This window comes from Thermoactinomyces sp. DSM 45892 (genome assembly GCF_900107305.1).
Classification (GTDB): domain Bacteria; phylum Bacillota; class Bacilli; order Thermoactinomycetales; family Thermoactinomycetaceae; genus Baia.
The window spans coordinates 1-57,671 of record NZ_FNPL01000017.1 but is presented as its reverse complement, the minus strand read 5'-3'; the positions used below and the strand labels follow the sequence as shown (position 1 = coordinate 57,671).

Annotated in this window: 58 protein-coding genes, 2 pseudogenes and 1 other annotated feature (1 of these 61 running past the window's edge); of the genes and pseudogenes, 14 read left to right on the top strand and 46 right to left on the bottom strand. The window is 39.8% G+C overall.

Annotated features, from left to right (window positions below; translation table 11 throughout):
• Positions 1-203, top strand: partial view of an ornithine--oxo-acid transaminase gene (locus BLU58_RS13575; RefSeq protein ID WP_093292957.1) — the final stretch only. Its footprint begins 988 nt before the window's first position; the window shows 203 of its 1,191 coding nt (coding positions 989-1,191); its start codon lies beyond the left edge, outside the window; its stop codon occupies positions 201-203.
• 51 nt (positions 204-254) lie between these two features.
• Here the strand turns inward: BLU58_RS13575 and BLU58_RS13570 are convergent, their stop codons facing one another.
• The 17 genes from BLU58_RS13570 to BLU58_RS13500 form a co-directional block, all read right to left on the bottom strand.
• Positions 255-887 carry a helix-hairpin-helix domain-containing protein gene (locus BLU58_RS13570; RefSeq protein WP_176786686.1) on the bottom strand — a complete coding sequence of 211 codons (633 nt, stop codon included), beginning with the start codon at positions 885-887 and terminating at the stop codon, positions 255-257.
• 73 nt (positions 888-960) lie between these two features.
• The gene (locus BLU58_RS16155) at positions 961-1,221 is read right to left on the bottom strand and encodes a hypothetical protein (protein ID WP_143123794.1); all 261 of its coding nucleotides are present in this window, start codon (positions 1,219-1,221) and stop codon (positions 961-963) included.
• A 152-nt stretch (positions 1,222-1,373) separates the two neighbouring features.
• Positions 1,374-2,723, bottom strand: a complete 1,350-nt coding sequence (locus BLU58_RS13565; protein ID WP_093292953.1) for a HAMP domain-containing sensor histidine kinase — start codon at positions 2,721-2,723, stop codon at positions 1,374-1,376.
• Entirely contained in the window at positions 2,720-3,406 is a 687-nt protein-coding gene (locus BLU58_RS13560; RefSeq protein WP_093292951.1) for a response regulator transcription factor, read from the bottom strand. The genes BLU58_RS13565 and BLU58_RS13560 overlap by 4 nt, the downstream gene beginning before the upstream one ends.
• A gap of 139 nt (positions 3,407-3,545) precedes the next feature.
• The gene (gene leuS / locus BLU58_RS13555) at positions 3,546-6,008 is read right to left on the bottom strand and encodes a leucine--tRNA ligase (protein ID WP_093292949.1); all 2,463 of its coding nucleotides are present in this window, start codon (positions 6,006-6,008) and stop codon (positions 3,546-3,548) included.
• A 63-nt stretch (positions 6,009-6,071) separates the two neighbouring features.
• Positions 6,072-6,298 (bottom strand) — a binding site (T-box leader).
• A gap of 68 nt (positions 6,299-6,366) precedes the next feature.
• Positions 6,367-6,711: a ribosome silencing factor gene (gene rsfS, locus BLU58_RS13550; RefSeq protein WP_093292947.1), complete on the bottom strand. Its 345-nt coding sequence runs from the start codon at positions 6,709-6,711 to the stop codon at positions 6,367-6,369.
• Positions 6,708-7,298: a bis(5'-nucleosyl)-tetraphosphatase (symmetrical) YqeK gene (gene yqeK / locus BLU58_RS13545; RefSeq protein WP_093292945.1), complete on the bottom strand. Its 591-nt coding sequence runs from the start codon at positions 7,296-7,298 to the stop codon at positions 6,708-6,710. The genes rsfS and yqeK overlap by 4 nt, the downstream gene beginning before the upstream one ends.
• Positions 7,288-7,872: a nicotinate-nucleotide adenylyltransferase gene (locus BLU58_RS13540; RefSeq protein WP_093292943.1), complete on the bottom strand. Its 585-nt coding sequence runs from the start codon at positions 7,870-7,872 to the stop codon at positions 7,288-7,290. Before BLU58_RS13540 ends, yqeK begins: the two co-directional genes overlap by 11 nt.
• A gap of 14 nt (positions 7,873-7,886) precedes the next feature.
• The gene (gene aroE / locus BLU58_RS13535; RefSeq protein ID WP_093292941.1) at positions 7,887-8,723 is read right to left on the bottom strand and encodes a shikimate dehydrogenase; all 837 of its coding nucleotides are present in this window, start codon (positions 8,721-8,723) and stop codon (positions 7,887-7,889) included.
• Between the two features lie 18 nt (positions 8,724-8,741).
• The gene (gene yqeH, locus BLU58_RS13530; protein WP_369813789.1) at positions 8,742-9,848 is read right to left on the bottom strand and encodes a ribosome biogenesis GTPase YqeH; all 1,107 of its coding nucleotides are present in this window, start codon (positions 9,846-9,848) and stop codon (positions 8,742-8,744) included.
• A gap of 11 nt (positions 9,849-9,859) precedes the next feature.
• Positions 9,860-10,366, bottom strand: a complete 507-nt coding sequence (locus BLU58_RS13525) for a YqeG family HAD IIIA-type phosphatase (RefSeq protein WP_093292939.1) — start codon at positions 10,364-10,366, stop codon at positions 9,860-9,862.
• Between the two features lie 128 nt (positions 10,367-10,494).
• Positions 10,495-11,214: a GNAT family N-acetyltransferase gene (locus tag BLU58_RS13520; protein ID WP_093292937.1), complete on the bottom strand. Its 720-nt coding sequence runs from the start codon at positions 11,212-11,214 to the stop codon at positions 10,495-10,497.
• 150 nt (positions 11,215-11,364) lie between these two features.
• A complete protein-coding gene (locus BLU58_RS13515) occupies positions 11,365-12,471 on the bottom strand; it encodes a M24 family metallopeptidase (RefSeq protein WP_093292935.1) in 1,107 nt (368 codons plus the stop codon).
• Between the two features lie 240 nt (positions 12,472-12,711).
• Positions 12,712-12,909, bottom strand: coding sequence for a hypothetical protein (locus BLU58_RS13510; protein WP_093292933.1), 198 nt, complete (start codon positions 12,907-12,909; stop codon positions 12,712-12,714).
• A complete protein-coding gene (locus BLU58_RS16545) occupies positions 12,903-13,049 on the bottom strand; it encodes a hypothetical protein (RefSeq protein ID WP_176786685.1) in 147 nt (48 codons plus the stop codon). Before BLU58_RS16545 ends, BLU58_RS13510 begins: the two co-directional genes overlap by 7 nt.
• A 39-nt stretch (positions 13,050-13,088) precedes the next feature.
• Complete coding sequence (locus tag BLU58_RS13505) at positions 13,089-13,730, bottom strand: hypothetical protein (protein ID WP_093292931.1); 642 nt, start codon at positions 13,728-13,730, stop codon at positions 13,089-13,091.
• Positions 13,731-13,931: 201 nt separating this feature from the next.
• Positions 13,932-15,320: a hypothetical protein gene (locus BLU58_RS13500; RefSeq protein WP_093292929.1), complete on the bottom strand. Its 1,389-nt coding sequence runs from the start codon at positions 15,318-15,320 to the stop codon at positions 13,932-13,934.
• A 259-nt stretch (positions 15,321-15,579) separates the two neighbouring features.
• Here BLU58_RS13500 and BLU58_RS17190 point away from each other — a divergent pair, with 259 nt between their 5' ends.
• Positions 15,580-18,270 (top strand): S8 family serine peptidase, encoded by a 2,691-nt coding sequence (locus BLU58_RS17190; RefSeq protein WP_093292927.1) that lies wholly within the window; start codon positions 15,580-15,582, stop codon positions 18,268-18,270.
• A 41-nt stretch (positions 18,271-18,311) separates the two neighbouring features.
• Here the strand turns inward: BLU58_RS17190 and aroA are convergent, their stop codons facing one another.
• From aroA to BLU58_RS16540, 4 genes and pseudogenes are all read right to left on the bottom strand, one after another.
• Complete coding sequence (gene aroA, locus BLU58_RS13490; RefSeq protein ID WP_093292925.1) at positions 18,312-19,682, bottom strand: 3-phosphoshikimate 1-carboxyvinyltransferase; 1,371 nt, start codon at positions 19,680-19,682, stop codon at positions 18,312-18,314.
• 425 nt (positions 19,683-20,107) lie between these two features.
• Positions 20,108-20,824 (bottom strand): thioesterase II family protein, encoded by a 717-nt coding sequence (locus BLU58_RS13485; RefSeq protein WP_093292923.1) that lies wholly within the window; start codon positions 20,822-20,824, stop codon positions 20,108-20,110.
• Between the two features lie 216 nt (positions 20,825-21,040).
• Positions 21,041-21,334: pseudogene (locus BLU58_RS13480) on the bottom strand (sigma-70 family RNA polymerase sigma factor); the annotation flags it as partial.
• 82 nt (positions 21,335-21,416) lie between these two features.
• A complete protein-coding gene (locus BLU58_RS16540; RefSeq protein WP_176786684.1) occupies positions 21,417-21,590 on the bottom strand; it encodes a hypothetical protein in 174 nt (57 codons plus the stop codon).
• A gap of 76 nt (positions 21,591-21,666) precedes the next feature.
• Between BLU58_RS16540 and BLU58_RS13475 the strand changes: the two genes are divergently transcribed.
• A complete protein-coding gene (locus tag BLU58_RS13475; RefSeq protein WP_093292919.1) occupies positions 21,667-23,208 on the top strand; it encodes a recombinase family protein in 1,542 nt (513 codons plus the stop codon).
• Between the two features lie 67 nt (positions 23,209-23,275).
• Here the strand turns inward: BLU58_RS13475 and BLU58_RS13470 are convergent, their stop codons facing one another.
• The gene (locus tag BLU58_RS13470; RefSeq protein ID WP_093292918.1) at positions 23,276-24,508 is read right to left on the bottom strand and encodes a glycoside hydrolase family 5 protein; all 1,233 of its coding nucleotides are present in this window, start codon (positions 24,506-24,508) and stop codon (positions 23,276-23,278) included.
• Between the two features lie 214 nt (positions 24,509-24,722).
• Here BLU58_RS13470 and BLU58_RS13465 point away from each other — a divergent pair, with 214 nt between their 5' ends.
• On the top strand, positions 24,723-25,052 hold the full coding sequence (locus tag BLU58_RS13465) for an ArsR/SmtB family transcription factor (protein ID WP_093292917.1): 330 nt from the start codon (positions 24,723-24,725) through the stop codon (positions 25,050-25,052).
• 29 nt (positions 25,053-25,081) lie between these two features.
• Positions 25,082-25,792 (top strand): DsbA family protein, encoded by a 711-nt coding sequence (locus BLU58_RS13460; RefSeq protein WP_255404716.1) that lies wholly within the window; start codon positions 25,082-25,084, stop codon positions 25,790-25,792.
• 138 nt (positions 25,793-25,930) lie between these two features.
• Here the strand turns inward: BLU58_RS13460 and BLU58_RS13455 are convergent, their stop codons facing one another.
• The 4 genes from BLU58_RS13455 to BLU58_RS13440 form a co-directional block, all read right to left on the bottom strand.
• Entirely contained in the window at positions 25,931-26,155 is a 225-nt protein-coding gene (locus BLU58_RS13455; protein WP_093292915.1) for a helix-turn-helix domain-containing protein, read from the bottom strand.
• A gap of 10 nt (positions 26,156-26,165) precedes the next feature.
• The gene (locus BLU58_RS13450) at positions 26,166-26,645 is read right to left on the bottom strand and encodes a DUF2975 domain-containing protein (protein WP_093292913.1); all 480 of its coding nucleotides are present in this window, start codon (positions 26,643-26,645) and stop codon (positions 26,166-26,168) included.
• A gap of 254 nt (positions 26,646-26,899) precedes the next feature.
• Positions 26,900-27,331: a ferritin-like domain-containing protein gene (locus BLU58_RS13445; protein ID WP_093292912.1), complete on the bottom strand. Its 432-nt coding sequence runs from the start codon at positions 27,329-27,331 to the stop codon at positions 26,900-26,902.
• 87 nt (positions 27,332-27,418) lie between these two features.
• The gene (locus tag BLU58_RS13440) at positions 27,419-29,017 is read right to left on the bottom strand and encodes an immune inhibitor A domain-containing protein (protein WP_176786683.1); all 1,599 of its coding nucleotides are present in this window, start codon (positions 29,015-29,017) and stop codon (positions 27,419-27,421) included.
• 404 nt (positions 29,018-29,421) lie between these two features.
• On the opposite strand from BLU58_RS13440, the gene BLU58_RS13430 reads away from it, so the two are divergent.
• Positions 29,422-30,075 carry a glycosyltransferase domain-containing protein gene (locus tag BLU58_RS13430; protein ID WP_093292910.1) on the top strand — a complete coding sequence of 218 codons (654 nt, stop codon included), beginning with the start codon at positions 29,422-29,424 and terminating at the stop codon, positions 30,073-30,075.
• A gap of 17 nt (positions 30,076-30,092) precedes the next feature.
• A complete protein-coding gene (locus BLU58_RS13425) occupies positions 30,093-30,674 on the top strand; it encodes a hypothetical protein (protein ID WP_093292909.1) in 582 nt (193 codons plus the stop codon).
• A gap of 190 nt (positions 30,675-30,864) precedes the next feature.
• On the opposite strand, the gene BLU58_RS13420 is transcribed toward BLU58_RS13425, so the two are convergent.
• Both BLU58_RS13420 and BLU58_RS16960 read right to left on the bottom strand, forming a co-directional pair.
• Positions 30,865-32,349, bottom strand: a complete 1,485-nt coding sequence (locus BLU58_RS13420; protein WP_255404718.1) for a recombinase family protein — start codon at positions 32,347-32,349, stop codon at positions 30,865-30,867.
• Complete coding sequence (locus BLU58_RS16960) at positions 32,246-32,467, bottom strand: hypothetical protein (RefSeq protein WP_255404720.1); 222 nt, start codon at positions 32,465-32,467, stop codon at positions 32,246-32,248. The genes BLU58_RS13420 and BLU58_RS16960 overlap by 104 nt, the downstream gene beginning before the upstream one ends.
• A gap of 539 nt (positions 32,468-33,006) precedes the next feature.
• Between BLU58_RS16960 and BLU58_RS13415 the strand changes: the two genes are divergently transcribed.
• On the top strand, positions 33,007-33,201 hold the full coding sequence (locus BLU58_RS13415) for a hypothetical protein (RefSeq protein ID WP_093292908.1): 195 nt from the start codon (positions 33,007-33,009) through the stop codon (positions 33,199-33,201).
• 217 nt (positions 33,202-33,418) lie between these two features.
• Here the strand turns inward: BLU58_RS13415 and BLU58_RS13410 are convergent, their stop codons facing one another.
• The 5 genes from BLU58_RS13410 to BLU58_RS16535 form a co-directional block, all read right to left on the bottom strand.
• Positions 33,419-34,132 (bottom strand): aspartate/glutamate racemase family protein, encoded by a 714-nt coding sequence (locus BLU58_RS13410; RefSeq protein WP_093292907.1) that lies wholly within the window; start codon positions 34,130-34,132, stop codon positions 33,419-33,421.
• Positions 34,133-34,547: 415 nt separating this feature from the next.
• Complete coding sequence (locus BLU58_RS13405) at positions 34,548-35,171, bottom strand: sterol desaturase family protein (protein ID WP_093292906.1); 624 nt, start codon at positions 35,169-35,171, stop codon at positions 34,548-34,550.
• A gap of 388 nt (positions 35,172-35,559) precedes the next feature.
• Positions 35,560-35,904, bottom strand: a complete 345-nt coding sequence (locus BLU58_RS13400; RefSeq protein ID WP_093292905.1) for a hypothetical protein — start codon at positions 35,902-35,904, stop codon at positions 35,560-35,562.
• A 70-nt stretch (positions 35,905-35,974) separates the two neighbouring features.
• Positions 35,975-36,670 carry an ATP-binding protein gene (locus BLU58_RS13395; RefSeq protein ID WP_093292904.1) on the bottom strand — a complete coding sequence of 232 codons (696 nt, stop codon included), beginning with the start codon at positions 36,668-36,670 and terminating at the stop codon, positions 35,975-35,977.
• 144 nt (positions 36,671-36,814) lie between these two features.
• Complete coding sequence (locus tag BLU58_RS16535; protein WP_176786682.1) at positions 36,815-37,324, bottom strand: hypothetical protein; 510 nt, start codon at positions 37,322-37,324, stop codon at positions 36,815-36,817.
• A 334-nt stretch (positions 37,325-37,658) separates the two neighbouring features.
• Here BLU58_RS16535 and BLU58_RS13385 point away from each other — a divergent pair, with 334 nt between their 5' ends.
• From BLU58_RS13385 to BLU58_RS13375, 3 genes are all read left to right on the top strand, one after another.
• The gene (locus tag BLU58_RS13385) at positions 37,659-37,913 is read left to right on the top strand and encodes a DUF7660 family protein (protein ID WP_093292903.1); all 255 of its coding nucleotides are present in this window, start codon (positions 37,659-37,661) and stop codon (positions 37,911-37,913) included.
• A 485-nt stretch (positions 37,914-38,398) separates the two neighbouring features.
• Positions 38,399-39,382 carry an ETX/MTX2 family pore-forming toxin gene (locus BLU58_RS13380; protein WP_093292902.1) on the top strand — a complete coding sequence of 328 codons (984 nt, stop codon included), beginning with the start codon at positions 38,399-38,401 and terminating at the stop codon, positions 39,380-39,382.
• 185 nt (positions 39,383-39,567) lie between these two features.
• Complete coding sequence (locus BLU58_RS13375) at positions 39,568-40,239, top strand: O-methyltransferase (RefSeq protein WP_093292900.1); 672 nt, start codon at positions 39,568-39,570, stop codon at positions 40,237-40,239.
• Between the two features lie 97 nt (positions 40,240-40,336).
• Here BLU58_RS13375 and BLU58_RS13370 read toward each other — a convergent pair whose 3' ends face one another.
• The 6 genes and pseudogenes from BLU58_RS13370 to BLU58_RS13345 all read right to left on the bottom strand — a co-directional run bounded on the left by BLU58_RS13370 (position 40,337) and on the right by BLU58_RS13345 (position 46,185).
• Entirely contained in the window at positions 40,337-41,167 is an 831-nt protein-coding gene (locus BLU58_RS13370) for a 5'-nucleotidase, lipoprotein e(P4) family (protein ID WP_143123792.1), read from the bottom strand.
• Between the two features lie 82 nt (positions 41,168-41,249).
• Positions 41,250-42,863: a YndJ family protein gene (locus BLU58_RS13365; RefSeq protein ID WP_093292898.1), complete on the bottom strand. Its 1,614-nt coding sequence runs from the start codon at positions 42,861-42,863 to the stop codon at positions 41,250-41,252.
• Positions 42,864-42,999: 136 nt separating this feature from the next.
• Positions 43,000-43,188 (bottom strand): annotated as a pseudogene (locus BLU58_RS13360) (sigma factor); the annotation flags it as partial.
• A complete protein-coding gene (locus tag BLU58_RS13355) occupies positions 43,139-44,758 on the bottom strand; it encodes a recombinase family protein (RefSeq protein WP_093292894.1) in 1,620 nt (539 codons plus the stop codon). The pseudogene BLU58_RS13360 and the gene BLU58_RS13355, both read right to left, overlap by 50 nt.
• A complete protein-coding gene (locus BLU58_RS13350) occupies positions 44,736-44,924 on the bottom strand; it encodes a hypothetical protein (RefSeq protein ID WP_093292892.1) in 189 nt (62 codons plus the stop codon). Before BLU58_RS13350 ends, BLU58_RS13355 begins: the two co-directional genes overlap by 23 nt.
• A 133-nt stretch (positions 44,925-45,057) precedes the next feature.
• Positions 45,058-46,185, bottom strand: coding sequence for a conserved virulence factor C family protein (locus tag BLU58_RS13345; protein ID WP_093292890.1), 1,128 nt, complete (start codon positions 46,183-46,185; stop codon positions 45,058-45,060).
• A 189-nt stretch (positions 46,186-46,374) separates the two neighbouring features.
• On the opposite strand from BLU58_RS13345, the gene BLU58_RS13340 reads away from it, so the two are divergent.
• The 3 genes from BLU58_RS13340 to BLU58_RS13330 are packed head-to-tail and all read left to right on the top strand — an operon-like array spanning position 46,375 to position 50,136.
• On the top strand, positions 46,375-47,838 hold the full coding sequence (locus BLU58_RS13340; RefSeq protein WP_093292888.1) for a spore germination protein: 1,464 nt from the start codon (positions 46,375-46,377) through the stop codon (positions 47,836-47,838).
• On the top strand, positions 47,835-49,043 hold the full coding sequence (locus BLU58_RS13335) for a Ger(x)C family spore germination protein (RefSeq protein ID WP_176786681.1): 1,209 nt from the start codon (positions 47,835-47,837) through the stop codon (positions 49,041-49,043). The genes BLU58_RS13340 and BLU58_RS13335 overlap by 4 nt, the downstream gene beginning before the upstream one ends.
• Positions 49,024-50,136 (top strand): GerAB/ArcD/ProY family transporter, encoded by a 1,113-nt coding sequence (locus BLU58_RS13330; protein WP_093292884.1) that lies wholly within the window; start codon positions 49,024-49,026, stop codon positions 50,134-50,136. Before BLU58_RS13335 ends, BLU58_RS13330 begins: the two co-directional genes overlap by 20 nt.
• A 377-nt stretch (positions 50,137-50,513) precedes the next feature.
• Here the strand turns inward: BLU58_RS13330 and BLU58_RS13320 are convergent, their stop codons facing one another.
• The 7 genes from BLU58_RS13320 to BLU58_RS13290 all read right to left on the bottom strand — a co-directional run.
• A complete protein-coding gene (locus BLU58_RS13320; RefSeq protein WP_093292880.1) occupies positions 50,514-51,089 on the bottom strand; it encodes a lipoprotein BA_5634 family protein in 576 nt (191 codons plus the stop codon).
• Positions 51,090-51,277: 188 nt separating this feature from the next.
• Complete coding sequence (locus BLU58_RS13315) at positions 51,278-51,970, bottom strand: ABC transporter ATP-binding protein (protein ID WP_176786680.1); 693 nt, start codon at positions 51,968-51,970, stop codon at positions 51,278-51,280.
• On the bottom strand, positions 51,970-53,073 hold the full coding sequence (locus tag BLU58_RS13310; RefSeq protein WP_093292876.1) for an ABC transporter permease: 1,104 nt from the start codon (positions 53,071-53,073) through the stop codon (positions 51,970-51,972). The genes BLU58_RS13315 and BLU58_RS13310 overlap by 1 nt, the downstream gene beginning before the upstream one ends.
• Positions 53,074-53,147: 74 nt before the next feature.
• Positions 53,148-54,533 carry a sensor histidine kinase gene (locus tag BLU58_RS13305; protein WP_093292874.1) on the bottom strand — a complete coding sequence of 462 codons (1,386 nt, stop codon included), beginning with the start codon at positions 54,531-54,533 and terminating at the stop codon, positions 53,148-53,150.
• On the bottom strand, positions 54,533-55,207 hold the full coding sequence (locus BLU58_RS13300) for a response regulator transcription factor (protein ID WP_093292872.1): 675 nt from the start codon (positions 55,205-55,207) through the stop codon (positions 54,533-54,535). Before BLU58_RS13300 ends, BLU58_RS13305 begins: the two co-directional genes overlap by 1 nt.
• A gap of 160 nt (positions 55,208-55,367) precedes the next feature.
• Positions 55,368-55,847 carry a YjfA family protein gene (locus BLU58_RS13295; RefSeq protein WP_093292995.1) on the bottom strand — a complete coding sequence of 160 codons (480 nt, stop codon included), beginning with the start codon at positions 55,845-55,847 and terminating at the stop codon, positions 55,368-55,370.
• A gap of 412 nt (positions 55,848-56,259) precedes the next feature.
• Positions 56,260-57,671, bottom strand: a 1,412-nt coding sequence (locus BLU58_RS13290; protein WP_255404715.1) for a thioesterase domain-containing protein, incomplete at its 5' end; no start/stop codon positions are given.

Sequence of the window (57,671 nt, the reverse complement as noted above, 5' to 3'; positions counted from 1 at the left end):
TCATAAAAGAAGTACGCGGAAAAGGCTTGTTTATCGGCATGGAACTCCACGAAAAAGCTCGTCCATACTGCGAAGCATTGATGGCAGAAGGACTTCTTTGTAAAGAGACTCATGATAACACAATCCGATTTGCACCACCGCTTACGATTACAAAGGAAGAACTAGACCTTGCATTAGAAAAAGTACGGAAAATCATGGCCTAGTCCCCCTATTAAAGAAGCTCTTGCCAAACCAAAATGGCGAGAGCTTCTTTTCTATGGCACCGTAATTTTATCCTTAAAGCGTGCTAATAACTTCTCTCCAATCCCTGGCACCTTCGCAATATCTCCCACTCGTTTAAAAGGGCCGTTTTTCTCTCGATATTGAATGATCGCTTCTGCTTTTGCCGCTCCCACTCCCGGTAATTCTTCTAATTCTTTGCTACTCGCCGAATTAATCGCAACCTTGCCATTTCGATCACTTGAATCGGCTTGCCCTACTAACGGCTGACTCTCTTCACCCTTCCGAGGGATGTAGAGTACCGATCCGTCCGCGATTTCTTGAGCTAGGTTTACCTTTTTCAAATCTGCCTCATCCGTACTTCCACCCGCTGTTTCAATCACTTCATATAATCGAGTTGCTTTTTTAAATTGATAAATCCCTGGCTTTTTGACTGCACCTTTTACATCTACAACAAATAGCTGTACACTTTCTCGTTTTGGGGGAACCAATGCCATTTTCTCGTTTTGATCAAGCCAATCTTGAGATTTCTCTACATTTTTCACAGGAGGACCTTCTGCACTCAGCCACCCCTCTCCTCTAAACAGAAGAACTGCCAACAAGCACAAAACCACTACACTTAATGCTACTACCAGCTTTTTCTCTCGATCCGTCCATCTGGATAACATTCCGTCCAACCTCCTATATCCATATATTTCCTCAAAAAAAAGACAAACCCTGCAAAGGCTTGTCCTGCATTCTTTATTCAATCGATTCACTAACCGTATGATCTTTTTTTCTAAGCCATCTAAACGGCGAAAATTCTCGTTCCCCATCCTTAAACACACCTACCCGGTCCACATCCAGAAATACGCCTTTGCAATTAGATAGAGCTAGATCATATGTGCTGAGGAATTTTTCAATCCTCTTCTTACTACGGTACACCACTCGCTTCTGGTTATCTAAGTTAAGGATGATAAGGCGCTCAATCGACTCGTCATACCAAAACTTTATCTCGGACATATTTACCCACTCTTTCGCAAAAATGTGATATATGAACGTACAGATAAAGAGAAAGCTAGACAACTTCTTTCCTTATACTACCAAAAGATTGTTTTTGTTTCAATTTTTAAAAAATAAAGAACCCCAGTAGAGCCATGTCTACTAGGATCGACTTATCCCTTTATGGGAACATGAATCTTAAAGCAAGTTCCTCTACCCTTCTCGCTAGCTACCGTAATCGTACCACCATGCGCCTCTACAAATTCCTTTGCAATCGCAAGTCCAAGACCCGTACCACCCTCTTGTCTAGATCGATTCGTATCCGCTCGATAAAAGCGATCAAATAAATAAGGAAGATGTTCCGGATCAATACCCGAGCCCGTATCCATAACCCTCATGAGAAGACCGCCTACTATGGATTTCTCTAACGTGACGAGGATTTTCCCTTCTTCTGGGGTATAAGCAAACGCATTCGATAATAGGTTTACAATCACTTGCGTAATCCGATTTGGATCGATCTGCACATATGATGACGCATCGTCGATCTCTGTTTCAAACCGTAATTGGATCTTCCGCTCTTCTGCTTCAAATTGATACATACTGGTAATCTGCTCCAGTAATTGGCGCAATGATACCTTCTTTTTCTCCAATGGTAGCTTTCCTACTTCTGCCAACGATAACTGATGCAAATCTTGAACCAGCCGTGTTAAACGAGCCACTTCATCCTGAATCGGTAGCAAAGTAGAAGGCTCAGCCGGCTTAATTCCTTGCTGGATCAACTCAAGCTGCCCTTGAATAATCGTTAACGGAGTTCGAAGCTCATGTGCCACATCCGCCACAAGATGAGTCCTAGCCTGCTCCGTTTTATATAGCTTTTGTGTCATCAGATCAAATGAATTGGCTACCTCTCCAAATTCATCCTGCGTATCCAGCTTTAATTGCGTTTGCAGGTCTCCATCTTTCACCCTTTGAATCCCTTGCAAAATCGTCCCAAGAGGTCTCGTGAAGATTTTGGTGATCCAAGCTCCGAGTAACAAAGCAATAATGGAAGTACATACGATTCCAGTCAGCGTCCCAAATGAGATCGTACGAAATACCTGCTGTTCCGCCATTAAAAGACCGAGTGGTGTCGTTCCTGTAATCTCTACAACCCCGACTTGTGTCCCTTCATAGAGAATCGGATATTGATCTGTTTGTATTTTCCCCTCCACCGAACGGTTTGGCACATTTTCCGAAACCAACAAATGATCGTGGGCATCATAAATTTTAATATCACGAACCCATTCAGATGAACTTTTTTGCTTCTCACCTAAAAGCTTTTTATTGATGTAATTTTCAATGCCCGCCCATGATTCATTCTTCTTATAGTAGTTGGCAAGTTGCCTCGCGTACTCCTTCTGACTCTCCTGCACATACTGGGAAAACAAATTTTTCGAATATAGATAGGAGATCCCATAATAAACCGTTCCCATAAAGACGATGAGAACGAATAACGAAACGAGTAGCTTTGTCCTAACTTTCATCGATCTTCTCGGAAACGATAGCCTAAACCATGGACCGTTTGAATATAGCGGACACCGCTCTCTCCGTCACCAATTTTTTTACGCAAGTGGCTGACATGACTATCAATACTTCGTTCGTAGTTGATGTAGGCGTCCCCTGTCGTTGCTTGTAATAATTGAAGTCGACTATAAACCACTCCCGGGCGTTTAGCCAGTGTATATAGGATTTGAAATTCTCCAGCCGTTAAGAAAACCTCTTCTTCATTCTTCCACACACGCACTTTTTCCACATCAATAAGCAGGTCTCCACGTTGTAGAACTTCTTCATCTGATTTTTTGCTACTTACACGCCGAAGAACAGAGCGAATTCGTGCAGAAAGCTCCCGCAAACTAAATGGCTTCGTCATATAATCATCGGCGCCCATCTCTAAGCCTAATACCCGGTCCATCTCCTCTGTTTTCGCTGTCAGCATAATCACAGCAATTCCAGAAATCCCACGAATTTCCCGGCAAATATCAAGTCCACTCTTCTCTGGAAGCATCCAATCTAGCACTACTAAATCAGGCTTAATCTCCTCTACTTTTCGAATCGCCTCATTTCCAGTCGTGGCGGAAGAGACGCGAAACCCTTCTTGCTCTAAGTACGGACAGATAATATCGAGTACCTTTTGTTCATCATCAACAACTAAAAGAGAATGTTGCATGAGAAACACATCCTTTATTATTCATAACCTCATTGTACAAAGTAAATTTGGTGGATTTATGGTGAACCTTTTACCAAGAGTTGTCATTCACTAGACTCATAAAATAGACCTAGAAGAAATCCCTCTAGGTCTATTGTTGTTAATTGGCTACAATATTAATCAATTTCCCAGGCACCACTATCACTTTTCGTACCACTGTTTCTTCCAACCACGTCTGAATCGCCTGTTGCCCCATCGCTTGTTTCTCAATCTCTGCACGATCCGCTCCAGCTGGAACTACAATCTTGCCACGCATTTTTCCATTGATCTGAACGACAATCTCGACCTCATCTTGCACGAGTGCCGATTCATCCGCTTTCGGCCATGTAGCTAGATGCACACTATCACGATGTCCAATCAAATGCCATAACTCTTCCGTAATATGCGGAACAAACGGGGCCAGCAAGACCACCAAGGACTCCAGAGACTCCTTCAATACAACACGATCGGCATCGGCTGGATATGCGTTAATGCCATTTACAAGCTCCATAATCGAACTAACAGCTGTATTAAAATGGCTCCGTTCTCCAATCTCATGCGTTACCTTCTGAATCGTCGCATGTAGCAAACGGCGCAGTTCTTTTGCTGAACTGCTCAGCTCAGGAGAAATCGGCAACTCTTGCTTAAACAAATCAAGATGCTGGACAACCAGACGCCACACACGGTTCAAGAAACGATAACTACCTTCTACCCCGCTATCACTCCACTCCAAGTCGCGCTCAGGTGGGGCAGCAAACAGGATAAAGAGGCGAGCGGTGTCAGCACCATATTTATCGATGATTTCCAACGGGCTAACTCCATTCCCCTTGGATTTCGACATCTTGAAGCCACCTTTTAAAACCATCCCCTGTGTTAACAAGCTATGGAACGGCTCATCCTGATCAACCATCCCCGCATCAAATAATACTTTGGTAAAAAAGCGAGAATACAGCAAGTGGAGTACCGCATGTTCAATACCGCCAATATACTCGTCAACGCCCATCCATTCATTTGCCTTTTTCGAGTCAAAAGGAAGCATTTCATTAGCCGAATCAGTAAACCGTAAATAGTACCATGATGAATCCATGAACGTATCCATCGTATCGGTTTCACGTCGGGCTTTCTCATGACCGCAGTTCGGACAAGCCGTATATGCAAATGTCTCGGACGTGGTTAGTGGATTGCGTTTCCCGTCGAATACAACATCTTCTGGCAACACAACGGGCAATTGTTCTTTTGGAATCGGGACTGTTCCACAATCATCACAGTATACAATCGGGATCGGTGTCCCCCAGTAACGTTGACGGGAGATCAACCAATCACGCAAACGATAATTTACAGTCGACCCGCCTAATGATGTTTCTTCTAAATGGTCGGCAATCGCCTTGATCGCATCACGATTCGCCATTCCATCAAATCGGTCAGAATTCACTAACACGCCATCTTCCGTAAATGCCACCTCTAAAGGAAGTTCCAATTGACCCTCTACCGGCCCAATCACCACTTGAATCGGCAGATCATACTTCTTCGCAAACGAAAAATCGCGCTCATCATGTGCAGGTACACCCATGACTGCCCCAGTCCCATAATCCATCAACACATAATTGGCCACCCAAATCGGCACTTGTTGCCCTGTTAGTGGATGAATCGCATAAGACCCTGTAAAGTACCCAGTTTTTTCTGCATCTGTAGAGGTACGCTCGATTTCCGTAGCCTTCTTCATCTGCTGAGCAAAGTCTTGAATCTCCGTCTCTTGTGGCTTTCCTGTTATCAATTTCTCTACTAACGGATGTTCCGGAGCAAGCACGATATACGACACACCGTATAAAGTGTCAGCTCGTGTTGTAAATACTGTAACTAGCTCCTCATTCAATTCAGGAATGGTAAACGTAACATGCGTTCCTTCGCTTTTTCCAATCCAATTTCGTTGCATCGTTCGTACCCGTTCAGGCCACTTTGGAAGACGATCTAATCCTTCTATCAGACGATCAGAGTAGTCTGTGATACGTAAGAACCATTGCTCTAAATCTTTCTTCGTCACTTCTGAATCACAACGCCAACAGCAACCATCCTCCACTTGCTCATTTGCAAGTACAGTCGCACATTTTGGACACCAGTTAACAGATGCTTTTTTGCGGTAAGCCAAGCCCTTCTCGTAAAACAGCAAGAATAACCATTGTGTAAACTGATAGTAATCCGGTAAGCAGGAACCTAGATAACGATCCCAATCATAGGAAACACCTACTAATTCCTGCTCATGTCTGATTTTCTCCATATTGCGGATCGTTAGCTCTCTTGGATTTACACCTCGTTCAATAGCGGCATTTTCCGCTGGTAAACCAAAAGCATCCGCTCCCATAGGATGCAAAACACGGTACCCGTTCATGCGACGAAAACGGGCCACTACATCGCCAATCGAATAAACCCGCATATGTCCCATGTGAAGGCCTTCCCCCGAAGGGTACGGAAATTGCTCTAAAGCATAATACTTCGGCTTAGATAAATCCTCATCTGTTTTATATAACTGTATCTCTTTCCAAAGCCCCTGCCACTTCGGCTCAATCTCTTTTGCTATGTACTCCATTTTTACATCCTCCTTCATAAACTGTTTCTACACTAAAAAACCTCTCGTCCCTAGCTTGATCAAGCTAGGGACGAGAGGTTTGTTCTCTTCTCGCGGTACCACCCTAGTTAGGATTACTAAAACAATCCTCACTTCATTTATCCTTAACGCGGACAAAACGCTATAAGTTACTAAGGTTCACTTATAGAGCAATAAAGTGAGTTCATAAGGTTTTGCATCTTGGCTTGCACCAACCGCCAATTCTCTGAAACGCAAACAATCTTACTACTACTCTTTATCATAGCCTTTGTCTATAAATAGTTATCTGCCATTATAGGCAAGTTTACGCGAATTGTCAATCTACTTCTCTACAACCACATTATTGAGCAAGATCGATTTTTGGAGCATCTCCCCAAAGGCGTTCGAGATCGTAGAAATCCCTCTCGTCCCGGTGAAACACATGAACCACTACATCACCAAGGTCAACAAGCACCCAACGTGCATCTTGGAAACCCTCGACCCCACGGATTGGAATCCCTTCTTCATTCATTTTTTCTTTTATGCCTGTTACAATTGCTTGAACTTGAGTTTGAGAGTTACCGTGGCAGACTACAAAATAGTCAGCAAAAACGGAAAGGCCGCGAATGTCCAATATGGTAACACTATGAGCTTTTTTATCCTCAGCTACTGTGGCTGCTAGTTGTGCTAGATGCAACAAATTCAAACGGATTCCTCCCTTAGTCTCTTTCCAGACAACATTCGTTTTAACTCATCACGAGCGGCAATCGCCAGTGGATAAACCGGTTGCTTTTGTGACTGTAAAAACAGTATCGTATTATCCATTGCTTGTAGCACTGCTACATCTAAATCGATCTCGGCCAATCTACGTACTCCATCTACCCCAGGAAATTTTCTCCCCGGCTCAATGTAATCAGCCAGATACACTACTTTATCAAGAATAGACATATCAGGCCTTCCAACCGTGTGGGATCGTATAGCTTGCAAAATATCTTCATCCACTATGCCAAATACTTCTCGAGCCACTTCTGCACCAACAGGAGCATGCCAAATCTCCTTATGATATTGGAGCAAATCAAGTGGCAATTGGTATCGCTTGATCCACTGCGTCAACTGTTCACGAGACCAGAACTTACAATAGTCGTGGAGAATGGAGGCAATCCTTGCTTTAGACGGATCCGCACCAAACCGCTTGGCCAATTCGACTGCGGTATCCACTACACGCAAGGTATGTTCAAAGCGTTCTGGTTTTAACTGCTTTTTGGTAGCTTGCAATAAAACATCAAGATCCATACAAGCCTTGCTCCTTTATATATTGGTCCACTAGATCAGGTACCATGTAACGAACGGATTTTCCCAAACGTACTTGTTTTTGAACAAAAGTAGAAGACAATCTGATTTCAACCACATCTTCTATCCAACAAACGTGCTTATCTATATAGTTTGGTATATCGTCTGCCTTCGTGCCTGGTCGATGTAGTCCAATAATCTGCACATATTGTAGTATTTTCTCTATTCTATACCACTCTGGTAAATTTTTCACCATATCCTCGCCCATTATCAGAAAAAAATGGGCATCCGGATACTGTTTCGTAAACTCCTGAATGGTTAAGAGCGTGTAAGAAGGACCTGATCTCTTGATTTCGATATCTTTCACTTGAAAGCATGGATGGTTTTCAGTTGCTAACTGCACCATGTGTAGGCGGTGTTTGGCTGAGGTAATGGTTTTATGTCTCTTATGCGGTGGATCCCCTGCAGGGACGAACCACACCTGGTCTAAGTTCATTCCTTCTCTCGCTTGTTCAGCGATTAAAAGATGACCATGATGTATCGGATCAAAGGTTCCACCCATGATACCAATTCGCATCGATGCCACCTCATTTATGTATTTTGCACACTCAGTGACTCTTCTAATGCACTTCGCATCACTTCAACAGGGGCTTTTTGGCCTGTCCATAGTTCGAGTGCGTATGCCGCTTGATGGACGAGCATCCCCAGCCCATAATGGACTTCACAACCCTTTTGCCGTGCTTTTTGGATGAAGAGAGTTTCTTTGGGGTTGTAGATTAGGTCACTTACTAACACATGTGGGATAATCCATTCTTCCGGAATAGGTAATTGATCCACGTTTGGATACATTCCGATCGATGTGGTATTGATTAACAAGCTAGCTTGACGGATAGCTTCCTTCCCATTTTCTAATGAACAAGCTTTTGCTGTAGTCCATCTTCCTAGATGACCAGCCAGCTCCTCCGCTTTCGAGTAAGTACGATTCAAAATCTGGATTTCAGTAGCACCCTCTTTAGCCAAGATCGTAGCCACGGCCCGTGCCGCTCCACCTGCTCCCAGGATTACAACCGATTGACCACCCACCGTAATCCCCGTCTCTTGTTCCAACGAACGAAGATATCCCACTCCATCCGTATTATATCCAATTCGCTTTCGATCTCGCACCACTACCGTATTTACCGCACCAATCGTCCACGCAGATTCATCTAAATCATCCAATAAATCTATGACTCCCACTTTATGTGGAATCGTCACATTAAAACCATCCCATCCTCCAATTGGACCTTGACCCAAATTCTGAGGCAACAACTCTTTCGATACCGCTATCGCCTCATAACTAGCCGTTAAGCCTATATCAGCAAACGCCGCACGCATCATCTGTGGAGAACGAGAGTGACTTACTGGATCTCCAATCAATCCCAATTTCAATCTCTCTTCACTCCTCCCCTATATAATCGCCGGCCGTATCCCTACCTGCACGCCCTCCGGAGCCCACACATCAATCACAGCCCTATCTTGTCCGCAAGCAATCCAACCTAAGCCTGCAATTACGATGTCCTGTTTTTCCTTCCCGTTTAGCTGAATCCGGTGCTTCCGCCATTTAGGGAGTTGAGTCGGATCTTCTGGAGGGCTCAGGATGCTACCACGATGCTTTGTTTGGATCTCATCTGCTTTTTCCAATTTAGTCCGATGAATATACAATCGATTCGAAAGGTAGGTAACAAATGATTGTTTTGCTCCTTCTAAGAAATCGAATCGTACTAGCCCACCGAAAAACAACGTCTGCTGTTCATTTAATTGAAATACCTTCGGTTTAATTCCCGATTGAGGCATCACGATCTGTAACTCTTTCGGTGTCACCCATTCACTCATTCGATCTTTCCGCACGATTCCTGGAGTATCGATAATCGCTTTTCCATCTTCAAGTGGAATATAAATCGAGTCTAGTGTCGTACCTGGATACGGAGAAGTTGTAATATATTCTTCCTCTTCACCAAACTCTTTTAATAACCGATTAACAAAAGTAGATTTTCCTACATTGGTCACACCAATAATGTAAACATCTCTTCCTTTTCGATGGTGTTCGATCGCTTCCACCGTTTGACGGAAATATTCTCCTTTGGCAGCAGAGGTTAGCGCAATTTCAATCGGATCTACACCTAACTCTTTCGCAGTTGCACGCACCCAATCTTTTAATCGCCCCCACTTAACAGACTTGGGAAACAGATCAATTTTATTTGCTAGAAGTAGGAGCGGGTTATTCCCAATATGTCGATGAATCCCTTGAATCCAACTACCTGCTAAATCAAAGATATCTACTACCAATACCACTAAGCTATCCGTATGTGCGATCTCCTGTAGTTTTTGTAAATAAACATCTGGATCCTGCTCCACTGGCGCAATATCGTTATAGTGGCGAATTCGGTAGCAACGCTTACAAACAATATGTTCTCTTTTTAACGCAGAAGAAGGCGCATAACCAGGACGGTTTTCATCTTCCGTCTGGATGCGCACTCCACAACCTTCACAATAATTCTGTTCTGTCTCGATCAACGAAGTTCCTCCTAACCTAGATAACCGCGTTTCCTCATCCAGCGAAATGCGCCTCGTTCAACTAAGCGATTCACTTTTGTGAAGAAACCTTCACGCTTTGACACAGGGACGACTAAAATCGTCTTTAGTCCCATTCGATTTCCACCTAACACATCCGTTAACAGTTGATCACCTACCACAACCGTTTCATGCCGCTTTGTATTCAAAAGTGATAATGCCTTAACAAATGCCCTAGAAAAAGGCTTACGTGCAGCATGAATAAACGGAATATCCAGCGGCTCAGCAAATTTTCGCACTCTTACCTGATTATTGTTAGACACAATAATCACTTGAATACCTTGCCCTGTTATTTCTTTTAACCATACTAATAACTCTGGAGTCGCATCCGGACGGTCTGACTCCACTAACGTATTATCTAAATCAAAAATCATCCCTTTTACACCGTGCCCTCTTAATTCCTCCACATTAATATGGTAAATCGAAGGAACATAAGAATACGGTACCAACTGACGAAACATACTTCACATCCCGTCCAATCTGTAGCAAAAACAAGTAAGATCAACCGACCCTACAAGTCTTTTTGGCATAACTATAACACATCTGTAAAAGGTGACGCAAAGCCTACCCGTTAGGTTGACAGAACAACTTATTTTTCGAAAACATACATATTTGCTACCTCGCGATAACCTAGGGAAATATAGAGAGGATATCCTGTCAAACTAGTTGCTAAAACACTGGTCCCAGCCCCAAAGTCTTTCGCATCCATCAACATCGTCTTACATAGTGCCTTTGCGAGCCCCTTTCCTCGATACGCCTCCAATGTAATCACTTGATCCAGACATGCTATATCTCCAATTAGGGAAAAACGTCCATGTGTAACCGGCCGGTTTTTTTCTACATAATAAGTAAACAACTGCTTATCCTCAATCCTCTCTGGGTCCACAATCTCCTTTTGGAAGCTATCATTGACCAATATGACTTCCGAAGGTTCACGGATGAGGCATACTAAATCTGATTTCGGTTCATTCATAGAAGATAAATCAAATGTCATTAAGTACTCTTTATATTTAAAGGTATAACCATATTGTTCTGTAAATACATCTAAATCAAACCCCTCTCCTTGCTCAAAAACCGTCAACCGATGTGGCTCATAAAGCTTACTCGAATGAAGCATTTGTAGTCCTTCAGCTAAATCGGAGTGAGTAACAAAAAATTCATTCGTTCGATTACAAACAGGCGATCCGAATATGATATGTTTCATAGGCCCCAGCTTGTCTAGTCGGGAATTAGGTACAAATCGACAATAAGACCAGCCTCTGACAAAATCTTCTACCAACGCTTCATAAGATATCTCTGTATGTTTCATATTTTCTCTCCTTCATCTTTACCCATCCCTTTTACAATTCGCCAACCGAGAGGCTAAATCCCTGTTTATTCGGACAATTTACAGATAAAAAAATGTGCTTCTATGAATCTGTATGAAGAGACTAATAGAAGCACATTTGCTTACTCTTTCTTACTCCTCTACTATCAATAGTTCTTTTGGGAAGCCTGTTAAAATCACAGGACCATCTACCCCGACTACTACATCATCCTCGATCCGTACTCCTCCCACATCGGGCAAGTAAATTCCAGGCTCAATCGTAAACACGAAGCCTTCTACTAGTAAATCGGGATTCGTTTCCGTAATAGAAGGAAATTCATGAACGCTCATTCCGAGTCCGTGGCCAATGCGGTGTGGGAAATAATCGCCGTATCCAGCCTGACGAATAACATCGCGTGCAGCACGATCGATCTCTCCTAGTGGAACGCCAGCTTTCACTCGATTAATAGCGGTTAATTCTGCCTCTAAAACAGTCTGATAAATTCGCTCTTGTTCAGGTGTGATGGAGCCAAATGCGATAGTACGGGTAATATCAGAGCAATACCCTTGCCACACCACTCCTAGGTCAAACAAAACGAGATCTCCTTTTTCCAGTTTCCGATCTCCAGGGGTTCCGTGTGGCAGGGCTGACTTTTCACCAAATAGGACCATGGTATCGAATGACATACCCTGAATTCCTTGTTTCTTTAACTCATACTCAATTTTAGCAACCACTTCTGTTTCAGTGATTCCTACTTGAAGAGCCTTCACCCCTATCTCTACACCCAGATCAGCCAATTTAGCCGCTTCTTTCAAAATTTGTAGCTCTTGATCATCCTTTACTTGGCGCATCAAATTCATTTGTTTCTCAACATCCGTAAATGAAATCTCCTCCCCGAGAGATTGCACTCGCAGAGCACGTGAGTAGGAGATGGAATCCATCTCGATCGCCACTTTCATACCAGGCCGGGTAAATGATTTCTCTGACAAAGAATCTTGAAGAATGAACCAAGGATCTTGTGTATCATCATAACTAAGGACTTCCCCCGTCCAACCGGATTTCTGAGCGGCAGCTTGATCTAACTTTGGACAAATTAAGAGAGGATCATGAAGCGCCGGAATGACGAGTCCGAGTAGTCTCTCATGAGGCTCTGAGTCAAAGCCCGTTAGATAGTAGATATTTCGCGAATGACTAATAAAAGCAAAATCAATGTGTTGTTCTTGTAACCAGCTTTGAAGTTTACCTATTCGAAGATTCATCTGCTTTCATTCCTTCACGTTAAAATGTTTACCATTTCATTAGAGCAAATTGATTCCATTTTGACAATTTTTTATTTCAATATCAGCTCATTACACCCATTCTCCTATTTCCATGATCCACCTGTTTACTATGTATATACTAGGGTATATAATGATGTATATCATATTACCCGTCCGGCTATCAATCCTGTTTGGCAAGCATCTTTGAATTACACCATATTTATGGAGAAAGAGAGGAATTCATGATGAAAAATCATATGTACTTGTGCGAACAATGTGGTCACTCAACCGCGAAGTACGAAGCCCGCACGTATATGAACGGTTCAAATCAATTAGTTTGTCAGAAATGTTTACACGAGCTAAGAGATCAATCACATAAAAAGAATACAAATTAAAAGCTACTGGATCATCCGTGAGATCCAGTAGCTTTTTTACCATAAACTATGCTCTGACTTTCTATCATCCGCTACATACTCTGACCACTTCTCTTTAAACTCTTCTAACGAAATCTTCCCAGACTGAATCTCCAGCAGATCCTGTATAGCCATACACTGAGAAACATCCAACACATAACCCAAGTCAAAAAACCCCCTCAAACCCTTTTCATAACTACATACCTACAACCATTGAAATCCGAACCTACGCTCCAAAACTCGACCTTCCCACGCGAAAGAAAGGGCAACTGTTTTAGCGTGCTCAATCGCTTGATACAAGTTGATGTACGCTTCGTCTTCCTCAGCATTCCAAATGGTAATCACTTCATATTTTGTAAACCCTAATAGTTGCAAAAAACACCATAACGCTTGATCCATTTTGGATTCCATGTACGGCTCTTGAAATGGATCTATGTCATAACGATCTCCCGTTGTAATATGAACAACTTCTCGACTAGAAAAATAGTTTTGAATTTGTTGTTCGTCCTGAAAAAAGCCGTGAATAGCCGAGCCAAGCTTATTAAAACCCGCTTGGAGATCGACATGATATTCATCTGTTACAAACAGATAGCGATCTGCTTCTAAAAATGAATGAATCCATTCATCTTGTTTTTGATCAAGTAAGTGAACAGGTTGATCTGTGGTGTGTGGGATTGACTGAAGGAGAGCATGCGAGTGTACTGCAGAAGAAGTGGAAGGACCCCAAATAAATTGATCTTCAGGGCATGCAAGCTGATATGTCTCCAAAAATTTGTGAAGCACCTTTTCAACAGACTCTGATCGTTCGGAGGAAGAAAGTGCATGAAAAATAAAAACCGTACCCATATATCCTCCCCTTATAAGAGGATCAGTAGTACGAGGAATTTGAGAAAGCTTGTTCGTATATGAGTAAATAATAGAATAACAACCTTTATCCTATTCTACATTTACTCTCCAGTTCCTCTTCGATCCACAAATTTTTATATAGTCCATCTATATCACTTGTATCTGGATTTTAGAACTTCGGGCAGGATAAATCGAAAGCTACTATCTCCGCTTCTTTTCACGTACATAATAGGAAAGAATAGACCAGACTCCTGCCACCATCACCCCAAGTAATAATCCAACCTCAATCCAAGCAATCCAATAGTTACCCATCACTTGAAAGGCTAATGTGTTTTTCACAATATCCCATCCATCGGCAATCGTTGAAATCATGATGTAGAAAAAGCTAAAAATCAGAACCATTTGCTCTAATTTTAACCTTCGTTTGCTCTCTTCCATCTCTAACATCGTCGTCATCGCATCTAGTTCCAGATGAAGCTCGTCCATTAGTTCTTCGATCCGATAACTACGACGAACCATCTCATACAGACGAGCTATATGAGTAATTCGACTTACTTGTTTAAAGGAGCATCTTAGCGTAAAGAAAACCATTCTTTTCTTTAGCTCCCGCACCTCAACAAATGCCTGCTTCTCCTGTCCATCCAATTGGTGGGGTAGATGAGAGGCTAGAATCGAAAAATATTGTAGCGAGTAAAATTGGTGTAACGTTAAGACATACATATAAAAGTAATTACTTTTTAAATTTTGCTGGTTTTCTCCTAATAGAAATTCATTTGAATCCTTATTGTTCGTTAAGTGACACACATGAGCAATTCCCTCTACTGATACGCGCCAGTAGCTATTCTGAAAAATCCTCATCGTCTCCTCATCTTCATGTAACTCGATTCGTGGAGGATTATGTATCTCATGATAAGTTCTACTCAGCAAATATAAGCTTTTCATAAACTCACGATGATCCGAAGGCTGGTCCATTTCTTCTAAAGTAACCGCATTGTAGACGAGAACATTTTTCGTAGATCCGTATCTGGATTCAAATAAAGTTGCCACCTGTACTTGCTTAAAAATCTTATGCATACATCTACCTAAACTACATTGGACTGGGTAACGATTATGCTTTTGTAACTTTCGTACAACCCGTTCAGAGCTTTGGAGAAATTGCTTTACATAATAGTTATTTTGAATGAGGTCAGATAAATCTTGACCCTTAGGATATGCGATCGAAAAAGTTAGAAACCCAATCTGTGTCTCAAACAAAATTAAACTTATTTCACATAGGTAAAGTTCATATTCATAATCCTTATGTCCAAAAGAAATGATCTGATTTTTATTCGGAAGATCATATTGGATGCATCCGTCCTGTGTTAACACAAAACGGGATCCAATCGATTGATTCCCGTTGGGATCCGACTGTATCAATCGATCAATGTGATGAAACAAACGCTTGCCTGAGATATTTTTTACTCTCCATATCTTCTTATCCGTCTCCCTACCCACTTCTTCCTCCAAATCTTTTGTTAATTCTCGATAAGAAGCGTTATAGGCAAATGGTATCATCATCTTCGTAATCTGTCGTTCCACTATTGCCTTCATATACATTCTCCGTTAACGATGGAATTATAATAAATACCTAAAGAATCATACTACCATAAAATCATTAAGCAGATAAAATCAATTAAAATGGTTTTATCAATCTTTGTCGAATAGTACCTATGCTAGGAAACAATCACTTTAATTTCCTATTAAAACTAAAAAATCATATAAAATAGAAAATTTTATATAAATATACAATTCATTATGTTACAATTTACATGTATTAAATTAAGTTCACGCATTTAGAGGAGGAAGTCTTTTGAGAAAAACAGGAACTATTGTGCTCAGTACCTTGCTTGCCGTCTCTGTTTCTAGCCTAGGATGGCTCTCTCCCAGTGCAGAGGCAGCTACATCAAAAAAGTTGTCTAAGCAAATGGAAGAAAAGATTGCCAAATTAGCAAAGAACAAAGTGTCGAAATATATCGATACGAAATCTAGTAAGCCCGTTGATGTCATCGTTCAGTTGAATCAACAACCAGTTGGAGAAGTGATTAAAAACCATAAGCAACTGAAATCTTCTCCTGCTAAAGATTATCAAATGCAGATGAAAGAATCCCTCAATCAAACTGAGAAGAAGGTCAAAAAGGTAAACTCAAAGGTAAAAGTGAAACAGAGATTCGATACCGTCTTTTCTGGTTTTGCTGTTTCCGTGCCTGCGAACCAAATCCATAAATTAGCAGCAATGCCTGAGGTAAAAGCAGTCTATCCTGCGTTAAAGTATAAAGCTTTAGGCACTGGTAGCTCCACAGTAGGCGCACCCGAAGTTTGGAAACTAAAAGATCCGCAAGGCCTTCCTGTTGATGGCAGAGGAATCAAAGTAGCCGTTATTGACACGGGAATTGATTCCCAACACCCCGATTTAAAGAATAATTACATCGGAGGATATGATGTCGTGGATCGGGATAATGATCCGCAGGACGAGCAAGGTCATGGTACTCATGTAGCAGGTATTATTGCCGCAAATGGCGAGATCAAAGGAGTAGCACCCGAAGCATCCCTCCTAGCTTATCGTGTATTAGGAAAACAAGGTGGAACGACAAGTGATATCTTAACGGGGATTGAAATGGCAGTCAGGGATGGTGCAGATGTGATGAACCTCTCACTCGGCGCAAATGCGAACTATCCTGACGATCCTCTCGTATCAGCTCTAAATCATGCAGCGAAAATCGGGGTTTCTGTAGCAGTTGCAAACGGAAACTCTGGCAGTGATGCATGGTCAGTGGGGGTTCCTGCCACAGCTGATAAGGTGATCTCCGTAGGTGCTTCCACTCTGGAAAAAGAGTATCCAAAATTCGATGTAGTTGGAACAGAGACCTCCTTTGATGGCGCTCAACTCACCAAGATGAAATTTCCTTACAACTCTCAGTTTGAAATAGTCGATGTTGGATTTGGCTCCCCCCTTGATTACAAAAAAGTAAATGTAAAAGGAAAGTATGTACTTATCCAACAAGGAGCAGCGAAGCAAGACATCTATGTATCTAATGCTCATAAAGCCGGAGCAACCGGGGTTCTACTATACATGAAGGGGCAGGAGCAAGATGCATTACAAGATATCGAGGCTAGCTTAGAAAATAAAATTCCTGCCGTACAATTACCAGCAAAAGATGCAATCAAGTTAAAAACGTCACTGAAAGCTGGGAAAACCATTGCGTCTCTAAAAGAGTACACGCCTTACGAGTTTATGGCCGAATTTAGTTCACGTGGGCCTGTTCATGAAACATGGGCAGTGAAACCAGATGTGGTAGCTCCCGGTGTGGCTATTAAAAGTACTGTACCAGGAGAAGAAAAGTATGCAGAATATGATGGGACAAGCATGGCAGCCCCACAAGTAGCTGGAGCAGCGGCTTTACTCCGCCAAATGCATCCTGACTGGACACCTGAAGATGTAAAAGCATCTCTTTCCAATACAGCAAAGACCTTAACAGACATAACCGGAAAACGCTATGATGTGATGACACAAGGCTCAGGTCGCATTGATATCCCGAAAGCAATTCAGGCAACTACGCTCGTCACACCGAATAACTTCACATTTGGTCTTGTAAAACCAAATAGTGGAGAGGTCACGCTTGAGAAGAAACTTACCGTTAAGAATACAACCGGAGCCAATCAAACCTATACGAGCCGTGTTGAAATGGCTACAAACACAGGAATTCAAGTTCAAGCTCCAAATCAAGTAGTAGTGAGTGCAAATAGCCAGGAAGATTTTACTGTAAAAATCACAGTAGATAGTTCCCTTCCTCGTGATGTCTACTCAGGCTACCTCTACTTAACAGGAGGGAAAGAGGAGATAAAAGTTCCTTTTACTTTTAGCATCGATCCCGCCAGCTACAACCGTGTAAACTACCTAGGTGTAAGTGACCTTATCTTCTCACCAAATGAAGATGGGAAAGAAGAGTCTACTACCCTCTCCTACTATATTCCGACCGTTGCCAAACATCTAAACTTCTACCTACGAAATCTGGATGATGAAAGTAAAGTAAGCTTGATTCATCAAGGTGAAAACATTGGGTCTGGATGGCATGGTATGAAGTGGACTGGAAACACCGTGGATAAAAAAGCAGTTCCAGAAGGAATTTATGAAATGCAAGCCGTAGCATCTGATGATGAGGTAGAAAGCTCTACTGCTGCTCTTGTATTAGTAGACAAGACAGCACCTGTCATCACAGCAAATCTCAATGAAGAAGCCAAAAAAATTGACCTAAAGATCGAAGACTTCTTAATGCAATACAACTACCTTTTCAAGTTATTTGGCATAGCCCAAGATGATCTTGTAAAAGTAGAGTACATCCTTGAAGGAACGAGCGACCGAGTGCGCATTCCTCTTGATGAAGAGAAGATGGAGATCGAGATCAAACCGGAATGGCTTGAGTCAGGCAAAACAAGCATGACCATTCTTGCCACAGACGATGCTGGAAACCAAAGCAAAACGAAAGTAAGCCTTACAAAGTAAGTCATTTCAAACTTTGAAAAACCCACTGATCCTGACACAGATCAGTGGGTTTTTTTACTCTTTTCCTCCAAACAAACCAGTAATCCTAACTTTTCAATCTCCTCAAAAAATGTCGGACATGTTTTCGATATACATCCGGGATCAAGAATTCTCACTCCTGGAACCTTCGCACCCATTAAAGCTAAGGACATAGCCACACGGTGATCATCATATGAGTTACATTCAGCTGGTAGAGGGTTACCGGGGTAAACGGTTAAACCATCTTCACGTTCCCCTACCCGTATCCCCATCTTGGTTAGACACTCTGCCATAACACCAATCCGATCCGATTCATGCTTCCTGATATGTGCTACTTCATGAATGGAGATAGGCCCATCTGCAAAAGGTGCAATGGCCGCAAGAGTTAATGTCTGATCAGACATCTCTCTCATCGAAATGTCAAAATTCCCTTTTAGTTGAGCCGTACCTCGTAATTCAAGGAAGCCATCTCCTTTAACCACTGTACACCCCATTCTTTCCAACACATCCACAAATTGAATATCGGGTTGCAATGTATCATAAGATAGGTTGTCCACACGAACCTTTCCATTAGTGAGTGCTGCTAAGGCAAAAAAGTAGTTCACAGTTGACGCATCAGCTTCTAATTGGATATCTCGACTCTTGTAAGCTTTGGGATACACCTTAATAGTGGTTAATGAGTCATCATACTCGACATGAGCACCGAACTGTTCCATCAGATCCAATGTGATTTTCACATAGGCATGTTGGACGATATGATCCACTACATGGATCGTCACGGGCTCCTTCGCATAACTACTCGCGATTAGTAATCCACTGATAAACTGACTCGATGTTTTACCAGAGATATGCACAACACCCCCGTGAATACCCTTTCCTTCAATCTGAATCGGTAAAAAACCCTCCTCACCCGAGTATTTGATTTGTGCACCCAGTTCCTGAAGGGCAGTAATAAGAGTGGCCATCGGGCGCTTACTCATACTAGTACTTCCCTCCATCGTCCAATGTCCACCCTGAGATGCTGCTAAGAGGCCGGGAAGAAATCGCGCTGTCGTTCCAGCCGAACCTATATAAAGGGTTTCATCCTTATTAAGCCAATCTCCGCCTACCCCTTCTATGATCACTTCATCCCCATCTATTTCAACCAGAACGCCAAGCTGTCGTAAAGTATGTATACACCAGTATGTATCGTCACTCTTGAGCACTCCAGATAGCCTAGATGTCCCTTCCGCCATTGCCGCGATAATCAATGCTCGATTGGTCCAACTCTTGCTACCTGGAACACGAATTCGGCCATTAACCGGATGATTAGCTGGTGATACCTCAGCTACTTCTACATCGTGTAACGTCGCCCATTCAGATCTTGCATGTAAATCTGGTTTAAAATCCTCCATATCAATCAGTACCCCCATAAGAATCTTATTCTTATATCATATATAATTTTATAGTAATATTGGGGGTAAAAAGTTACCCAAACCGAAATTAGCTAAATTTCAGTTTACGAGGAGATCTCTCACATGAAAACAAATAGCCCCCCTTATTTTATCATGCAGCGTATTTTATTGGATGTTTGGTCTAAAGAGTCTAGCACTAAATTCGCTCCAGAAAATCCAGCACTGGGACAATGTGGAGTAAGAGGCTTTTGCTGACACTAATGGGCAACAATATAATTATTTGAAGACAGCCGTAAGCCACAGGATACAGGATTTACACAAGAAGACGCAGATATGTAGAAACAAAGGGGAAACGTTTGGGGTATGAAAATCAACCCACAAACATTTCCCCTTTTGTTTCAATCTACCACAAGACTAATCCACATTTATAGATGGCTCTTTATCCCATCCAGAATCAAGTTAATTTGCTGAATAACTTGATCTCTCTGCTCCTGGATGAAGAAATGTCCACCACTGTATGCATATAATTCACAGCTACTAGACGTGTATAAGCCCCATTCCTTCACTAGATCTGTTGATACATACGGGTCTTCCGTACCATAAAATACAACAAATGGACAATCTATTTGCTCCCGATCAGTAGGGGGCTTATAAAGCTCAATCGCTTGAAAATCAGACCGAATGATAGGAAGAAAAATACTAGCTAGTTCTTCGTTATCCAACATCTCAGCAGGTGTTCCACCATAACCGAAGATCTTGTCTAAAAACGCTTCGTCACCCAGTGTATGAATTTGATTTCGTACTGGAACATGTGGAGGATTCTTCCCAGAAATCAGACAGCAAACGGGCATAGGTTGATTTTCTGATTTTAATCTCCTCATCACTTCAAATGCAACCAGCGCCCCCATACTATGGCCAAAAAAACAATACGGACCACTATGAATCTCATGTTTGATATTTTGATAGATATCCTCAACTAACAGACTAAAATCCGAAATGAACGACTCTCCAAAACGCCTTCCTCTACCAGGTAACTCAACTGGGATTAGTTCAATATCTGCTTTCAGATCATTCTTCCAATCAAAAAATACCCTTGCTGACCCTCCAGCATATGGAAAACACAATAATTTTATTTTGCTCATAAACGAAACCTCTTCTTGTGTGAAATAAGGTACACGATAACATATGTAATTACAATTTAGAGTTATAAATGGTGTCAATTTATAGAACCTGCTCAAGATAAAATAACCGGGAATTCAGCCCATGTAATGAAGAAGTAACAACATCAATGAATAAAGCCATCACCTACAAAGAGAACTCCATTTCCAAAACAAGGAAATCGAGTTCTCTTATACTCCCTATATCCGATCTTTTTTCGGTACATTCCGATAAAACTCGTGAAATAACTTGATCAATGCCCGTTTCTCAATCCTCGATACATACGATCGTGAAATTCCTAACTCCTTAGCAATCTCACGTTGCGTTTTCTCATCTTCATTCAACAAACCGAAACGCCAACGAATCACCTCTTGCTCACGTTCATCGAGGATATGGATGTGGCTATAGATCTGTGTCTTTTCAATTTTGAGTTGCACATGCTCAGCTACTTCATCCCGCTCTGTTCCAAGGATATCGATTAGAGTTATTTCATTTACACTAGGGGGTTATCTGTGTTCAACTCCATTCATTGCGTTCATGACAAAATAGATATAGACTTATCCCCCTACTATATAACTATTGTTCTTTTATAGGTATTTCATGATCAATAGATAACCATAGACTTAAAATCAATCGCTTTAGCTCCTCTATTCTGATATTTCTTTCTTCTTCTGTGATTCTAGGAGGAACTAGATGAATCGTTGTTTTTCCTATTTTATATGTTACATCAGCTTGCTCATCTTCTTGCAACGTACATCACCTCGATAAACTGTATGCAGAAGACAAGAAGTCTTGACATATATTTATACACATAGGAGGATTTTTTATGGATAGAGTAGCGATTTATCTACGAAAATCACGTGCGGATCTGGAAGCAGAAACCCGCGGTGAAGGTGAAACCCTAGCTAAACATAAGAAGGCACTGCTTCAGGTAGCCAAAAATCAAAACCTAAATATCGTAAAGATTAGACAAGAGATTGTATCGGGGGAAAGCCTAATCCACCGTCCGGAAATGATGGAACTTCTAAAAGAAATTGAAGACGGTCTCTATCATGCCGTACTGGTTATGGATGTAGACCGATTAGGGCGCGGAAACATGCGGGAACAAGGACTTATTCTAGAGACATTCCAAAAAGCTAACACGAAAATTATTACTCCTCGTAAAACGTATGATCTTCGAGATGAATGGGATGAGGAATATAGTGAGTTTGAGGCCTTCATGGCTCGAAAAGAGTTGAAGATCATTAATCGACGCCTACAAGGTGGGAGAGTCCGCTCTGTAGAGGAAGGTAATTATATCGGCACTCGCCCCCCCTATGGATATGAGATTCGAGATGACAATAAAAGCCGTTATCTGGTTCCAAATCCAGAACAAGCACCCGTGGTAAAAATGATTTTCAACTGGTATACACATGAAGATCCGAATAAAAGACTTGGATCTAATAAGATTTCTAATGAGCTAAATGCGCTTGGCTATAAAACCTATCTTGGAAACCCTTGGAATAGCTCTAGTGTACTAAATATCATCAAAAATGCTGTATATGCCGGACGAATCCAATGGAAGAAAAAAGAACATAAAAAAACATCTGATCCTCTCAAGCGCCGTGAAGTCAAGACACGTGCTCAAAGCGAATGGATTGACGTACAAGGAAAACATGAACCATTGATCCCTATGGAAGTATATCAAAAGGCTCAACAAATCTTAAAAAAGCAATACCATGTTCCTTACCAACTCGAAAATGGAATCTCTAACCCATTAGCTGGATTAATTAAATGCGCAAAATGCGGCTCCTCTATGGTCTTAAGACCTTATACCAATCAACTTCCTCACCTCATGTGTTATAAAAAGCAATGCAAAAATAAAAGCTCTCGATTTATGTACGTAGAAGAACATTTAATCGAAGTATTACATACTTGGCTGGATCAATACCGTTTCACATGGGGCAAAAAGGACTGCCCTGAGAGCTCTTCTTACCATATCGAGCTCAAAGAAGCGGCTCTATGTAACCTGAAACAGGAAATACGAAACCTTGAAAGCCAAAAGGGTAAGCTACATGACCTGCTAGAACGGGGAATCTACGATGAAGAAACCTATATAAATCGCTCTAAGCACATCGCCAGCCGGATTAGTGAAATACACCAAACATTAGAAAAAACACTCATCGAGCTAGAAGAAGAACAAAATCGTACAAAAGCACAAATTGATATCATCCCGAAAGTTGAACACGCTCTAGATATCTATCCCCTACTACAAGATGCCAAACAAAAAAATGCCCTGTTAAAAAGCATTTTGGATCACTGTACTTATGTTAAGGAAAAGCATCAATGGAATAATGAGTTTACACTAACTGTGTATCCTAAGCTCTAATGTTCACTGGACATCCCCTAAAGTGAAAAAAGGAGCAATCCTACTTAGGACGCTCCATGAAATCGTTCTACTTACTATCCGCTAAATCTCTTTTTAGTACGTCCCATATAGGGTTATTTTGACGTATAGGTTTTCCATCTTGATCCCATTTGATTTTCCCAGTCCCTAACTCATAATCCATGCCCGTCCAAGTATCTTCACGAAATGCATAGAAAGACTTGTGCCAACCACGTTGATTAAAGATGGAAATCAAATCTTGCATATATCGCGAGGCTCCCGGAATCGTACGATTAATCCCGAATTCCTCAGCCATAATTCGATTGGCAGGAATATGATTGCTCTGGGCCCATGTTTGAATAGGCTGTAAAAAAGTGGTTAACTCATTTTTGTTCCACATGATCGGTTTTTTATTTTCTCCCACCTCTACCACTCCGGGGTACTTATATTTCTTCTCTTGATTTTCACCCTGACTTGTTAATTCATATGGCTCGTACATGTGAAAGGCATACAGGGTTTTATGATCGTTAACTGGTTTAAGATATTTAAATGCCCAAGGAGTTGCATATAAACCGGAATCTAAAATAATAGGTGTGTTATCATCTACTTTACGAATAGAGCTTACTATTTTTTGATTAAATTGATTTAAATCAGCAGTGGTTCCTTTTACCTTGGAATACCATTTTTCATAATCCTCTGTCCAAAAATCATTGAATTTGTTTTTCTTAGATGTTTCTGGATGGGGTTCATTAATAATGTTATATCCTACAACAGCAGGGTGATCCTTTAACTCTAAAGCTAAGTCCTGCCAAAATTGACCGGCTTGTTCCTGATATTTTTCTTCTTCCCAGATTCGATCATCATTTTGGTTGTTATTAAATTGACGCCAACGATCTCCTGGTAATGATAGCATGGCAAGAACCACTTTTATCCCCTGTGATTGTGCCACATCTAAATCCTGCTTTAATTTTGCTAGATCTTCTTTTACTAATCCTTGATAGTTATCCGCATTTCCTATCAAAAAGTCCTTTCCTGATCGATCTGGCTTATCCTCGAATAAGAAATCTCTATCTTTTGCCCATTTATCTGGAGCTAAGCGCACATATTCAATGTTTGCTTTTTTGGCTGCTTTGTAACTTTCAGGCAGTGAAGTGCTATTCATAAAATTAGTGCCTGTCCGTTTCTGATTCCAAAAATTGATTTTGGAATCTACATTTTTGTCAGGCTCGGCCCTCACTGCTATACCTTGCATTCCTAAACTCATGATTCCTATCAATGTGATTACAAGTATTATTCTCTTCATGGTTTACCCTCTTTCTAGATATTCATTTCTCGTCTAGTATAGATGGCCGATGTGACATGAATGTTACAGTCGCTAGCTTCTTTGTACCTTATTTCGCAGTTCTTCATTTTTAAGAACGAACCTTAGCCCATATTGACGGATGTATTAACAAGTGCTAATATATCGTGACGAATCATATTAGTACATATTAATACGACTAGGAGGTCTAGTCCGTATGACTCAAGATTCTATTGATGTGAAAGTAAAGTTTATTCGTGGCTTTGCAGATAAAACTCGGCTTCAAATTTTGGATTGCATCAAGAAACATGAAAAAACCGTCTCGCAAATTGTTGTAGAAACCAACGGGAATCAATCGAATGTTTCTCAACATCTAGCTTGTTTAAAGGGTTGTGGAATCATTACCAGCAGACAAGAAGGAAAATTTATGTATTATCGTCTTCGAGATAATCAAATCCATGAATTGTTGGATATGTTTGATCATGTTTTATCTCATGTTCATGAAGAAGTTACGAGTTGTAAGCGTAATGATCAATGCTTTGGTTAAATGAGCAAAACCGAATGGGGGAAAAATAGGTGAAAAAAAAGAAGAACCAAAAAGGACACAAGAAGGGCCAAATATCTTATAAACCACTTGTGATAGGCACACTTATTACGTTAGCTTTGGTAGTCGGTATTTTTGTTCTAGCAGATATGAGAAATAAAGAAAATCTAGAAGCCATCCGGAAAGAACAACCTAATATAGTGAATCAACCCGTACTCGGAAAAGAGGATGCCCCCGTAACCATCGTAGAATTTGGTGACTACAAATGCCCATCCTGTAAAGCTTGGAGCCAAAAAATCTTTCCGCAACTTAAAAAAGACTACATTGATACTGGAAAAGTGAAACTCGCATATATTCACGTCCTGTTTCATGGGGAAGAATCTACGCTATCCTCACTAGCAGCTGAATCCGTATTTGCTCAAAACCCCCAAGCATTTTGGAAATATAATAAAGCATTGTTTGATGCTCAACCAAATGGAAATCACGATGGTCTATGGGTAACACAAGAAAAGCTATTAGATCTTGCTAAAACACATACTCCAGAGATTGATCTCACCAAGCTCGAAAACGATATAAAGGAAAAAAAGGCATCAAATCAAGTAAGTGTAGATGCAGATTTGGTCCAACAATTTAAAGTTGAACAGACTCCAACGATTATGATTAATGGCATCGAGTTGGATAATCCTTTTGATTACGAGAAGGTCCAGTCCATCATTGATAAGGAATTAAATAAGAAAAAGTAATGGTCGATTAGCTGGTCACATCAAACCAATTAAGGAGCTATCCATTCAAAGGGATAGCTCCTTAATTCTATTTCACCGCCGTAATGACCCATTCGCTTATTTACGAAATCACTACGATTTTATCTAGGCGATATTGTCCTATTCATCTTGGGTTTCCTTCTCCATCCGATACTCTAAAATATCCCCAGGTTGACATTCTAATACTTTGCAAACTGCCTCTAACGTAGAAAGCCGGATTGCTTTTGCTTTTCCATTTTTTAATATAGATAGATTGGACATCGTGATCCCAACCCTCTCTGAAAGCTCTGTTACGCTCATCTTTCGTTTTGCTAACATTACATCAATGTGAATCATAATTGCCATATTCTCCACCTCAGACCGTCAAATCATTCTCTGATTTTATGTTAATCACTTCTTGTAGAAGCCGTTTCATGATGGTAACAAAAACTGCAATAACCAACGAAGTAAAAGTGATAATAAGCCCTAATAATCCGACGGGAGGGTCAACTTTCCTCGCTATAAAATGAAAGAGTGGCAATCCTAACAGATACAAACCACTGATGATCATCGCACTGAGCTGTATATTCTTTAAAGATTTCACGGATAATGATGAAAATGCTTTATTCTCATCAATGTACCGTAAAAGATGGAAGGCTTGGTAGAGAGCGAAGTAAAAAGGGACAGCCGATCCATACATCACGATAAAAACAAGATATTTGATTGAAGCAAAATTTGGATACAATGAAGCTGCGAAATTCGCCATTTTGGGCACTAAAAAGATACATAGAGCAAGAATAGGAAGCCCGATCATAAAAACCGTTATCTTTAAAAAGAGCGTTGATGCTCGTTTCATAAAAAGCACCTCACTTAGTTAGTATATTGATTTTACCACCAGATTTATTGTTTATCAATAAATAATTATCTTTTTAAGCTATTTTTTTGTTTTTTCCATAGAATATTTATAGTACCAAGTAATTCCTCAACAATAGAATAAGGCTCTCCACTCTGTGTTTATAATCAGAGTGAAAAGCCCTATTTTCTATCATTTCGTGATCCAGAAGTTTTCTATCAGACTCCAGTGCTTGTCCAATGGAGCAGGTTCCCTTACTACAATCTAGGATCTTCTAAAAGCCGCTCGATTTCTTCCTTATGATTGGTTTCATTGGCAATCATATCTTCTAGTTTTAGCTTTAATTCAATTTCTTGAAGTGCTTCCGCTTGTTCCATCCGCTTTATATATCTAGCAATTGTATCTACTTCTGCTTGCAAAGTAATTTGCAGCATACCTTTTACATCATGCGTTATCTGGACAGGTGGAGCTGTTAAAATAGGATCTCCACCAAGGGTAGCAATTTTCTCTGCTAAGTACTGAGCATGTAGCATTTCATCTTGTGCTTCTTTTAAGAAGAAATCCTTTAATGTTAGTCGAGCCAACCCTGATACAGTGGAAGCATTATAGATATATTGATGAATCGCTCCCAGTTCGTGAGCTAAATCTTCATTCAGTCCGTCGATTAGTTCTTGCCGTTTCATATCCATGATATGGGCTCCTTTATCTGTGATCGTCCTTTTTTACAGTACCCAATTGTTTGAAAATCATACAGAGACCTTCACTTCGTCGTTCTACTACGTTTTCGAGATTTCAATCGTAGCACCGCGCCCACCATTGCTTTCTTTGCTGACCTTAAATTGGAGACCTAATTTAGGTAGCAAATCCCCGATGCTTTCCATCCCTTGCAAGGAATAGTGATTTTGATCGTTAAAAATGGGAACCCCTTCTTGAGAAGGAGAGTCTATTTTCCCCCTATACGATTCTACTTTTAGAGGGGTTGTTTTACGTAGACCAAAAGCAGCATCGGCAAGTTGAAACGCATTCTCAGCTGGTTTTGACTTATCATTGTTCCAGTACAAAGTTTGTGGGTGAGCGTCAACAACACCAATCATTCCATAATTGTTCTTTTGATCGTAACTACCATCATAGTACCAAACCACCATTCCTGGGTCATAGGTGGGTCCCCTAAATGTATGTTGAAGCCCTTTATCCAACCCATTGTGACTTCTCCATTCAATCAAATAATAGCGGGGATATTTCTTTTTGTCTTTCTCTACTGGAGGGAGGTTTACTTTGATTACCTTGCGAGCAGAATTTTTGCTAACGGCTTCGTCTAACAGAATTTCTTTCTTTTCTTTCAAATCATCTAGATCGACTTCAATGGGCTTAATCCAATTACCACCATAAGTAGCTTGAAGAAATAATTTTGACTGTGGATTAAATTCGACTGGCTCAATTCCAGATATTTTTCCATTTGATGCACCTAAATCCATTAATGACCAATTCCCTACCAGGCTTTCTCCTTTTACAGACTGGTTATATAGATCCGGCAATCCCAGATTATGACCATACTCATGTGCAAAAGTACCAACAGGGGTATCTTCCGGAACCATCATATATGAGTAGGCTTTTAGAGAAGTTCCAGGTATTTGCACAGGTTCTTTCAATGTCCCTTGATGAGGTACTACATATAAATCAGCGTTAGATCCTGCTACCACAACGGTAAGATTATCCAATAAACCATCCGGCTCCATGACGTTTCCATCTCCGTCCAAATCATAGGGATCCCTCTGGTCGTATTTGTCCTCGTTTCCTTTAATGGTTTGACCTACCTGTTCTAGCGTTTCTTTTGCTAATTCTTTAAACCCATCAAAACCCTCAAATTCCCCACCCACTCCATAATACTCTTTCTTATTTTTAGCCTGCATCCACGGGGCAACTGTCCCCTGCATAGACCAAGTGTTTTCCGACTGTTCTTTATAAAATTGATTCATAGAAGGCATGCTAACTCCTTCAGGTGTCCGATAGGCACCCGACTGAAAGAGCATATCTTTGTAGTGATTTGGATTAAAATCTTTCGTGTAGAAAGTTTCTTTTGTGGTTGGTTTAATTTGATTATGCTTTAAATTCTGGAACTCAATTAAGGAAACAGCCGTATAATCCGTGTGTGCCCCTGTTTTTTTGGAATCAGACATGCTCTTTTTCTCCAATGCCTGCTTCTGAATGGATAATAAGTTCTTTTCTGCCTTTCTCCCAAATTCAGTAGAAATATCTATTCCTTGTTTGTCCTTTTGAGCACTTGCATTCACGATACCTGTTGGAACCGTAACATTAGCGATCGTCACTACTAGCGCTATGGAAAGCATGCCTACTATTTTTTTATAGGTATTCAATTTATATTCCTCCTGCATTTTATTTTCTTGTGCACCTAGATCAACTAATCTGTCGATAAGACTATCTTAATGATCGCCTATAAATATAAAATGCAGATAAAATAAAGATTACATAAAAAACGATTTTGAAGAAAACACACAGATAAAGACTCAGTGTAAATTCATTACCTTCTTTATCAGTCCCGATTGGATCGTGGAGCGATACATCCTTGCGTGCTTTTTTTAAGGACCGTAGATGCATTAAGATCTCCATTCTTATAACAACAGTGGTGCAAGTGTTCAAATGTATTCTTTACATCTCTGTACTCTACTGAGTCCAGAGATATGAAAAACTGTGAACAATTCTATTTATAGTTTCATAAGATGAACGAAGGAGTATTGTTGATGTACAAGGGGTGTTGTTGATGTACAAGGAGAATAAAATAGTAGTGTACACTGCTATCATGGGCAATTATGAAACTATCAAGGAAATTCACATTAGAGAGCCTAATATTGATTATGTATTATTTACAGATAACCCAAATGTAAATTCTGCTACATGGAAAATAATAAAAACAAATAGATTGTTTATGGATTCTACTAGATTCGCCAGACGATATAAAATTCTTCCTCATCGTTTTTTGCGTCAATACCAATATAGTATCTGGATTGATGGAAATATGGTTATAAAAAAACCTATTTACCCCTTAATTGAATTTCTTAGTAGCCATCCTTTAATAGTATTTAATCACCCTAATCGGAATTGCATCTATAAAGAGCAAGCAGCATGTGAAGCTCTAAAAAAAGATACTCCACAGATTATGAGAAAGCAGATAGAGAAATACAAAGAAATAAAATATCCAATCAATAATGGCCTTATTGCATCTGGTGTAATTTTACGACAACACAATCATCCTATGATAATTAACTTGATGGAAGATTGGTGGAATGAAGTTGTCAATTATAGTAAAAGAGATCAATTAAGTTTTAATTATATAGTATGGAAGAATCTAATGAATTATAAACAATTTGAATGGAATATATTAAAAAATTTTTTCGATATAAAGCCTCATAGATGATAAAGGAGAGATCATAATTGCAAGAGGATAAGCATTTGTTGGATAAAATCCGTCGACTTGTTGAGATAAACCCTGGGCAGTTATCAGTAGAAGAGTATTTGACAGTAGCAAAGATAATCAAAATGAGGAAACCTTGTAATATATTAATATTTGGTGTAGGGAAAGATAGTCGGTTATGGTCTGAACTAAATAAGAATGGTAAAACGGTTTTTATTGAAGACAATCCAATATTTTTTAATCGTATAAAAGAGGAAATACCTAATATAGAGGTTGAATTGGTACAATATGGAACCAAAAGAAAACAATATATGGAGTTGTTGAATGATCATAAAAAGTTAGAGATGGATTTGCCTAAAGAAATTTTAACTGAAAAATGGGATATTATCTTTGTTGATGCGCCAGTAGGGTATAGCGATGAAACACCTGGAAGAATGCAGAGTATTTATATGGCGTCATGGCTTGCTACACAAAGCTATAATACTCACGTAATTGTGCATGACTGTGATCGGGAAGTTGAAAAAGTGTATTGTGATACTTTTTTTGCAGAAAAACATTTCTTATTAAATGTTATGAAATTAAGATTATATTTAGTTGTATAATTCCCTATTTATATTTTAGACTGCAGTATATGTCTGAGCAATGGTTCTAGATCTAGAGCCATTGCTTTTTGATGTCCAGTATAACCATCCTGTTTTGTTGTTGAATAAACCATCTGTTTCTTTATCAATATTCAGATTTTGTATATCCATTATAAATTATTATATTCAATCATAATTATTTCCCCATTCACTAAAACGTATAAATCTCCACCCGATCCTCATACACCAAAATCTCTCTTACAATTTGCCTTGTTAATTCTTTTTTATCATCAAACGCAAGATTTTCTGCTCCCTTTTGTAGGTAATATTCGGACGCTTGTTTAATCAGTTCAAATGAATATTTCAAATCCATCTGATCTAGTTGTTTCGCTTTTAACATAGATAATTTCTCCGTCAGATGTTCCTCCTTTTGCTTTAGTTCTCGAATCTCAGTCCTGATCTCTTCTTCCAAATCTGGTTCTTCATTAAATAGCTTAAACAATCTCTTTCTACCCGACCGGATCTTAGCTATTTCTTTTTCCATACGTTCTATTTCAACTTCATCAAAGGATTTAAACGTTTCATCTCTGGCTAATTGTTCTGCTGCCGCTGAAATCTCATCAGGTTGATTCAACCATGCTATGATCTGCTCCCAAACTTGTTGATCTAGCTCTTCACATTTCGTTTTTCTACCACATCCAGAGTGTTTGGCTCCAGCGTAATTCTTTTTATCCGTATACTCAGCAACCTTCTGTCCCCAGTTTTTTGATACCCGTCCAGTCATCGTATTATGACACCCTCCACATCGTAATAGCCCGCTCAACAGGTACTGATTTTTACTTTGCTTCGTCCACCTTCTCCTTGATTCGTTTAGCAATCTTTGCGCATGAGAAAAGGTAGCATCCTCTATGATTCTGGGGCAATTCATCCGTATCCACTCTTCTTTAGGTCGAATACGGGCCTGAATACGATCCCCTGGTTCCCTGTGCTTATTAGCTAACATGCCTTCTGTATTCCAACGATTCTGATAAAACTCACCAATATATGCCTTGTTCATAAGGATCTGTCGTACTACTTGCCGATGCCATACATGATTTCCTTTTTTTGTTGGAATTCCTCGTTCTGTTAAATACCTCGCAATTCCATTAATCCCTTGGATCTCATTTGGAGTCGTGAATGTATGAAAAATAAACTTCACAACTTTTTCTTCCTCTTCATTCACAATGATTTGTTCGGTCTGCTTATCATAGCTATATCCATATATCTGAAAATCTCGGAGAACGCGGCCCTGTTTTGCCTTCGCTCTCCTTCCCCTGCTCATCCGTTCATTAATCTTTGCTTTCTCAAATTCCGAAATGGCCCCACGCATGCTATAAAATAAATTTCCTTCAGGGGTTTTAGCATAATCTCCATTTATGAACACTAAATCCACATTACGCTTATCAAACTCATCTGTTATTAATAGCTGATTCATCAGCTTACGAGATAACCGGTCTGGATCGAGACAGATCACTTTCTTGATGATTCCATTCCGAACGTCCTCTCTCAACCTACCTAATGCGGGTCTGTCTAGGAACTCGCCAGATATCCCTTCATCTATGTATTCCATCACTTCCGTAGTCATCGCTCTCTTCCGACATTCGGACACCTGATCCTGAAGGCTGAACCCATTTTTCGCCTGTTCCTCGGTACTCACTCGTGCATAGATTCCGATCAATGTTGATATGCTCCCTTCTATATAAATCAATAAGGTATTGATAGCTATCCAGCCTAGCCTGATTCGCATAATCTCCTTTAATCATCATCACATGCATCTTAGCACCCCCTGATACATGGGTATGCCAACACTGCTTGTCAATTTGAACAGATGTAAGAAAGAAATTTATCCCCACCTTTCCACCTCAAACAAAAAAGCCCCCGGATAGGGAGCTATGAATCTACACTGTTTGATTCTTGGTGATCGGACTTACTATGCGAACCAACTACCGATTAGTGAAGCGAGAGAACTCGCAGCTTTCACGACATCTCCAATGGATAACACAATTTTTGATATAAGTTCAAAAATTTCCAAATCTAGTTCCACCTTTCATCTCTAAATTATATTTCATTAGATATATTATTAAATATTTTCAACTTAATTGCAACTAATAATTTAGATAAATAAAATTATATATTAACAGACTAGCAGGTACTCGATATCCGTGACCCAAATTCTTGTTTTACCCCTATTGATTGAGCCAATCTAACCATTCTTTAGCAATCGAGACTAGTGGGGATGGAGTGAACATCTTGTTAAATCTAAAAATTACCAGAGAAATAAGGGGAAAGAGGTGTATAATGAGAGGAAGACTATATGAAAAATACAGGATGGAGATGGCAGACTATGTTAAACACCATTGGTAAATTAGTAATTACAGTATTTGTGGCTATGATCCCATACGTATCTGCTATATCTGTATATATACAAGAAAAAGCTCAAGAACAGCATGACGGCACAACCAAAATAGAACAAAACATCTCAACAACTAACCTGTCTGAGCGCGAATAGGACTCACGATAACCAACAATCTGGGAAATACCTAATATCAATAAAAAGGCTTGATTCATAGCGAAAGCAGGAGTATAAGCCATCTATCAAGACGAGGACTTCCCACCGAACTGGAAAGTCCTCGTCTTTTTCGATTCGAGACACCTAATATGCCTTTTCGGGGAGATCGAGCAAAACCTCCTTAGATGTACAAAGCCCGTTCCGTATAACTTCTAAGTCATATGGACACTGGTTGTTTTGATTCTAATGCTAACTTTACCGCATAACTGGCATGCAGCATGGTGGAATCAAAAATAGGGACATCTATATCAGTCGCCTTAATTAGTAGTGGAATCTCCGTACAGCCCAAGATAACTCCTTCTGCCCCTGAGGCTATTAACTTCTCAACAACAGTCAAATATTTTTGTTTGGAGCTTTCTAATATTCGTCCTTTACACAGTTCATCAAAGATAATATCATGTATTACTTGACGATCTTCAGCAGATGGAACGATTACTTCGATTCCATATTTCTCCTCCATGATCTCACGGTAAAAGGGTTGTTCCATCGTAAACTTGGTTGCAAGTAAGCCTACCTTCTTCAGTTGTGCTGCTTGAATTGCCTCTGCTGTTACGTCGACAATGTGTATCAATGGAATGGAAATGGCCTCTTGAACCTGAGGTGCTATGATATGCATAGTGTTAGTGGCGATTAAGATAACATCCGCTCCCGATCTTTCTAATTGCACAGCTGCATTAGCCAGAATAGCGGCGCTCTCATCCCATTTTCCTTGTTTTTGTAATTGAACGATCTCTTCAAAGTTTAAGGAGTATAAGATACAAGAAGAGGAATGGAGACCCCCTAATTCTCGATTAGTAAGTTGGTTGAATTGTTTATAGTAAAGAAGTGAAGACTCCCAACTCATACCTCCGATTAATCCAATTGTTTTCATATGCGCTCCTTTACGTATGTCTATTACTAACGTTTATATTTCTTTTAGAGAGCTCACACACGTTGGTCACAACGTATCTGTGCGCCCCACTCTTGTATTTTCTTTCCTCAGATATTTTACCATAATTAGAACCACCATTATACATTCTTTCATTGCTACTATCCTTCAAGAGAATGTATGTGTATTTATATTATGAATGAAGGGTTTAGTGAACAGTATAGCTCAAATGCATTATTTCTATGTTGATCATTCAAATGAAATCCAACCGTATTTGAATGTCATGATTCTTCATCAGATTTAACTAATTCAGCCATCTCTCACCCTTCATGATAGAAGACCCCTCTTTGCCTGATAGCTATACGCTATTGGGCAAAGAGGGGTCTTCCAGAACTTTTCTGCTTGTTCCAATCCTCTACTATTGAGCCACCCTATCCCTACCCTCTAAATCTTTCGCTGTCGAGCTAGTGGGCACATCTTTTTCATCTTTTAATGTTCCAAATACTATGTCAAATAGTGGGTTGGAGACACCATACCAATAGTTCTCATTTTTATAATGGTGCAATAAGTGCGTCTTTTTTAACCATCTTCCAAATGAGGTTCTAGGTTTAAGTGAGACATGTGCAACATAATGTTTCCATTCGTAAATCAATAGCATAGCAGTTAATCCCATCACAAAGGATGCGGTGAGAGTAAGAGAATTCGTGATAAGATAGGCCACGGATGACAGTATAACGGCGAAAGGAAGACTATACCAGACAGGTAGAAATAATAGTTTCAAGTTAGTAGGTTCGACATGATGATCATAGTGCAGACGCTTCAACAGCTTTAGGAAAAAGAGGTTTTTAGGTGGCTTCATGTGAAAAAGAAACCGATGCGTAACGTATTCTAAAAAAGCATATAAGCCCATTCCAAGAAAAAGTGCGAGGAAGGTAAAAGCATTTACTCCTTGATATAGAACATAGAAACCAAAAGCAACTAAGATAATGAGCATCGCCGTGATATCAAAATGAAAAAAAAAGTCCCGATATACCTTTTTCATTAGAATCCCTCCATGGTGGATCTCAGTCATGTGGCTTCAAGAGATTAACATGTGAATATTTCGACTTCATTTAGCAGACACCATCAAATGTTGGAGCTTCATATTCTCTGTTGACGTTTGAATGATGAGCTGATTTGGTTCTCCTAAACCCATTATAATATTTGTTTCAGAATAATACATATGTAACTTGCTCAACCCTATCCAATCTCCAGTATATAGAGCAAAAACCATAAATCCCCTTGTATCCATAAATAAATAAAAATCACTATATATGTTGATACTGCTTGTCCATTTGAATGTTAGCGAATAGTAAAAATGACTAAGGACATAGATTCGTGTCCCTAGCCATTTTTATACCCTCAACAGGACTTATTTTCTGGGAAACGATTTATCTTCTGAATAGATCTCGACTTTCTTCACGTATTTCTTCTAAGTCTAATTCGCACCAAGTAGGTTCGTAAGAAAATAATACATAAGGCGTATAACCGATGATTCCCTTTACAGCCTCTACAATCGCACAAGCTCCAATTGGTGAATCAGGCAGACCCAAAGTAATTCCATATCCTTGCTTTTTAGCTTCTAGCAAGTCATCTTTGACTAGCTTCACTGTTTTCATCACAAATTGATTTAGTTCAAGAGAGCTTTGGAAGTCCAGTGGTAATTTGCTGACTACATACTTACAATTCCCTTTGTTACTGTCATATACCCCATGAAAGTCAACAAATAATTTCATCAATATACCCCCATTCTATTGAAAGCTCACATACAGACAAGTTGTCTGTATGTGAGCTTTAACATAGCATTTACTTAATAGAAGTATCTACCATTTTTGTCATATCTACAATTGGAAGATCTTTTAATTCGACCCATGCTTTTTGTACGTCGTTCCATATTTCTTTTACTACATCTTCCGGAACATGTCTAGATCTTTCTGCATTTCGTTTTAAACAAACATCCAACGGTGCATAGACATAGAGAAGAACGATCTTAAAGCCCTTTTGTTTCGCTTCTTGAATTTCTCTTTTCATTCTCTCTACATTTCCACCTGTTGTGTCGTATACAAAAGAATCATTTTTAGTTAAGACATCTTGGAACTCTTGAGTTGATAACTCCTTGCTTAAGGGATGAGCAAGTTCGACCATATCTGTATTCGATTCATCATAATTCTTTTCTAGTAGGTTTGCATAATCGGATAGTTTGTGTTTTTCTCCTAGAACGTCTACAGTAGCTTCTGGATTTTGTTTGTATTGTTCTTGCAACATTACCCATGCTTTTGCCTTTAGTTCATCTGGATCAATTACTCGGTAATTTGGATATAATTTTTTACGTGTTGATGATTTACCTGCTGCTGGTGGTCCTACCATAAATATTGCTTCCTTTTGGATTTCTCCAGCTTTCTTAGTGGCTGGATGTGAAAATGCTGAAACTGACAAAACACCCGTTACGATCAAGCTAAGAATAAACGTAAAAACAACTAATAATTTCGTGGTCTTACCCATTATTGTATTCCCCTTTTCCTAAATTTATATAAATAAAGTAAAATCATGGCGACTTGCATAATCATATATAAGAGTCGGCACACATAAAAGAGTTAGTATTGACAACATTGTGAAGATTTTTGTCTGAATTAGACATATACACCTTTAGCCTTGATACAAGCTTCTAATTTGCTTTAGATATTCTAAGCTCCAAACGCTATAGTCTTCTGCTCTTTTCACTGTAAGAGTCTTACTGTTAGGACATAATAAATCAATTGCTTCTCCACCGTTTGGTGTAGTCATTTTAAAAGCGTCATGCTTAATCTCATCTTCTGTTGCCCATCTCACTGACACATTTTTGATTCCTGCTAGTTTGAAGGCAATCAGTCGTCTATGATCTAACGTCCAGATTTTTTTATCCTTATCACGCCATACACGGATCTGAGGAAGTTCTTCTGGTTTAAGAGTTCCTTCTTTTAAAGCTACGGCATTGTCCAGAACTGTGTAGTCCCCAGTCTTATTTTTAGCAGTGGACTGCATAAAATGAATGTTGTTAATCGGTAGATTATTAGCCGATATCGTTTTTGCAGAAGCCTGTCCTGATAACATAAAAACACCTGATAACACACTGATAATAAAAGTAAAAATGAGTAATAATTTCTTTGCTTTCCTCATCTATATATCCTTCTTTCCTTATATTTTTTTATAAATAAAATAAAAATTACATGTGACCTGCATAATCATATATCAGAATCATCATGTGCGAAAGTCCTAATCTTGACAACATTGCAAACGTTTATTTGTTATTATCTTTAGATTGAGCCATTACCTCTCTTTCCTTATATTTTTTATAAATTGATCTAACGCCACATGTAATCTGCATAATCATATCTGGGAGCTCTTGTCTTGGCAATATGATAAATCTTGGTAATAATATAGGGGTGTTTACTTGGAGCAAAATTCGCATACACTGAGAGTGAGGGTTTTCCCTTATTTAAGGAGGTGCTGAATGAGTCTAGTAGATGAAGCAAAAAATGTTAAAACGAGAGAAGACTTTTATCAATTTTCTATCCATTTGGCAGAAGACTTTAAAAATAACCAAAGGGACTGGGAAAATCTATCCATTAACGATTACTTACTCGCATTAGGAGCATGGGTGAAGGATATGGATGGCTATTATAAGAATCAAGGTATCCCTCTACCAGAAGAAATGGACTGGTCTTTCTTTGCCACAGTATTACTCGCAGCTAAGGTATACGAATAAGGTTTCTAATGAAATTCACGGTATGGATCCAACTGAAAACGCAAAGCTTAGGATTCAAACAATAAAAGAACTTGAGTTTTCATTGTGCAAGCGAAAAACTCAAGTTCTTCTACATTTTCTCCACGAAACCAATCGATAATGTCCTATCGGATGTGTCTTTAAAAGATCACAAATCTTTATCCTGCAGAAATAAGCGATAGATGAAACACAACCGCAACAGGCAGACTATACCAAATAGGCAGAAACAACAAGTTCCGGTTAGTCCTATTTATTTGAATATTCGCATGCGTTTAATCACTGCCCGACTTCCTATATGAATGGGTATCCACCCAAGGGAAAGTAAGACAAACCCATACCTCTTAACAGGCGTGAGATTGTGTCTAAAATATATAAAATCCTATATTTTAGACCGTCATGATATCGAATCCATCTATAATAAGAAACGTATCCAATATCACCACTTATAAATAGAAGGAGCATTTGTCATGAAAAAGATGAAAAAAATAGCTACGATCATCCCTCTTTCTTGTGCATTAGTAGTAGGTGCAGGTGTTGCACCGTCTGCATCCAGTGTTGCTTCCGCTGCAGAAATGCCTGTTAGCAAACCAGCAACTACTAAACCATCAAATAACCAAAACCAACTCAAGGAGGATCTAAAATACAATTTCTTACGCGCAGCATCCATCCTCGATCACAAAAACATTAATTACTACGCTATGACAGAGGACTATAACAATATCAAGTTCGATTTGAAATACAATGATACGAATGCCCAGATCTCTACTAATGCTGTTGCAAATTCATATATGGACGGTGCAAGTGTAGAGTTATTAACTTACAAGAATGAATCAAACAGAGATCAAACAGCCTATACACCCGAAAAAAGTGTGAAAGTAACAGAGAGCTTTACCTACTCAAATGCAGAAGGGGTAAAATTGGGCTTATCGTCCCAAACTAAAATAGGTTTGAGCATTCCATTTGTAGCAGAGGGTGGAGAGACTATTACTGCGTCATCTGAGTTTACTTATAATCATACGAGCTCGAATACCACTACGAATGAAATAACAGAAACATTTAAATCACAACCCATCATAGCTCAAGCAGGGCAAATCACTACATACATTGGGATCGTACAAAATGCAAACTTCTCCGGAACATTCACAGGTAAAGCAGGCGTTACGGGTACCGTAGGAATGTATATAAAAGATCCCGATAGTGGGGACAGGATTTATAAAGAATTAACTCCATACCAAATTTTTAAATATGGTTCCATTTCTCCAACACATAAAGATGTTTGGTCATTAGATGATGACAATCAGCAAGTGATTCTAGATGGTATGTCCTTCTCTTATAATGGGGTTGGAGGACACTATTCAAGAATGGCCGTAAAAATAAAACCAATCGATGGAAAAGGCCCTACACAAATCATGCCATATGCAGAATATATGGCAAAAATGAAAAAGAAATAATAACATTTACTGAACTATCCACCGAAAGTGGACACTACAGGAGTAATGCAGATTACTCCTGTAGTGTCCACTCTTATTCTCTATAACATTTATAAAACAAAAAACAATATATATTATATTATATTTTCTGTATAGTATAATATATATTGTACCATACTATCTAGGCTTGAAAGGATGGCTCACACATGATTGATGTCCAAACAAAATGGTCAAAAGTCGACGATTATATTTCAAATCTACTTGTACAATCGGATCAAGTCTTAGAAGAAACCTTAAAAGCAAATGAAGAAGCTGATTTACCAGCCATCGATGTATCTCCTAGTCAGGGGAAACTCCTTCATCTACTCGCAAAAATCCAAGGAGCACAGCGCATCTTGGAAATCGGAACCCTTGGTGGATACAGTACGATATGGCTTGCTCGTGCCTTGCCACAAGATGGACAACTAGTAAGTTTAGAGCTTGACCCTATTCATGCCAAAGTTGCTCAGGCCAATATTGACCGAGCAGGTCTCACCTCCCGTGTGGATATTCAAGTAGGGGAAGCGTTAGACTCCTTAGCCACATTAGCAGAGGAAAGCCCCGTATTTGATATGGTATTTATTGACGCGGATAAGCCAAACAACCCCAACTATCTGCAGTATGCCCTAAAATTTTCACGCCCTGGAACTTTGATCGTCTGTGATAATGTAGTTCGCGAGGGAGAAGTCGTGGACGAAAACAGTGAAGACCCTGGTGTGAAAGGAACTCGTGAATTATTCGACATGATTGCTAAAGAACCTCGCTTAACTTCCACAGCCATTCAAACAGTGGGAGGCAAAGGCTACGATGGCTTCGCAGTCATTCTCGTCACTGAGTAAGTAGATTTTTCTTCCATATTAGATCAAACCATAAAATCAAACCTCCCTCTTATTCTCAATAGGGGAGGTTTTGTAGATTTAAACTCTGATTCCTAGCTTATTTATTGTATTCAAATATACGCAATGCATCTTTTCGAGCCTTGTCCTTATCAGCATCTGATTTTTTCAAATCATACTGGTATACAGCTGACTCCCAATCTCCATACATAGGATTTGGGAAAACAATAAATTTATCGCCGAATGACGACCGAACCTTGTCTACTGCTTGGTTCCGATCTTTTACATTTTTTTGATCAAATGCTTGGAAGTCAGATAAATTATCACCAAAGAATAGGACGATCTCTCGGTCTGCTGTAACTTTCTTTCTCCGTTCGTCTTTTCCTTTTTCATTCTCGCTCTGTAATAAAACGTGATCTGTATCCGCTTGTGGGATTCCTAAGTTCTTCATGTTCTTAATCGTGGCCTCTAGCTGATTCTTTTGTTTGCGATTCGATATGTAGTAAATGGAGACACCTTTTTCATTTGCATATTGCAAGAAAGGAACTGCTCCGGGTAGAGCTTCTGCTTTAGCTGCTTGAATCCAATCGTCCCATTTATATGGATATCCTTTTCCCTCTTTGACCGTCATGGCTTGATACGGACTATTATCCAGCACAGTCTCATCCAAATCTAATACAATCGCAGGCTTCTTCTGCGTCTTCTTTTTCAAAGCTTCATCTAATTTCATTTTCCCGATGTTATATCCTTGGTAATAGAGAGCTTTGCTTTCTCCTGCTGTTTGAAACCACACATCCGCCATTACTTGTTGTTCGCTCAAAGCAACTTCTTTCGCTTTCTCTTGTTTCACATCTTGTGTGGGTGTTTGACATCCCACTAGAGAGAAAATAGAGAGCGCTACTACCGCGCTTGCCTTCATCATTCGATTCATTTCTTATCCCGCTCCTCACTACATACTTTTTAGTACGTATTTACTATACATCATCTATTTATCTGTGTAAATTTATGGAATATCATTTATCATAGTTACTCTCTATTTCATACCTAACCCTTAAAAAAGGAACTCCAAAAATCCACATCTTATGGCGGGCTTCCATTTTCCCAGGTTTTATCTCTCTAATCCAAAATCGCTCCCGTAAGGGTAACTTCCAAGTAAACATCTTACAAGTTAGATAAATCCCTGAATCAGAAGAAGGAATTAAGGCTTCACTTGTAATTTGTAAATCACGCCCCATTTGTTTCCACTCCAAAATTCCAATCATCGCGGACCCTGGTAACGGTAGTGATATATTCATATAGGTCCGTCCCTGACTTTGATGGTACGAATACAGCGCTACGAATATAACCTCTTCTCCCACTTTTCTCAGCCAAGCCCGCGGCTTCTCTCTACCATCTAATTCTTCTGAGATAGGCGATATACTGCCCAACATCTCAACCGGCTTGCGGGAAATAGGCAAATTCAACTGTTGAAACCGCCTACTAAAGAGGTGATAGAAGAAGGCAAATGGAGTAAACCAATAACTCCAATGAATCCTCGCCATCAAACGATATCGCTCTGTATGTTGGTAAAAGTCCAAGATGGTTGGGGACAGTAGAGATACATCCACGTTAGGCGTAAACAATCGAACATCATCGACAAGCCCTTTCGGAGCCGTTTCATTTAGATCCACTATCTGCTGACAAATCTCGTCTCCAATTTTCCGTCCACCTCGAATGCGACTCATAGGAAAGTCCCATCCTGTAAAGCGAGATTCTGGAGTATGAGACATCCAGCCTACTAACCCCAGAAACGCGAAGCCTACACTATTGATGACTCCATGAAACAAAATCATAAAGTCAATGGTGATTCGATAGAGTCCCCAAACATTCCCTAGTGCATAAAGAAGAGAAAAAAGAATCGAGATTCCCACCGCAGAAAAAGAACTTCGAATCATCCATCTTTGAAAACGATTAGCAAATTTTTCACAGAAGGAAAGATAAATCACCCCATAAATTCCAACGATATAAAATAAAACAGATGCTAACTCCAACCACCTAGAAAAGGTAATCCCTAAAGCTACTATGACCGGAGATACAAAGATAACCCCACATACAAGCTTATATAGTGAGGATTGAGATCGAATCTTTCTACCGAGTAAACCGGCAAAAACCAAGAGCAAAAACGAAGAATAATGAAAATGAATTCCCGTTAACCACCGAATAATCGGTGAAAATCCTGTCTCCACATTCGCTTCATGAGCAAAATACCAAGCTCCGCCAATACAAAGATACATCATTCCTAAATCAATAGAGCATTCCTCTAGGTACGCAAATCCACGCTTAAAAAATCGTGTAAGACCATATAGTGACACTACAATCGTAAAGACTAGATAGATTCCTGACAGCCATGCATCCCATTTCGTCTGTCCTGTTATATGTAGTATCAAAATGGCAAGAAAAGCTGGATATGCTATGTACGGATATACACGTGCAAACCAGGAATTCCTCCCCATAACTAGATGCAAAACGAGCGGGACAAAGATTAGTTGAGCAGCAGTAAGTAATAAAAAATACCACGAGCGCTCTCCAAAACAGACAGCCAAAGAAAACAAAGCCAGATGCCAGACCATGTGTTTACTTATTTTCATCCGATTCGGAACTCTCCTTCGTAAGCAAAAATAGCCCCATCTCAATAGGTGTATTCTTCACGTTCCTCACCTCTTCTATATCTTATCATATATTGTGAAAAAATGAACAATGAATCGTATAACGCACCACTGTTGTCATCAATATCTCGTTTTCAATGCATCGTGCAGCATAAGTGGCTAACTTTGTTCCTTTTCCTACTTGATACGATTCAATTGCTTTAATGAGGCCGATCGTTCCAATGGAGATCAGGTCTTCTGAGTCTTCACCTGTGTTCTCAAACTTTTTGATATTGTAGACGGGAAACGATGTCAACGTTTTCAACAAACATGTCTAAATGGCCCATGCAAGTTACTTCACAGCGAGTGTTATCTTCATTAAATGTAAAAATGATATTATCAACCAAAGTCTGGATGATAGTTCTCTTCTTTTCAAAAGGAATATCTTCCTCTCGAGCGGCCAACTTTTCTAAATACGTGACTACCTGTTTAGCTCGTTCATTGGCTTCTTGGTTCTCTTGATTTTCATTTAAACGGCTTTGCAAAGATTGCAGCTCGCTTTTTAGGCTCTTAATATCTTTGTTCAACTTACTTAAGTCTTCATACATTTCTTCTTCTGTTATCGCCCCCCGAACAAACATCGTTTTCACTCTCGTTCTTTCTTTTTCCCTCTCCTCAATTCTTTTCGCTAACGCCTCTACCATCGTCTCAATCTGCTCATGAACGACAGCCGAATTTTTTTCAAAGCAGGATAAAATCGTATCCTGATCCATAATTGTGCGGAGGATGAGATTCCAAATAAAGTCTTCCATTACCTCAGCCCGTATTGTTTTCGCACTACATTTATAAACTTCTTCTCCGTATCTTTTCGGGTTCTTATTTGGACAGCGATAGCATCTATATTTCCCCTTCTCACCTGTTTGTTTATCTCTTCTTCCAGAGTAAGTAGTGCCGTTCCATGTACGCCCACAGTGCCCACACCGAATAAGTCCTTTTAACAAATACTGAAACTTAACACTTCCACCATTCGTTAAGTTGCGCTGTCTTTGTGACTGAGCTAGTTTAAATAGTGCTGGGTCAATAATAGCTGGAACCTCTGCCTGAACCCACTCTGAACGATCACGGACTACATATGTTTTCTTCGGATTACCACTCTTGGTCTTCTCTCCTTTGATCTTTTGATACTTTCTCCTGTTATACCAGTAGGTTCCAATATAAATTTCACTTGTTAAAATACGATTAATAGATGATTGATGCCAATTATGGCTCTCTTTTCTTTTTGGTGTAACACCCAATTTAACTAACTTATTTCCAATTTCACGGAGGGTCAAGCTTTCATATACGTACCATTCATATATCATCTTCACTAGTTTTGCTTCTTCTTTATTAATGACTAGACTCGAATCAACTAAATCATAGCCAAATGGAGCTACCCGCATCGGCATGATTTTCTTATGTTTCTCTATCGCTTTCAACCGACCTCGACTTGTTCTTTTGCGAATCATTGCTAGCTCATACTGAGCAATCGATGACTGCATGTTGAAGAAAAGCTGTCCCTCTGGAGTATCCTGGTATTCAGCATCACAGAAAACCAGCTTCACATTATACTTTTCAAACTCTCGACAAACAATTAATTTATCGGTCATATCTCTACTTAAACGGTCGGGATGTACACATATCACATGTGCAATCTTGCCACTAGCTATGTCATTTCGTAAACGATTCATCTCTGGACGGTCGATATCTTCTCCAGAAGCGCCTCCTTCTTCATAAATCTCAAACTTAGACAAGCCTAGAGAGTAAGCTTTATTCATACACATCTCAACTTGTGCTTCTAGGGACGTTCCCTGACTTGCTTGCTGTTCAGTCGAGACCCTAGCGTATAAGGCGACTCTCATCTCCACTCACCTCTTCTGATCCACCATATACGGCTTGAAATGCCAACTGTGCAAAGATATCAATCGCTCTATTTTTCGCATCAAGCGCCTCCTTTAATTTTTCATTTGATTTTGACTTTTCATTTTTTACGTATACAAAGGTTACCGGGACTTTCTTGCTTGTCATTCGTACACCTCCTTTGTTTTATTAATAAAGCGTACGTGGGTTGTGGGTTGTACTATCACATTCATCAATAGATCTCTATATATCTAAACAAAAATAGAAGACGACAATCCCTTTAGATCGCCGTCTTGATTCATTACTTCTCCATCTCACGCATCATCTGTTGCCAGACAGTTCCGCTTGCTTCTTCCCCGCTTTCGATCCGCTTTAAAGCAATTTGAGCTTGTAATTGTACTTCAAATTCTTTATCGTGAATCGCTTTTTGTAAAGCTGGGATGGCTGTAGAATCGCCTACCTCAAACAAATAACGCGCAGCACGCCAACGAACGAGTTTATTCCGATCGGATAGGGCCCTGCACATGGCTGGAATGGCGATAGGGTTCCCTAAATCAGAAAGCGTGTCTCCAACGGTTCTTCGCACTACTGCCGAAGGGTCTTCCAGTGCTCGCATCAGCAGCGGAAACACTCGATCATCTTCTAATTGTCCCAAGATGACTACAGCTTGTCGTCGAATGGAAGTTTGAGGATCCTCGATCGCTTTCTCTAAGATATCCAGTCCATCAAGAGCTACTTCCCATTGATCAAGAGCCGCAAAGCGAGTTTCCCATTCAGAGGAAGAAAAATCAGCTCTTACCTGCTCCGTCGAGAAAGTAGTTTTCACCTTTTGATACATCTCTGGATGAAGAGCAGCATCCACTAGCATGGATAAGCGCTTCTCAGAATAAGCCGCTACTAACTCTTCCACCAATTGCGCACCGATCTCCTGTAAATCACCATATCGCGGACTCTGTTCCAGCCATCTCCGTTCATAAACGTAATTGGAAACCCCTTTTTGAATCGCCATCATGGCTGTGGTAAACCGTTCAGGTAAGCCAAACCGTTTCTCCTCAGTACCTCTGGTTAACTTCACTTGAATCGGAATCCCTTTTAATTTTTGGATCTCGATTTTTACTTCTGCAAACGCTTGATCCATATGCTGGCCCTTCGAATCATCAGCAAGCTCCTCCCTTGATCCAAACAGGCGTTGTACATCTGGTAAAATTTGTTTCCAGTCTACTTTTGGATGACGCTCCACACTAATAAAATCCGCTACTTGGAAGATAGCCTTCACACCTTCAACGTCTAGTAGCTTCCGGATATGCTCAGGAGCCGATTGTTTCTGCTCTTTTCGGAAGTTATAGCTAATCCCATTTGTAAGCGAAGGTTCAATGATTAACTTCATCACATTCGGACTTGGCGTTGGTTCAATCGTTACGATTTTCATTCGATTCACCTCTTTATGTAGAAGATCATGTCCTGCCATTATAACCTTGTGGGGATTTGAAAACCATGATTAGTCTAGGAGTGATACTTTTGTTGTAAAGCGCTGGCGCATATTCGAGAGCTCACTGGAAATACTTAATAAATAGATAATGTACATCAATATGTATAAAAAATTCGAGGTCATTTAAACATGCCATCTACTAATGAAATCGATCCAAAAACATTCGTAAATCAAATAGTGAACACCCTTCAAAATCCTCCAGACCTAGTAAATCATGTATTTTCTCTATCACCTCATCTTCATGGACACTGTATTTTTATTGAAACATTGGTTAATCGACAGAAGATTGAACATGAATTACTTCACTTTTTATCCGAAGACTCTCTAGGCAACGAGTTACAATCATCTCATGACATCATAAATATACTAAAATATCGAATCCCGCTTAGCTCTATTAAAGAAACAACCGATTTAAACCACTGTATCCAGAAATTGCTAAGTGGGTGGTGTTTATTGGTTATCGAACAAACCGGACAAGTATTGTTACTGGATTTACTCAAAGCACCTCATCGAAATGTGACGGAACCATTAAGGGAATCTACCGTTCAAGGACCACAGGAAGGGTTTATTGAAAGCATTGAAATCAATCTGGCTCTCCTGAGAAAACGAGTAAAAAGTGTCCATCTACGAGTTGAGCAGTTCATCATTGGTACAGAAACGGAAACGAAAGTCAGATTACTCTACTTAGAACACCTTGCTCAAACCGAAGTGGTAGATGAATTTCGAAAGCGAATCCGTTCGATCAAGATTGATAGTATTTTAGACAGCGCCTATATAGAGGAGTGGATACAGGATAGAACACTCTCCCCTTTTCCCACTTTGTTAAAAACAGAAAGACCTGATGTTCTAACATCTCATCTGTTGGAAGGACGGGTGGGTGTGCTCGTTGATGGAACCCCAGATGCATTAATGGGTCCCGTTACCTTCTTTCAATTCTTTAGTACACCGGATGATTACTATCAAAGAGCTCATATTGCTACTCTCCTTCGTTGGTTACGGATTCTCTCTTTCCTTTTGGCTATACTCATACCATCTCTCTACATTGCCATTCTTACTTATCATCAGGAGCTTTTGCCCCACTCTCTTCTCATCAATCTTTCTGTTCAACGAGAAGGAGTTCCTTTTCCCACAATTTTAGAAGCCGTTATCATGATGGTCATGTTTGAAGTATTGCGTGAAGCAGGTCTTCGTATGCCTCGGATCGCAGGACAAGCTATATCCATCGTTGGTGCGTTGGTATTGGGAGAGGCGGCTGTTGCAGCAGGCTTAGTCGCTGCGTCAATGGTTATTGTCGTATCCATCACGGCTATTTCGAATTTCGTGACACCATCTTATAAATTCGGTATCACACAACGAATTATCCAATTTATCTACATGTCACTGGCCGGATTTATGGGATTGTTTGGTGTATTGTGCGGTGTACTGTTTACTATTGTACATCTGGCTTCGATTAAATCATTTGGTGTTCCTTACCTCTCCCCACTAGCTCCCTCTAAATTAAAAGACTGGAAGGATGCTGTTGTTCGTGTTCCTCGGCCATGGTTGGATACAAATCCTCAAATCACGAGAAAAAGACGAAGGAGAAGAGTATGAAAGAGTTAAAAAAAGGATTCATGATCAGCATAATAGGCGTCCTTCTATGCTGTACGACCGGATGTTGGGATAAAAACGAGCTGAATCAATTGGCAATCGGTGAGTTAGTAGGAGCGGATCAAGATCCAGATACAGGAAAACAGATTGTATATTATCAAATTGTAAATCCTGACGCAGTTGCGATCCAAAAAGGGGGCGGTATCAAGGCTCCTGTGTATACGTACCGTGTTGAAGCCGATCATATATCAGAGTTAGGGGCGAAAACATCTAATCTTTTACCGAGAAAGCTTTTTTCAGATCACTATCAATCTGAAATCGTGACAGAACGTTATGCCCGGCAAGGAATCATTTCATTGCTCAACTTTTTTGAGAAACAACATAATAGACGCTCTAATATTTACCTATTTATTACCGATTCACCTCTGTCTGACGTGATGATGACGTATCTCCCACTAGAAAGACTACCGGGACGCTCGCTTCGATCGATTATTGAGATCCAATCCCAAATAACTGGACGATTAAGCAAGAGGGTTCGAGTGAAAGATTTAGTTGAGAATATGGAATCCTCTAAGCTGACGGTTCTGCCTATGATAAGCCTAAATGGGCCTGGTCCATCTCCTTCTACCAGTCGATATGAACATATTTCAGGCAATCAAGGAAATCTCCATTTTAGCGGAGGCGCTATACTAAAGCATGACCGAATGATTGGAAAGTTAAAGTTAGATCAAATGGATTATTACTTTATCTTGAAAGGTGACAGCAAAGTATTTATGGAATCGCTGACGATCCATAATCATAAAGTGGCGATTCGAGCCGTTAAACCAAAAGTCTGGAGTCACTTAGATATTGTTTCTGGTGAGCCTGTGTGGAAAGTGGATATTCGTACAAAGCTCATGATAGTGAACAATGAGCAAAAGGAAGATTTAACTTTGGCGAATTTGGATATAATCAAAGAAACGTTTAAGCAACAAGTGTTTCAGAAAATGAATGAATTCTATCAAGAATCCGTCCGACAAGGATGGGACTTGTTTGGCCTTGAAGAAAAAATCAAGTATCAAAATGGAAAGGAATGGGATCTTATAAAGAAGAAGGAGAATATTTTGGGGAAAACAAAGCTCCAACTCTCTATCCAATGTGAAATTACCGATATTGGACAAATCATCAATCCATATACGGGGGAAAATGATGGAAACAGCTCGAATTAGCACATGGCAATTTTTTATACTAACACTTGTTTTTTTGTTAGGAACATCATTTTTATTTTTCATTGGTGGTCTCATTTCTATCGCAAAACAAGATGCCTGGATTCCTCCTTTATGGGCAGGAATAGCGAGTGTCCCATTATCCCTTCTCTGGGTAAAACTTATGAGCTATTATCCGGGAAGTACCCTAATCCAAATCTGTATTCAAGTAGCTGGAAAAGGATTAGGGAGATTGATTGCACTATTATATATTGGGTATTTTATTCATCTTTCGTCTCTTGTCACTCGAAATCTAGGGGATTTCATGAAAATAAATCTCATGCCACGTACGCCCATATCTGTATTTCATGTCATGTTTCTTATCGTTGTTTGTTACGCTGTCATAAAGGGCATCGAAACGATTGCTAGATCAGCAGAATTTTTGTTTCCTCTTGTTACAGTGACATTTATCGCTATTTTTTGTATTGCTCTTTATGAGTGGGATTGGGAGCGCTTTCAGGGAGTGTTTCGGATGAATATATGGGCGACAATGAAAGAGACTAGGTCCATATTTAGTTTCCCTTTTATGGAAGCTTTTTTATTGGCCATGCTATTTCCATATGTCAATAGCCGAAACAAAATCAAAGGAACGTTTATTTTAGCCAATGTTGTTGCTGCGTTATTACTAAGTGTAGGTGTTTTTTTCACAATAGGGGTACTTAGCATTACCCAGGCATCCCATGAAACTTACTCTATGTTTGTCATTGTGCAAGAGATACACATTGGAAATTTTTTCGAGCATCTAGAATCAACGATTGCCCTTATTTTGCTTATTATTGTTTTTATTAAGCTAAGCATCACTTATTATTGTGCAGTATCTGGATTGTGCCAACTGTTTCAAGTGAAAAATCGATCATGGATTGCCATTTCTCTTGTCTTATTAGTGTCTGGACTTTCACTAGCATTTGATAACATTCTAGAGAATATAGTATTTAACAGAGAATACTACTTTCAATATATGCTCCCTTTTGCTGTCCTTTTCCCTTTGCTTTTCCTTTTCGTAACATGGATGAAAAAAGGTAAGGCGAAACGAAAGGCGGTTAGTCCTCAATCATGATATGGTTTACCCTTTTTATTGCAGTAGCTTTGACAGCCAGTATCTTCGTGATGGTGAAACAAAAAACAAGCAAGAAAGAGATTACGTTATACGTGATAATCGTCTTGATCGGTTTCGCCTATTGGATAAGCCTTTTCTTAGAAAGGAAGTTTGACCCCCATCATTGGATTTCTAGATTCATTGATTGGATCTCTCTATGAGGATACCTTACATATTAGAACCTGCATTCCATTTAGTAGTTTCACATCAAAAAGCAAGGAGTTCTATAGTCTAGAACTCCTTGCTTTCGCATTTAAGAGACAAGCTACTATCCAAATCAGGAAAAAGAAATATCTCGTTATTGCAAGGTAATTACCAAAGCAGTTGTGATTTGCTTTTTATTTCATCGTAACCAATAACGATGCTTCTACTCCATTTTTATTCGGAAAATCTTTACTAGGATCCCTATCAAATTTTAATACACCCACAGACTTCTCTTCGCCCTTCATTTTTGTAAACGTTGCTTCGTCCACAATCGCATACATATCAGCATAGAGGCGCTCATCTCCAATGATGATGTTACCTTCATACTTGAATTTGGCACCATCGATGATGGCATTTTCTACTTTATCTTGAGCAAATAATATACCTTGTCCTGCTGTGATAGTTGGTAGCTGTTCAATTGCCTTTATGTCATTATTGTTATCGATTTTTTTCAATAATGCTTTCTTAACAAGTGCTTCACCATTTTTCTTGGTTAGGACAAGGACCTTTTTACTTCCTAGTGTTGTAAGCTTCGCTGTATATACATCTGTTTCTTTTAACTCCTTCTTATATTTACTTACCATTGCCTCTACTTGATCTTTTGTTCCGAATAATACAAATCCATTTGCTTTTTTTCCGAATAATGAGCAACCGGATAGAACTCCAAGTAAAATAGCGATTGCTAATCCGATACCAATCCATTTTTTCATTTATGATGTCTCCTCACATGTCAAAGATGTGATCCGATTGAAGATCAGATACTCTTACTTTATAGACGTTATTGTATAGGAAACAAACATCATGAATGAATCGATCAAGCTTACATTATGCTTACTTATTTGTAAGGAAAATGGATTGGATTGGCATCTTAGTGAGGTTGATCAACAAGCCCGTTTATTTATACATGAGCGGTAACACGCTCACTTAATTGTCCATCCTTAATCATCAACACCCGGTCACATAGATCAAGTACTCGTTCATCATGAGTGACCATAATGGCCGATTTGCCTCGCGACTTTACTTCCTCGGCAATCATTTCGACGATATTTCGGCCGCGTTTGGAGTCAAGGCTGGCGGTGGGTTCGTCAGCAAGGATCAATTCGGGATCGTTCATCCACGCACGAGCAATGGCAACACGCTGCTTCTCTCCACCTGATAACTGCTCTGGATAATGGTTTCGGCGATGAAACAAGCCCATTTGTTCAAGTAATTGATCTGATTTTTGTTTGGCTTCTTTCTCTTTCTTTCCCGCTAACTTGGACACAAGCAGTAATTGGTCTCGTACGGATAAGAACGAAACGAGATTAGAGGATTGAAAGATAAACCCGATTTTCTCTAAACGAACCTGTGCCATCTCCTTTTTAGTTAGTTTCGTAACATCTTGATTATCGAGGAGAAAGCGACCTTCGCTAGGGGAGAGTAAAGCGCCCATAATCGATAATAAGGTACTTTTCCCTGAACCCGATGGGCCGATGATCGCGACAAACTCCCCTTTTTGTACATGGAGGGAGACTTGATCCACTGCTTTAACGAATGTAGTACCTTCTCCATACCATTTGCTGATATTCTCTAACACGACTTTTCCACTCATTATTCCACCCTCCCAATTGCTTCGACTGCATCAATTTTCAATATCTGATAGAGCGATAACAGAGATCCGATGATTGAAACAACGAAAAACAGTCCAGAGAACAAAGCGATCGTTCTGACTTCTAATTGGAATGGGACACTGGATGAAATCAGAGCCTGGGCACCGTAAGAAAGTCCTATGCTACACAATATGACCAGTGTAATAATCACTAACATCTGTGCCACTAGACTTCGTGTGAGCTGTGCTGTACTCGCCCCGATGGCTTTTAAAACGCCATACATGCTTGTTTTTTGTAGAGTGATAACATAGAAAAACACAGCTTGCACAAATGAAGCGATAACAAATAAGAATACCATCATCATATTTAATGTACTTTGCTCTTCTTTATATCCTGGGATATTTTGCAGGGCATCCTCCTTGGTAATGACGTCGATATCTTTTACTTTGCTTCGTAGTGCATTCATGTTGGACGAATCCATTTTTACAGAAATAGCATTATAATAGGTTGTTGTTTCAGCAGTTTGCTTCATCGCAATGGACCTCCAATCATGCAGGTTCATAAACACGACAGGGGAATGACTATACATCTGCCCTGTTGTAAAACCAACTACCTGCCACTTTTGGTTGGTATCGGGGTCCTCTATCCAATCACCTATTTGAATCCCTTTCTTACGAAGGGATTGATCGATAACCACTTCATTTTTAGCATCATTCCGTAGCTTTTTCCCTTCTATGACCTCAGGGGCTAGGAATCCATTTGCATCCGTAGCAAAGACAGCAATATCAACCTTGCTATCTGTTCCTTGCTTCACGATCGAGAGCATTTTTTGACCAAATGGTGTTACTTCTCCAGGCTTAGAAAGCTTTTGAATCTCAACCCATTTGTCTTCTGTGATTCGAGATCGATTTAATTTCTTATCTGCATTAGGCTGAACGATAAAATGAGTTGCTTCTATATGTTGAAAGGAAGAAGCATTTTCAGAAGATAATCCATTCGCTAAGCCCGATATAAGGAACACTAACCACGTGATCAGAATCATGATGATACTAATGAGCAAGAAACGTAGTTTCGAATATTTGATTTCTCTCAGAGCCAGAAACATCTTGATTTCCTCCTCTATCTCAACTATCTGGCTCTATTATAAATGCGAATTATGAACACCTAATGAATAAAAAATTACATAGGAAGCCGGATGAGAAATTGAGTTCCTTTTCCTTCCTGACTCGTAACCTCAATCGAACCCCCATGCATCTCTACAATCTTCTTGGTAATAGCAAGCCCAAGTCCAGTACCTTGTTCATTTCTAGTCCGCGCTGCATCTACCTTGTAAAAGCGATCAAAAATATAGGGCAAGTTTTCACTAGGTATCCCGATTCCTGTATCCGCAATCAACACTTGTACCTCTTTTTGATCGGAATTAGATGTGTACATTTTTACGATAACGGTACCGTTTGAATCAGTGAACTTTACACTATTGGTAATCAAATTACTCCACACTTGGTAAAGCAATTTGGGATCCGCATGAATCATCGTATGAGGGAGTTCCATCTCAATGGTTAGATCCTTTTCTCTCCATTGCCATTCGGTCATAAAGATCACTTGCTTGATCTGCTCAGCTAGATCGAAAGCCGTTTTCTCTATGGCTCCCCCTTCTTTATCCAATGATGCCAGGGTTAACAATTGTTTGCTTAATACAGATAGCCGATGGCTTTCACTCCCGACAATCTCTAAATAGCGCTGTTGCTGCTCTCTAGTCAAATCCTCCGTCTGCAGGGTTTTCGTAAAACCTTGAATCGAAGTGAGTGGAGATTGGATCTCGTGGGACACATTGGAAACAAATTCTTGCCTCATTTCATCTAGATTTTTCACACTTTGCGCCATCTGGGAGAAGGTACAAGCCAATCTTCCGATTTCATCTTTACGCTGGATCGGCAAATAGAGATCATATTCGCCCTGTGCTACTAATTTGGTAGCACGTGTCAAGTCCCTAATTGGTTTTACCACATAATGCGTACTGATCAAAACAAATAGAACACTTAATCCAATAATAAGGGCGATCAAAACAGCAAAAAAGATACGCATCTCCCCGAATTGGTAGCCAATATCAGGGCGGAGAAACACCGCTTGTTTTTTCCCATCTAATTCAATTGGCATACCAATCGTGTTTCGCAATTCATCATCAAAGAAGCCCGTTACAAATGCCTCTTTAGGAAACTGTTCGATTCCGTGATATACCTCTCCCTGTAAAACCTGATCGATCGTAGTAGAGGATAGATGATTCATCCGAAAAGCCTTTCCAAAAAAGGTTGGTTCTTTTCGTTCATCGAATAAGGCAATCTGATAACCTAATTGAGAAATATGTTGCAGATATTTATCTAATTGGATTCCGGGATTATCACGATGAAATGAAACAATGGTTTGAGTCATCTGGGTAATCTTTTGATCATTAAACGATTTTAACTTTATCTGGTAATAGAGATTACTTCCTAAAAAAGCAACGAACCCACTCACTATCATGATGCAGATCGTTGTGATGGTAAATCGAGAATAGAGCGTCTTCACTAGGATCTGACCTCCATTTTGTACCCAATCCCACGTACGGTTTTAATAGTAAAATCGTCTGCCTTAGATTCAAATCGCTCACGCAAACGCTTTATATGTACATCAACGGTCCGAATATCCCCTACAAAGTCGTAGCCCCATACCAATTGAATTAATTCATCCCTAGTAAAAACCCGATTGGGATAACTAGCTAGCTGAGATAATAGTTCAAACTCCTTCAATGGAAGAATGACAGAGTTCCCCTTGCACAGAACCTCATAACTTTTTCGATCCACCATCGTTTCGCCAATCGTAATGACGTCCGAGTGAACCATCGAATACCGACGAAGCAGCGCCTTTACCCGAAATAGTACCTCCCTAGGCTCGAACGGCTTGACAATATAGTCATCTGTCCCACTCTCAAACCCTTTTTCTTTATCCTGCAACTGATCCTTCGCTGTCAGCATAATGACAGGGATATCATAATAATCCCGTATCTCTTTACACAGCTCATACCCATTTTTTTTAGGCATCATCAAATCGATAATCGCTAAATGAATCTGCTGTTTCTCTAGGATCTTGATTGCCGTCTCTCCATCTCCAGCTTCCCATACGTTCATCCCTTCTTTTTGGAGATGAAATCGAATCAGTTCGCAAATATGAGCATCATCATCTGCGATTAAGATATGAATCATAGATTTCACCTTTTCCCTTTAATCCTTTTCTTTCGCTTCTCTTCTATTATATAGAATGCTTGAAGCCTCTCAAAGCTACCCACCTTGAGAGGCTTATTTTGTTTCTCTAAACAATATTACTCACAAATTGAACGGTTCTGCCGTCCGTTACACCATCTTTTCAATATGAGTCTGTACGTGTGTGAAAGACAGCACCACTATTAGGTAGATAGTACATCCCTGAAGCATAAGATGTCCTAGGATCTAGATCATACACCATCGGAGTATAGCAAAATGTCTGACCATTAATCACTTCCCCATTTCCTCCCGCCGATTCGCAACTGAACCTTTTTCCATCTGTATTCCGGGTTATAAATGTATTCGCTTTCCAAGGCCAAGCAATGGGGGTAAACATCGTGATTCTGGCCCAAGCTGTTTTACACGCATTACTAAATCGTAACTCTACGATACCAATGTTAGAGTTATCAGGCCCTTTTAGATATGAGCTCCTTTTTGTTTCGACACTACGATCGCAATAATTGTAGGAGGGGCTTTTTCCATCATAATGATGGTTTTCGGCAAACACTTCCAGGTTCGATGTAAAGCTACCCGTAAACAAATAGACGAGAGAGAGAAAAAATATTTTTTTATTCAAGAAAATCTTCTCCTTTTCCATTGATAGCTCCTGCTACCTAAATATGTAATATTTTCAATATTTTGTATTATTGATCAAAACTACGTAACTGTCAAGTAGTACCACCCTCTTTCTTTATTATCCTTAGTATCATTGATACCGTATAACAATAAAAAAGCAAGCAAGGGATTGCTGAATCACCTTGCTTGCTTTATTCAAATTCTGGGACCAAAACACCTTTTTCTTTACAGATAGCTGCCAACCTAGCATCCAATTAGAACTCGACAAAAAAACTGTAGACAATATCTAAAGTTAGACATTGTCTACAGTCTGATTCAAATTTATCCTGATTAAAGAACGATGGATTCCATTTTATAGCCTTCTATCTTGGGAGAAGTAAAGAATCCTATTCGAGTATTCCAACCCGTTGCGCTTCCTTTTATAATCCGCCGTTTGGTATAACCTCCTTCTGCGCTAGTTCTATCTCTTGTGCTAGCTTTTCAGCTATCAACTCGACTGCTGGGGAGTCCATCATATCCATATGCGATCCTGGAATGTTGTAGATTTTGATCTTGTCCTTCAACACCTCAGACCATTCAATAGATAAATCTTTCCCTTCTTCAGCATTGAAATAAATGACCTCATTAGGATAAGAATCTAATTTTTGATCGGTTAACATTTTCGTATTGAAGAAAGCAGCCTTCGCTAGCCTCTCTATCCTTTCTCTCTCGGTATCAGGGGGAAATAATTCTTGAGCCTTTGCTTCGTTTAACATGTATTCGTACATGGTATCAATGTCTTTATCTTTTAGCTCTTCTTTTACTTTCTCCCAACTATCTTTAAAGATAGCCTGTGCGATCTGTATAATGGCATCCTCTTCCGTGATCTCATGTCTAAAGCTAGAAAAGTCACTGTCCATCAGAGCTAAAAGACTCACTTCCTCACCTTGTTCTAGTAGTTGACGGGCGATTTCATATGCAATAATACCACCTGCAGACCATCCACCGATCTTGTACGGTCCTTTAGGTTGTTTTCGTTTAATCTCCCCTACATAGATACTACAAATTTCTTTTAACGATTTTTCATTTATTGGGTCCATTTCCAAATAGGGAGACTGTATACCATAAAATGAACAATTACTCTCAAGGACCTTTGCTAGCTTTATATAACAAAATACAGTTCCACCAGCAGGATGAATACAGAAGAAAGGATCCTTTTCTGATTCCTGTAGATTGATAGTAAGGCCAGAGCTTTTCTCTGAACTAGTTTTTTGACGGATTAGACTAGCTAACTTTTCGAGAATCGTGTTTTGGAATAGAGATGAAACTTCTATTTCCTTATCAAATTCATTTTTTATCTGTGCTAGCAGTTTAATTGCTAGTAATGAATGACCACCAATCGAAAAGAAATCATCCGTTATACTAACTTCGTCCACTGATAATAGATCCTGCCATATTTTCACAAGCTTAAATTCAATATGGTCACGAGGTGCAACATAGATCCCATTTGATTCCTTGCGATCTGGCCTAGGTAATGCTTTTCGATCAATCTTTCCATTGGAGGTAAGCGGTAAGGTTTCCATCTCGACAAAATGCGATGGAACCATGTAGTTCGGTAATTGGGCCTTGAGATGCTCCCGCCATTCTGGCGTGCTTCCCGCGCCCACTACGTAGGCTACTAATCTCTTATCATCAGGCTCATCTTCTCTTACCAACACCACAGCTTCTTTGATAGATGGATGCTCTTGCAAAGCCGCTTCAATCTCTCCAAGTTCAATCCGGAAACCGCGGACTTTTACTTGATGATCGATCCGCCCCATAAACTCCAGATTTCCATCTGGAAGATACCTTA

What these genes read in the sequence shown, in the direction of transcription:
- BLU58_RS13385 (WP_093292903.1), top strand. Translation starts at nt 37,659, where the DNA reads ATGAGTCTAGTAGATGAAGCAAAAAATGTTAAAACGAGAGAAGACTTT.
- BLU58_RS13485 (WP_093292923.1), bottom strand. Translation starts at nt 20,824, where the DNA reads ATGAGCAAAATAAAATTATTGTGTTTTCCATATGCTGGAGGGTCAGCA.
- BLU58_RS13565 (WP_093292953.1), bottom strand. Translation starts at nt 2,723, where the DNA reads ATGAAAGTTAGGACAAAGCTACTCGTTTCGTTATTCGTTCTCATCGTC.
- BLU58_RS13330 (WP_093292884.1), top strand. Translation starts at nt 49,024, where the DNA reads ATGGAAACAGCTCGAATTAGCACATGGCAATTTTTTATACTAACACTT.
- BLU58_RS13500 (WP_093292929.1), bottom strand. Translation starts at nt 15,320, where the DNA reads ATGAAGGCAATAGTGGAACGACAGATTACGAAGATGATGATACCATTT.
- BLU58_RS13320 (WP_093292880.1), bottom strand. Translation starts at nt 51,089, where the DNA reads ATGAAAAAATGGATTGGTATCGGATTAGCAATCGCTATTTTACTTGGA.
- BLU58_RS13525 (WP_093292939.1), bottom strand. Translation starts at nt 10,366, where the DNA reads ATGTTTCGTCAGTTGGTACCGTATTCTTATGTTCCTTCGATTTACCAT.
- BLU58_RS13445 (WP_093292912.1), bottom strand. Translation starts at nt 27,331, where the DNA reads ATGGATATGAAACGGCAAGAACTAATCGACGGACTGAATGAAGATTTA.
- BLU58_RS13370 (WP_143123792.1), bottom strand. Translation starts at nt 41,167, where the DNA reads ATGAATCGAATGATGAAGGCAAGCGCGGTAGTAGCGCTCTCTATTTTC.
- BLU58_RS13380 (WP_093292902.1), top strand. Translation starts at nt 38,399, where the DNA reads ATGAAAAAGATGAAAAAAATAGCTACGATCATCCCTCTTTCTTGTGCA.
- BLU58_RS13560 (WP_093292951.1), bottom strand. Translation starts at nt 3,406, where the DNA reads ATGCAACATTCTCTTTTAGTTGTTGATGATGAACAAAAGGTACTCGAT.
- BLU58_RS13505 (WP_093292931.1), bottom strand. Translation starts at nt 13,730, where the DNA reads ATGGGTACGGTTTTTATTTTTCATGCACTTTCTTCCTCCGAACGATCA.
- BLU58_RS13410 (WP_093292907.1), bottom strand. Translation starts at nt 34,132, where the DNA reads ATGAAAACAATTGGATTAATCGGAGGTATGAGTTGGGAGTCTTCACTT.
- BLU58_RS13340 (WP_093292888.1), top strand. Translation starts at nt 46,375, where the DNA reads ATGCCATCTACTAATGAAATCGATCCAAAAACATTCGTAAATCAAATA.
- BLU58_RS13405 (WP_093292906.1), bottom strand. Translation starts at nt 35,171, where the DNA reads ATGAAAAAGGTATATCGGGACTTTTTTTTTCATTTTGATATCACGGCG.
- BLU58_RS13300 (WP_093292872.1), bottom strand. Translation starts at nt 55,207, where the DNA reads ATGATTCATATCTTAATCGCAGATGATGATGCTCATATTTGCGAACTG.
- BLU58_RS13315 (WP_176786680.1), bottom strand. Translation starts at nt 51,970, where the DNA reads ATGAGTGGAAAAGTCGTGTTAGAGAATATCAGCAAATGGTATGGAGAA.
- BLU58_RS13430 (WP_093292910.1), top strand. Translation starts at nt 29,422, where the DNA reads ATGTACAAGGAGAATAAAATAGTAGTGTACACTGCTATCATGGGCAAT.
- BLU58_RS13345 (WP_093292890.1), bottom strand. Translation starts at nt 46,185, where the DNA reads ATGAAAATCGTAACGATTGAACCAACGCCAAGTCCGAATGTGATGAAG.
- yqeK (WP_093292945.1), bottom strand. Translation starts at nt 7,298, where the DNA reads ATGGATCTTGATGTTTTATTGCAAGCTACCAAAAAGCAGTTAAAACCA.
- BLU58_RS13465 (WP_093292917.1), top strand. Translation starts at nt 24,723, where the DNA reads ATGACTCAAGATTCTATTGATGTGAAAGTAAAGTTTATTCGTGGCTTT.
- BLU58_RS13355 (WP_093292894.1), bottom strand. Translation starts at nt 44,758, where the DNA reads ATGAGAGTCGCCTTATACGCTAGGGTCTCGACTGAACAGCAAGCAAGT.
- BLU58_RS13450 (WP_093292913.1), bottom strand. Translation starts at nt 26,645, where the DNA reads ATGAAACGAGCATCAACGCTCTTTTTAAAGATAACGGTTTTTATGATC.
- BLU58_RS13395 (WP_093292904.1), bottom strand. Translation starts at nt 36,670, where the DNA reads ATGGGTAAGACCACGAAATTATTAGTTGTTTTTACGTTTATTCTTAGC.
- BLU58_RS13520 (WP_093292937.1), bottom strand. Translation starts at nt 11,214, where the DNA reads ATGAAACATACAGAGATATCTTATGAAGCGTTGGTAGAAGATTTTGTC.
- BLU58_RS13455 (WP_093292915.1), bottom strand. Translation starts at nt 26,155, where the DNA reads ATGGCAATTATGATTCACATTGATGTAATGTTAGCAAAACGAAAGATG.
- BLU58_RS13570 (WP_176786686.1), bottom strand. Translation starts at nt 887, where the DNA reads ATGTTATCCAGATGGACGGATCGAGAGAAAAAGCTGGTAGTAGCATTA.
- BLU58_RS16155 (WP_143123794.1), bottom strand. Translation starts at nt 1,221, where the DNA reads ATGTCCGAGATAAAGTTTTGGTATGACGAGTCGATTGAGCGCCTTATC.
- BLU58_RS13335 (WP_176786681.1), top strand. Translation starts at nt 47,835, where the DNA reads ATGAAAGAGTTAAAAAAAGGATTCATGATCAGCATAATAGGCGTCCTT.
- BLU58_RS16535 (WP_176786682.1), bottom strand. Translation starts at nt 37,324, where the DNA reads ATGAGGAAAGCAAAGAAATTATTACTCATTTTTACTTTTATTATCAGT.
- BLU58_RS13375 (WP_093292900.1), top strand. Translation starts at nt 39,568, where the DNA reads ATGATTGATGTCCAAACAAAATGGTCAAAAGTCGACGATTATATTTCA.
- BLU58_RS13510 (WP_093292933.1), bottom strand. Translation starts at nt 12,909, where the DNA reads ATGGTAAAAAAGCTACTGGATCTCACGGATGATCCAGTAGCTTTTAAT.
- aroA (WP_093292925.1), bottom strand. Translation starts at nt 19,682, where the DNA reads ATGGAGGATTTTAAACCAGATTTACATGCAAGATCTGAATGGGCGACG.
- BLU58_RS13540 (WP_093292943.1), bottom strand. Translation starts at nt 7,872, where the DNA reads ATGCGAATTGGTATCATGGGTGGAACCTTTGATCCGATACATCATGGT.
- leuS (WP_093292949.1), bottom strand. Translation starts at nt 6,008, where the DNA reads ATGGAGTACATAGCAAAAGAGATTGAGCCGAAGTGGCAGGGGCTTTGG.
- BLU58_RS13310 (WP_093292876.1), bottom strand. Translation starts at nt 53,073, where the DNA reads ATGTTTCTGGCTCTGAGAGAAATCAAATATTCGAAACTACGTTTCTTG.
- BLU58_RS13365 (WP_093292898.1), bottom strand. Translation starts at nt 42,863, where the DNA reads ATGAAAATAAGTAAACACATGGTCTGGCATCTGGCTTTGTTTTCTTTG.
- BLU58_RS13475 (WP_093292919.1), top strand. Translation starts at nt 21,667, where the DNA reads ATGGATAGAGTAGCGATTTATCTACGAAAATCACGTGCGGATCTGGAA.
- BLU58_RS13415 (WP_093292908.1), top strand. Translation starts at nt 33,007, where the DNA reads ATGAAAAATACAGGATGGAGATGGCAGACTATGTTAAACACCATTGGT.
- BLU58_RS13400 (WP_093292905.1), bottom strand. Translation starts at nt 35,904, where the DNA reads ATGAAATTATTTGTTGACTTTCATGGGGTATATGACAGTAACAAAGGG.
- BLU58_RS13350 (WP_093292892.1), bottom strand. Translation starts at nt 44,924, where the DNA reads ATGACAAGCAAGAAAGTCCCGGTAACCTTTGTATACGTAAAAAATGAA.
- BLU58_RS13515 (WP_093292935.1), bottom strand. Translation starts at nt 12,471, where the DNA reads ATGAATCTTCGAATAGGTAAACTTCAAAGCTGGTTACAAGAACAACAC.
- BLU58_RS16960 (WP_255404720.1), bottom strand. Translation starts at nt 32,467, where the DNA reads ATGCATGTGATGATGATTAAAGGAGATTATGCGAATCAGGCTAGGCTG.
- BLU58_RS13470 (WP_093292918.1), bottom strand. Translation starts at nt 24,508, where the DNA reads ATGAAGAGAATAATACTTGTAATCACATTGATAGGAATCATGAGTTTA.